The sequence below is a fragment of the Parasphingorhabdus pacifica genome (assembly GCF_054779195.1).
Window position 1 is genome coordinate 171366 of record NZ_BAAGYS010000004.1, and the last position, 57532, is coordinate 228897.

The window sequence follows — 57532 nt, forward strand, 5'->3', positions numbered from 1 at the left end:
GACGCGAGAGTTCGAGTTGTTCGGTGGTGTCCTCGCGCAACGGCTCGTCCGGTGCAGCCTGTGGCCCGTACCGCAAGACCGCCTGCCGACCCCGAACGTCGCGGGGTTGCCCCCCATTCCGGTCGTGAGCACCACGCATGACCCGCTCACACCCGCGAAGAGCAGTGAGCACATGGCTCAGCAACTTCCCTCGGGTGTGCTGATCAACTGGCAGGGCGCCGGGCACGGTGCGATCGGCAAGTCCGACTGCGCGACCGATGCGGTCAGCCGCTACCTGGTGGACGGCGTCGTACCGGCCGATGATCTCGCCTGTCCCGCCTGATGCCCGTGCCCGTGTCGGGGAGCGTTCAACGGCGTCGGCTGGGGGAACCGGTCGCGGTCACCCCAGCCGAGTAGTCGCCCTTGGTCAGCAGCTGCTGCAGCAACCACAGGAAGGCCCGCTGCAGCTGCTGCAGCAGCTGCAGCCGCCCAGATTGGGTTCGGAAACGGGCTTGTCGTGGTTCATCGCGGCCTCCCGCGTCGAGGTCAAAACCGACAGTGTGATGGTGCTTCGCGTACCCACCCGGTGATACCGCTGCACGAGGGACACCGGCTCGGCTGTCCTGTCGGTTCGACGACACACTGTCGGCTCGACCGCGCCCGCCCAGGGACCGGTCAGCTCGCACCCCCGGCGGAACGAACGCGGCAACGATCACGATCCATTCTGCCTAGACCGCTTCGGCTCGCCGGGCATCTTCGGGTAGTCGGGTGGGTACGGCAGCTCGCCCAGGCCCCGGTCGCGTTCGTCCCGCGCGAACCAGTCGAGCAAGGCGTCCAACTCGTAGGCGTCCTCATCGATCCGCCGATGGGGGTCGGTGTTCTCGGCCAGCCAGTCCGGCACCGTTTCGAGATCGAAGTCGTCGGGCTCCACCTCCGCCAGCTGCTCCCACGACACCGGTGTGGAGACGGTGGCACGGGGCGTCCCGCGTACCGACCACGCCGAAGCAACCGTGCGATCGCGGGCGGCTTGGTTGAAGTCGAGGAACACCCGCTCGCCCCGGTCGAGCTTCCACCAATCGACGGTGGCGAGGTCGGGAATGCGGCGTTGCACCTCGCGCGCAAGTGCGATCACCGCGCGCCGGACCTGGATGAAGTCCCAGCGCGGCGCGATCCGGACGAGCACGTGGATGCCCCGGCCACCCGATGTCTTCGGCCAGCCGACCATCCCCACCTCGGCGAGTACTTCCCGCACGACCTCCGCCACGCGGACCGCGTCGGCGTAGTCGGTCCCCGGCTGCGGATCCAGATCGATCCGCAGCTCGTCCGGGTGGTCGACATCGGCGGAGCGCACCGGCCACGGGTGAAAATCCAGGGTGCCCAGTCCCGCTGCCCACACGAGCACGGCGGGCTCGTGTGGGCAGACCTGGCGGGCCGTGCGCCCCGACGGGAACGTGATCTCCGCCGAGTCGATCCAGTCCGGTGCTCCCTTGGGCACCCGTTTGGCGTAGAACGGCTCGCCGGTGACTCCTCCCGGGTACCGTTTCAGCGTCGTCGGGCGGTCCCCGATCGCGCGCAACAGCGGCTCGGCCACCGCCAGGTAGTACTCGACGACTTGCAGCTTGGTGAAACCCCGGTCGGGGAAGTACACCTTCTCCGGGTTCGACACGCGAACCGTCCGGGCACCTTCCGGGCCGTCGATCTCGAGTTCCAGTGGTTCCGCCACAACCGCAGCCTACGAGTCACAGCCGTCCCCGTCCGGTCGACGCGGCACGGAAAGCCGACATCAGAGGTCGAACACGGTTACCGTGTTCCCATGACCTCCGGACGGGACCACTCAAGCGATGAACCCGGACCGGTGGACGGGCGGTTCACCGAGGACCTCATCGGTCTCGACCCGCACGATCCGGAGGTCCGGGAATTCGCCGCCCACCTCAATCGGATGGAGCACCCGAACTCCAAGGCGACCGTCGAAGGCATGCTGCGCGGTGTCGACGACTTCGCCCAGAGCGTCAACCGGTCCGGTGGCCATCGTCGACTCGTCGCGGTCCTGGTCGTCACGCTCATCCTCTTCGGCGTGCTCGTCACCGTCGCGCAGGCGGTGGCTTTCATGGCCGACACGTTCGTCCGCTGAACAGCGGCGAACCCGCGCTGCGGCGAGCATGCTCCCGCAGGACTTCGCGGTGCCCGTGAGGCGCGGAACGACCACGAGCGCTCGACCGAATCAGGCATTAGCGTGGAGGCATGGAACCGGTCGTGGGAGCCACTCCGAAAGTCGTCAAATCGGACGACGAGTGGAAACAGCAACTCAACCCCTACGAGTACGCGGTACTGCGCCAAGGAGCGACAGAACCCGCGTGGACTGGGGAATACACCGAGACCAAGACTGTCGGCGTCTACGAGTGCCGTGCGTGCGGTGCCGAGCTCTTCCGCAGCCAGCACAAGTTCGAATCCCATTGCGGGTGGCCGTCGTTCTACGACGCCCAGGACACCGACGCGGTCATGCTGCGGGAGGACCTCAGCCTCGGTATGAAACGGGTCGAAGTGCTGTGCACCAGTTGCCACAGCCACCTCGGACACCTCTTCGAGGGCGAAGGGTACGAGACCCCTACCGATCAGCGCTACTGCATCAACTCGATCGCGGTTCACCTCGCTCCAGCAGAGTGACCGGCGCGTGTGGGCCCGGCACGGACGGGCCCACACCGGGTCGATCGTTCGAGGAACCTGCTGTGCCCGGTGTTCCTCCCACCGAACCACGCGGAGTCCGGACGGCGCTCACGATCCGGGATGGTGAACCGCTCCACCATCCCGACGGTGGGTCCGGACGAGTTCGTCCCGGGGTGTACCGGGCCGTACGGAGCCCACGCACCGGTTGCGCACGGAGGTCGCCGTGAACGCTCTCGACCAAGCTCACTCCCGGTTGCGGGAGTTCAGCGCCCACGAACTCCGCGAGATCGCCGACCAGCACGCCGCGATCTCCGGGCACGCCGCGTTCCTGGCCGCCGAACGCGCCGCCGAAGCGGACGTGGCCGCGTTGCACACGGTCGCCAGCCAACTCGGCAACGTCGATACCCCCGAAGCCTGCCGCCAAGCCGACGGTCGCTTCCACATCGAGGTGGCCGCCGCGGCGCAGTCGTCCAGGTTGACCCAGCAGGAGATCGCGCTGCAGGCCGAGATCAGCGAGCTGCTGTGGCTGCCGCGGGCACTCGCCACTTCTCCGGAGCTCTCGATGCAGCAGCACCTGGCCATCGTCCGAGCCATCCGGGACGGAGACGGCATCCGCGCCCGGGACCTCGCCGAAGAACACGTCCAGCACGGGATCGGGACCTTGGTCGAACTCCACCGCGAACTGGCAGCCGGGCGAGTGCCCGTGCTCAGGGAACGTGGCGGGAACGACGGGATCCTCTGATGCCGCGCACCGGTGCAAGCGACCGGTGACGTCACCGGTCGCGATCGTCAGGGCAACCGGGCGACCAGCTCCGTGATGTCCACCCGCGGCCCGGTGTAGAAGGGCACCTCTTCGCGGACGTGCAGGCGGGCTTCGGTGGCACGCAGGTGGCGCATCAGGTCCACGATCCGGTGCAACTCGTCGGCCTCGAAGGCCAGGATCCACTCGTAGTCACCGAGAGCGAACGCCGGGACCGTATTCGCCCGGACGTCAGGATAATCGCGAGCTTCCTTCCCGTGATCGACGAGCATCTGCCTACGCTCGTCGTCCGGCAGCAGGTACCACTCGTAGGAGCGGACGAAGGGGTACACACAGACGTAGGCGCGCGGCTCCTCCCCCGCCATGAACGCCGGGACGTGGCTCTTGTTGAACTCGGCCGGTCGGTGCAGCGCGACATTGCTCCACACCGGCTCGGACGCCTGCCCCAGCGCGGTCTCCCGACGGAAACCGGTGTAGGCGGCCTGCACCGACTCGATCTTCTCGGCGTGCCACCAGATCATGAAATCAGCGTCCGCCCGCAGACCGGACACGTCGTAGACGCCGCGCACCGTCACGTCCGATTCGGCCAACGAGTCCAGATATTCCGCAGCCTGCCGGGCGGCCTTCTCCCGTTCCTCGGGCAGCGTTCCCGCTTCGACCCGGAAGACCGACCACATGGTGTAGCGGATGCTGTCGTTGATCTCGGAGTAGTTCACGCGCGCCATAGGTCCATCATTCCACCGATCCGCGCTCAGTCGGCCAGCAGGTGTCGCGTGATTTCGGTCGCGGCCGCGTCGCCGGTCGACACGCAGGCCGGGACTCCGACTCCGTGCAGGGCGGCACCGGCGATCGCGATTCCGTCGATCTCGCCGACGGCCCTTTCGAGCCGGTCGACCGTGTCGAGGTGGCCGGTACCGTACTGCGGGAGACCACCGCCCCAGCGGTACACCCCGGAATCGGCCGGTTCCACGTCCACCCCGGTCAGCTCCGCGAGATCGGCCCGCACGCGGCGGAGGATCTCGGCGTCGTCACGGCGGAGCACCGCCGCCTCCCCGAATCGGCCGACCGAACCGCGCACCAACAACTCGCCTCCGGTGCCGCGCAGATGCGGCCACTTGCGGCTGGAGAAGGTGAACGCCTTGGCGGTGAACGGGGTGCCGTCGGCGTGCACCTCACCCTTGGCGATGAGGGCTCCGGACCAGTCTGGCAACTCGGTGCCTGCGGGCAGCGCGAGACCGACGACGATCATGGATGCCAGCTCGACGGCGTCCAGACTTTCCGATGCGGCGGGGAGGACCCCGCTCAGCAACCTGCGGGCGGCGGGCGCGGGCACGGCCAGCACCACGGCGTCCGCATCGAGCTCTTCTGGTTCGGGAGCACTTCCCAGTTCAAGGCGCCATCCGGCGGCGTTCCGGTGCAGCGCCCGCACGGGCAGCCCATGCCGCACCTCGGCAGCGCTCTCGCGCACGAGCGCGTCGACGAGTTGGCGATAGCCGCCGTCGAACGCGCCGAAGACCGGCGGTTTCGGGGCGTCGGGGGCTGCGGGTGCAGGCAGCGCGGACCGCGCGGCGGCGGTGATGGATCCCGCTCCGCCATCGAGGGCGGCCGCCAACGCGGGCATGGTCGCTCGCAGCCCCAGCGAGTCGGCCGTGCCGGCGTACACGCCGCCGAGCAACGGTTCGACCAAGCGGTCGACGACCTCCCCGCCGACGCGTTCCCGGAGCAGCTCTCCGACCGGCGCGTCCGCGCCGCCGAGATGCAGCGTCGGTAGCTCCTGCTCGGCGGCGACCGCGGCCACGCCTTCCGCGGACAGCACCTCGCGAACCGCTTCGGCGGACGTCGGCACACCCATCACGGTGCCGCTAGGAATCGCACGATTCCGGCCGCCCGCCCGGATCCGCGAGGAAGCGGCGGCAGGATGCACGACCCGGTCCGCCAGGCCGAGCTCGCTCGCCAGCTCCGGTACCTCCGGTCGCCTGGCGAGGAACGCTTCCGCGCCGACGTCGAAGGGCCGTCCGGCCAGTTCCACAGTGCGCAACTTGCCGCCGAGGCGATCGGTCTGCTCGATCACCACGATCTCGGCCGCCGGTCCCAACGAGCGCCGCAGCCGGTACGCGGCGGCCAGACCGGCGACGCCACCGCCTACGACGGCCACCCGGCGTTCCGTCACGCCCGCGCGCTCTCGGCGTGGACGAGTTCGACGACCCGGGTCAGCATGGTCGGATCGGTAGTGGGCAGCACCCCGTGCCCAAGGTTGAAGATGTGACCACCGGCGGCACGCCCCTCGGCGAGGATGCGCCGCACTTCCCGATCCACCGCGGCTTCACCGGCGAACAGCACGGCCGGGTCGAGGTTCCCCTGCACCACGGGGGCCGGACCGTCCGGATCTTCCGCCCGGAGCCGTTGCACGGCCGTGTCGAGCGGCACCCGCCAGTCGACGCCGACCACGTCGGCGCCCACCGACCGCATGGAGCCGAGCAGCTCACCGGTGCCCACGCCGAAGTGGATCCGCGGAACGTCCGCGGCCTTCGCTTCGGCGATTCCCTCGAAGATGCGGCGGGTGTGCGGAAGCACGAATTCGCGGTAGTCGCGCAGGGAAAGCGCGCCGGCCCAGGAGTCGAACAGCTGCACCGCGTCCACTCCGGCCGCCAGCTGCGCGCGCAGGAAGGTCAGCGTGGTCTCGGCAAGCTTGTCCAGCAGCAGGTGCCAGGTTTCGGGATCCGAGTGCATCAGCGCCTTGGTGCGTTCGTGGTTGCGGCTCGGTCCGCCCTCCACGAGGTACGACGCCAGAGTGAACGGCGCTCCGGCGAAACCGATCAGCGGCGTCCGCCCCAGTTCGTCGAGCAGGAGCCCGACGGCGTCGCCGACCTTGTCCACCTGTTCAGGCGCCAGCGACGGCAGGGCTCGCACCTCGGCGGCGCTGCGGACCGGTTCGGCCACCACCGGCCCGGTGCCCGGGACGATTTCCAACCCGACGCCGGCGGCGTACAACGGCAACACGATGTCGCTGAACAGGATCGCGGCGTCGACACCGTGCCTGCGCACCGGTTGAGCGGTGATCTCGCACACCAGCTCGGGGGTGAGGCAGGCCTGGAGCATCGGGGTGTCCTTGCGGACCTCGCGGTATTCCGGCAGTGACCTGCCCGCCTGCCGCATGAACCAGACCGGAGTGCGCTCGGGCACACCCCCTCGGGCGGCCACCAGCAACGGGGAGTCGGCGAGGTCCCGGCGCGGCGAGACCGGTGCGGAGTTCGTCATCGAATGGGGTATCCGTACTGGATCGTGTGTGGTCTCCGGGCCCGTCCGGCACTGAAACGCGCCCCGGGCGTTTGGCGCCATCTTTGCACGCGTCGGCCACGCTCCGATCAGCAGGCGGGGACCGGACATGCGGCCGGTTCGGCGTGGCTCCGACAAGGCCGGTTCCTCTACCCCTAGAGTCTTGTGCGTGACGGAGATGTCGGCGATGCCCGAGGTGTTCCGGCAGGCAGTTGCCGCGTTGAAGTCGCCCCGCCCGCGACCGGAGATCGAACTGACCGAGGTGCGCCCGCCCAAACGGCTGGCTCCTTGGGCGTTCGCCCAAGCTGCGGAGGCGAACGGACCCGCCGGTGAACTCGCCACTGCCCGACTCGTACTGCTGCACGACCCGGAAGGCCAGGAAGCCTGGAACGGCACGTTCCGGATGGTCGTCTACCTGCGCGCCGAGCTCGATCCCGAGCTGGCGGCTGATCCGCTACTGCCCGCGGTCGGCTGGTCGTGGCTCGCCGACGCGCTGGAGGAGTCGGGGGCCACGTGGACGAGCCTCGGCGGGACCGTGACGCTCACCTCGTCCGCCCGGTTCGGCGACATCCCGGGCCCTGAGTTGAACCACGATCTCGAACTGCGCGGCTCGTGGACACCGCTCGACGCCGAGCCGACCGCCCATGCGGTGGCCTTCCACTCCCTGATGGCGAGCGCTGCGGGACTGCCGCCGGAAGGGGTCTCGACACTGGGGCCGCGTCCGGCCGACGGCTGCCGCACCTAGCTCGGCCCGTTCGCGCGCTACCGGACTCGGCACCACGGACCGACGGTCGAACACGACAACACGAAGCGTGTTCGACGCAACACGTACCGTGCCGAACGGGTGTCGCCGAACCGCGGACAGGACGCAGCACGCGCCCCGGAAACCGCCCGCAGGCACACGCTCCCCACGAGAAAACGATTGCATCAGCAATCTACTTGAAGGGGACAACCTGGGTTTGTCGATCAAACACCCTCTGGCGTTAGCCAAAACGTCGATACTCACCCGAACGAGGGACACGTTCATGGTCGAGTTAGAACTCGATCGGGATACATACCCGATTGATCGTCCCGCTGACCCGCTTGGGCGGTTACGCTGCCCCCGACGACACCACTTTCGGTCGATCAGTGGCGCGGCTGATTGGTCGAGAGTCCCGGTGCCGGTCGGGGGGCACGACCGACTCCAGGGAGGTAGTGACGTGGCTGCCGTCGGCTTAGGTCAGGCCGCTCGAACCACGCCTGCCGGCGCTTTGCCGGCTAACATGGTCCCGCACCCGCGGGAAGAGCTGTTCACGGTGCTGGTCGTCGACGACCATCCGTTGCTCCGGGAGGCTATAGCCGCCCGGCTGCTCCAGATGGGCGCCGGCACAGTACACGAGGCCGCTTCAATGGCCGAAGCCAGAGCAAGAGCTCTGGCAACCGGTCCATGCGACCTCGCCATACTCGATCTCGGACTCCCAGACGGGACCGGCATAGATCTGGTGACGGAACTCCGTACCCAGGGCTGGCCACGAATCGTGGTGCTCGCTTAGTCCGATGACCCCTATGCGGTCCGGGCCGCCTTCCAAGCAGGTGCGCAGGCGTATCTGCTGAAGTCGGCTTCACCGATGGTGGTCACCGACGGGGTGCGCCGCGTTCTCGATGGCGGCGTGTATGCCGATCCCAGTGTGGCGCCGGTGCTCGCAGCGGGTACCAGAGTCCCGGGAACGGACAACACACCGAGGGAACTCTCCGGGCGTGAAGTCGAGGTTCTCCAACTCGTTGCCGATGGCCGATCGAACAAGGAGATCGGAGAGGCACTCAACCTCTCCGCCCTCACGGTGAAGAGCCACCTGTCTCGAATCGGCCGCAAATTGGGCACGGGCGACAGGGCACAAATGGTCGCTCTGGCCATGCGTGCCGGAGTGATCAGATGACCGGGTAGAGCAACACCACCCGGCACTTCCGAATCGGTCGGGCCCGGCAACCTGGGACATACCGCCCCACGCGCAGACCTGAGCACGTAAGGTCTGGTAGTCGTGGAAGCTGCTTGTTCCGAGCCCGTCGGGCCCGACCATCCGGAACCGGTGCTGTTGACCGAACCGGCCGAAGGTATGCCGCCGGTCGTCGACGCACCGCAATCCCTGCACGCCGCTACGAAGGGTCTGGTCGCGGGAACCGGTCCCATAGCGGTCGACACCGAGCGGGCCTCGGGCTACCGGTATTCACAACGCGCCTATCTCGTTCAACTCCGGCGTGAAGACGTGGGGACCGTGCTGGTCGACCCGGTCGCGCTCAACGGTGACCTCGACCCGCTCGCGACGGCGTTGTCCGGCACCGAGTGGGTGCTGCACGCGGCCTCGCAGGACCTGCCGTGCCTGGCGGAACTGAACCTCTACCCCACCCGACTGTTCGACACCGAGCTGGCCGGGCGTCTCGCAGGTTTCGACAAGGTCTCCCTGGGTGCGCTGACCGAGCGAATGCTGGGCTACCGGCTGGAGAAGGGCCACAGCGCCGCCGACTGGTCGCGGCGCCCCCTGCCGGAGGACTGGCTGGTCTACGCCGCACTGGACGTCGAACTGCTCGTCGCCCTGCGCGATGCGATGTACGACGAGTTGACCCGGCAGAACAAGCTGGAGTGGGCGTACGAGGAGTTCGAGGCGGTACGCACCGCCGAACCTTCCGCGCCCCGCGCCGAGCCATGGCGCCGCACGTCGGGTATTCACCGCCTGCGCAATCCGCGTCAGCTCGCGGCTGTCCGTGCCCTGTGGGAGGCGCGCGACTCCCTTGCCCGCGAGCGCGACATCGCGCCGGGCCGAGTCCTGCCGGATTCATCGATCGTGCAAGCCGCGCAGACGGCGCCGAAGACCGAGAACGATCTCACCGCGCTTCCCGTGTTCGGCGGCAGGCAGCAACGACGCAGGGCCGGAACCTGGATGCGCGCGTTGCGTGCTGCACAACGGCTCGACGCCGAGGAACTGCCGGTGGCGTCCCAGCCGAACGACGGTCCGCCTCCCGCGAATCGCTGGGCGGATCGGGACCCGGAAGCGGCGGCACGGTTGTCGGCCGCCCGGACGAAGCTCGCCAAGCTGGCTGAGCAGCACCAGGTGCCGACCGAGAACCTGCTGTTGCCCGACCTGGTCCGGCGCCTGTGCTGGGACCCACCGGCGGACGCGAGCATCGAGTTGCTCCGCGGAGTGCTGCGCGAGAAGGGCGCTCGCGAATGGCAGATCGGGCTGACGGTCGAAGCGCTCAGCACCGCGCTGACGACGACGCCCGATTGACCGGACCGCCGGCAATGGCTCGCACTCCGACGCGTGCTCGTTGCCGGGGCGAACCGCGCACAACGATTCGATCCACACCGCGGTATCGGATCTGTGATGCACCTCATGCACCCGCCCAGTTGGTTACCGGCGGGTAATAAGGGCTAGAGTGCTGTTACCGGCCGGTAGCGGCACTTCCGCCCGTGTTCACGCCCGCACCTGTGCGGGGCTTTCGGGCGCGATCGACTCGCCGCTGGCCGAGGCACAACCCACCACACCCAGTGAGGAGCACGCCGTGGCCGCACCTGCGTCGGCGTCAGCCGACACCAGCAGCCCATCGTCCCGACAAAGGGGTGCTGTCCGGGACGTGGTCTTCGTCGACGGTGTCCGCACTCCGTTCGGCAAGGCCAGCAAGAAGGGCATGTACGCGGAAACCCGTGCCGACGACATGGTCGTCAAGGTCATTCGGGAACTGCTGCGGCGCCACCCCGAACTGCCGCCCGAGCGCATCGACGAGGTCGCGGTCGCCGCGACGACCCAGACCGGCGACCAGGGACTGACCATCGGTCGCAGCGCCTCGCTGCTGGCCGGACTGCCCAAGTCGGTTCCCGGCTTCGCCATCGACCGGATGTGCGCGGGAGCGATGACGGCGGTGACCACCGTCGCCAGCGGCATCGGATTCGGTGCCTACGACATCGCCATCGCGGGCGGCGTCGAGCACATGGGCAACCACCCGATGGGCGAAGGCGTCGACCCCAACCCGCGCTTTGTCGCCGACAAGGTGGTCGACCCGTCGGCGTTGGTCATGGGCTCGACCGCGGAGAACCTGCACGACCGCTACCCGAGCCTGACCAAGGAGCGCACCGACGCCTACGCGGCGTTGAGCCAGCAGCGCTACGAGGAGGCGGCCGACGAGGGCAAGATCTCGTCCGACCTGGTTCCGGTCTCGACCCGTTCCGCCGAGAACGGCTGGGGCCTCGCCTCCGCCGACGAACCGCCGCGCCCGGGCACCACCGCCGATGACCTCGCCGATCTCAAAACCCCGTTCCGGCCGAGCGGCCGGGTCACCCCTGGCAACGCGGCCGGGCTCAACGACGGGGCGACCGGCGCCCTGATCGCCGACGGCGACACCGCCCGTGAACTGGGCCTGCCGATCGGTATGCACCTCGTCGGATACGCATTCGCCGGTGTCGATCCCGAGGTCATGGGTGAGGGCCCGGTCCCGGCAACCGAGAAGGCGCTGGAGCGTGCCGGGCTGTCCATCGAGGACATCGGCCTCTTCGAGATCAACGAGGCCTTCGCCGTGCAGGTGCTGGCGTTCCTGGAGCACTTCGGCATCGCCGACGACGACGAGCGGGTCAACCCCTGGGGCGGTGCGATCGCGTGCGGCCACCCGCTGGCCTCGTCCGGTGTCCGGCTCATGACCCAGCTCTCCCGACACTTCGCCGAGCACCCCGAGGTCCGCTACGGCATCACAACGATGTGCATCGGATTCGGCATGGGCGGCACTGTGATCTGGGAGAACCCGAACTACGACGAGAACGCAGGGGGCGCGAAGTGAGCACCGACGCATCAACCGACTTCGCGGCGCTCTTCCCGGACGAAGTAGTCACCAAGGCGATCACCCGCCTGGTCGACGTACCCGGTCTCCAGGGCAAGCTCGCGCTGATCACCGTCGACAACGGGCACGACCACACCCGCCCGTCGACTTTCGGGCCGGGTGGCCTGACCAGTCTCAACGCGGCGCTGGACGAGGCGTTCGCCGCTGATCCGGCGGCTATCGCGGTCACCGGCAAACCGTTCGTGTTCGCCGTGGGCGCCGACCTCACCGGTGTCACCCAGATCGCCGAGCGCAAGCACGCGCACCAGGTCGCTCAGACCGGTCACGATGTGTTCCGGCGCCTGACCGAGTCGAAGATCCCCACCTTCGCGTTCGTCAACGGCGCGACGCTCGGTGGCGGTCTGGAGCTCGCGCTGTCCTGCCACTACCGCACGGTGTCGGAGGGCGCGGGAGCGATCGCGTTCCCCGAGTGCTTCCTGGGGCTGTTCCCGGGTTGGGGCGGCACGCAGCTGCTGCCGAATCTGGTCGGCCCGGACGCGGCGGTCACGGTCATCATCGAGAACGCCCTGAACCAGAACAAGATGCTCGACCCGAAGAAGGCCACCGGGATGGGCATGTTCGACACCCTGCTGGAGTCGGCCGACTTCCTGGAGGAGTCGCTGCGCTGGATGGTGCGGGTCGTCAACGGCGAAGAGACCGTCGAACGCCCGGCCATCGACCGGGGTCAGGCCTGGGACGACGCGGTGAGCCGGGCGAAGACGATCGTCGCTGAGCGCACGCAGGGCGCCTCCCCCGCCGTCACCCGGGCCGTCGAACTGATCGACATGGCGCGCAACAACGATCTCGACGCGGGCTACGCCGCCGAGACGGAGTCGCTGGCCGACGCGCTCATGTCCGATGAGCTGCGTGCCGGGCTGTACTCGTTCGACCTCACCCAGAAGCGGGCGAAGAAGCCGGCGGGTGCGCCGGACAAGTCGCTGGCCCGCGACGTCAACAAGGTCGGCGTGGTCGGTGCGGGCCTGATGGCCGGTCAGCTGGCGCTGCTGTTCGTGCGCAGGCTCAAGGTGCCGGTCGTGATCACCGACATCGACCAGGAGCGCATCGACAAGGGCGTCGGCTACATCCACGGCGAGATCGACAAGCTCGCCGCCAAGGGCCGTCTCTCTTCCGACGAGACCAACCGGCTCAAGGACCTGGTCACCGGGTCGCTGGACAAGACGGCGTTCGCCGATGCCGACTTCGTCATCGAGGCCGTCTTCGAGGAGATGTCGCTCAAGCAGAAGATCTTCGCCGAGCTGGAGCAGTACGTCTCCCCCGAGGCGGTCCTGGCGACGAACACGTCGTCGCTGTCGATCACCGAGATGGCGTCGAAGCTGTCCCATCCGGAGCGGGTCGTCGGCTTCCACTTCTTCAACCCGGTGGCGGTGCTGCCGCTGTTGGAGGTCGTGCGCGGCGCGAAGACCAGTGACGAGTCGTTGGCCACCGCGTTCTCGGTCGGCAAGCAGCTCAAGAAGTCTTCCGTGCTGGTGTCGGACGCTCCGGCCTTCGTGGTGAACCGCCTGCTGACCCGGTTCATGGGCGAGATCATCGCCGCGGTGGACGAGGGCACCCCGTTCGAGACGGCCGACAAGGCGCTGAATCCGCTGGGGCTGCCGATGACCCCGCTGGTGCTGCTGCAGCTGGTCGGACCGGCCGTGGCCCAGCACGTCAACGAGACGATGCACGCGGCCTACCCGGACCGGTTCGGCATCAGCGAGAACCTGCAGAAGTTCGTCGACGCGGGCAAGACCGCCGTGTGGCAGTCGGACGACCAGGGCAACCAGATCGTGGATCCCGAGGTCGCCGAGCTGTGGAAGCAGGGCGACAACCCCTCGACCAGCGAGCAGGTGCGTGAGCGGGCGTTGCGAGCGCTGGCCCAGGAAGCGCAGCTCATGCTCGACGAGGGCGTGGTCGCCGAGGCGCAGGACCTCGACCTGTGCATGCTCCTCGGCGCCGGCTGGCCGTTCTGGCTCGGCGGTATCACGCCGTACCTGGACCGGGCGGGCGTGTCCGAGCAGGTCAACGGCAAGCGGTTCCACTCCCGTGGTGTGGCTTCGGTGCCTGCTGCCTGATCGGTGCGGGACCGACACGGGGCCGGGGCGATTCGTTCGTCCCGGCCCCGTTCGTCGTGCGTCGCCCGGTCGCGGGCCGCGACGGCTCGTGCGTCGCAATGTGCTGCTGGCCGGCGAGACACACGCTCCGCGAGCAGCGGGAAGTCGACGAAGGAGCCGTGCCATCACCGCGAGCCGGGTGCAGGTCGAGGTGGAACCGGCCCGCCTGCGTGCTTGAGCCCGGCCTGCTTCCGGAGCCTGCGGTCACGTTCTCCTGCCCGCGAAGCCGAGCAGGGCGGTGAACGGCGACGCGTCCGGTGGTGTGGGCTGCGCCGGTCCGAACATCCCCTCGGCGCGCAGGTCCGCTTCGTTGCCCTGTGAGTGGAACCGCGCGACCGCGTCCACCACGGCCTCGTCGGGAACGTAGGGGACACCGGCCCCGCGCGCCATGTCCCAGCCGTGGAAGAGTGCTTCCGACAGGCTGACGTTCGCGATGACGAACCCGGGTGCCGGTCCGGGCAGGAACGGGAACACCTCTTCGAGGACGCCGGGGCCCCGGAACGCGGCCAGGCACTTGTCGGCCGCGGCTCGGTAGGCACCCGGGGGGTCGGTCCCGAGCAGGTCCGGTGCCGCGCTTCCGTCGGCGAATTCGGCCGGGTCGACGCCGTGTTCTTCCACGATCCTGGCGAAGATGTCGAGCGCGCCGACGAGGTGGTTGGCGACATCGCGCACCGTCCAGCCGGTACACGGGCTCGCGGATTCGAATCCGCTCGGCGGGATCGCGTCGATGACCCCGGCCGGTGGCCCGAATCCGCGTTCCAACAGTCCGACCAACTCGTCGGCCTGGCGAGCAGCAGCCTGGCTTCGCATGGTTCCTCCCTCACGCCGGGCAGGTGATGTTCGGTACCGGGGCGGCGGGTACGCGCCGGTGTCCCACTAATGCGGACCAGGCAGCGGACGAACACTCATCGCCTGTCGATCGGTGGATTGCGGGGGTACCCGGCCGGGGACGGGTGACGTCCGGCCGGCTGCCCGGTCCGGGTCGGGGCCCGGGTCCGGACAGCCGGTGGATGCTTGATCACCTGCGTGGGTTCGGTGGTCAGGACGGGACCGACCCCCGGTCGGGGAGTCGCGGGGTCGATCCGGGCCTGCTGGAGTCGTCACGCGGCTCGGGCGGCGGGCCGGCTGCGCGACCGGGTGGACCGCTCCGGCCGGAATCGACGATGCCGTCCCAGCGCCCCCAGCAGGCGTCCTGGCCGGAACCGCCGTGCGTCCCGGTCGACCACGGGCCACACCGGTCGGTGCTGGGCGTCCGCGACGGCGTTCTCCGGAGGGCAGGCGGACTCGCCCGTGTCCTCAACCAGCGGCGATGTGGAACAGCCGGGGCAGATGCCACGCCCGTTCGTATCGGGGAAGTCGGCGTGCAACAGATCGTCCCGCGGTCGGTGCCGCACACGGTCGATGCGGGATCGCCCTCGATTCGCACCCGGTGCCACCGCGATTCACGGGAGCCCGCCATCCACGCCATTACCGCCCGCTCTCGCGGTGTTCCGACTTGAGGGCGTCGTTGCAGCCCGGACACGTGGGAAACCGTATCCAGTCCATTTCGGATGGTCGTGCCAGCGCGCCGATATCGCCGCACACCGCGGGAAGTGACGACTGACCTTCCCAGCGAGTTCCCCGGAACGCATGGCGCACACCGCCCGTCCGATCGCGCGTCGCGACCGGGAGCCAGAAGTGCCCAGGGCCCCCGGTTGCGGAGCCGACGGACGCGAGCACATCGCCCGCCGACGCCGTGCCGCCGCGCGCCGGGCGTGCCGATTCCCGTCGCGACCGAGCGGCCGTCTCCTGCTCGTCCATGATCCCCCCCTCTCGATCTTGATACCGGTTTCAAGATTGATTGACCGGTTTCACTTCGGCAATGACACCTTCGTGTAGCGCTACACGGGCTTAGATCAACTAGTGTTTGAGTCGTGGCCAGACTCAACGAGACCCACACTCCGAAAGCTCGACTGCTTGGCGCGGAACTCCGTGACCTGCGATTACAAGTCGGTTTGAACGGACGCCAACTCGCGGCTGAACTCGGCATCACACAAACGACGGTGTCTCGCTACGAACGCGGGGAACGCACCGCGCCAGTGGACTACGTCGCTCGCGTGCTCGGGATGCTCGGAATCACCGGCCAGCGGTACGACGAGTTGATCGCATTCGCCGAAACAGCCTCCGAGCCCGATTTGATTGCGAACAGCAAGTCGGGCTTGCACGGCCACCTCATCGAACTCGCCGAGTTCGAGCGCTCCGCCGAGGTGATCACTGCTGTCGCACCGCTGGTGGTACCGGGATTCCTGCAAACCCGCGCCTATGCTCGACAGATCATGTCCACAGTCCCCGAAGAACAACGGGAAGTCCGTATCGAGCTTCGGATGGCACGTCGTGAGATTCTGCAGTCGCAGCGCCGCATTCAGGTATTCCTCTCCGAGCGCGTACTCCGCGAAGCCATGGGCGATCGGTCCGTTATGTCAGAGCAAGTGGCATACCTGCACGATTTCGCGCAGCGACCCAACATCGCGATTCAGATCCTGCCGTCGACGACCACGGGTTGGACGCTGGCGCACAACGGATCCTTCACACTGTTCGAGTTCGCCAAAGCCGCACCGACCGTGCACCTGGAGCACTTCCGCGGCCCAGCATTCCTTTACGACGAGGCAGACGTCGAGGACTACAGGACGGAGTTGGTTACGCTTGCAGCCACAGCCATGACCCCGCAGGACTCGGTCGCCCTCCTGACCGACCTCGCAAACCAGTGGAAGGGCAATCATGACGCCGAAACCGCGCAACTGGCGGAAGTCCACTAGGTCGAACCCAAACGACTCATGCGTCGAGGTCGGCCGGTGCGGCGACGGTGCGGCCGTGCGGGACACCAAGGACCGCGCCGCCGGATACATCACCACCACCGGCCCGCGATGGACAGACTTCGTCCACGCCGTGAAAACCGGGACCTACGACACCTGACACCGGCCCCGAACCCCGGACGAACAGGGGTTCTGGTCACGGCTCCACGGGCAGCTCGACCGTGACCTCCAGCCCGCCACCGGGCACCGGACACGCCGACACCCGACCACCGTGCGCGGCCACCGCCGCCCGCACGATGGACAACCCCAGTCCGGCCCCGGTGCGGGCCGTGCGCTGCACCCCAGCCCTCCGGAACGGCTCGAACAGCGCCTCGACCCGTTCGTCGTCGATCTCCGGGCCGGACGAGCGGACCACCAACGATGTCCACTGCGGTCCGCTGCTGGTGGTTACCTCCACCCAGCCGCTTTCAACGTTGTGCCGCACCGCGTTCTCCAACAGGTTTCCGGCAACCCGCTCCAACAAGGCCGGATCCCCCACCGCGAACGCCGGATCGTCACCGCTCTCGATCCGCAGGTCGCGCTGCCGCGCCTCCTCCGAAACCGTCCACAACGCACGATTCACGTGCTCGGTGAGATCCACCGGCTCCCGGGCCGCCAACCCGGCACCATCGGTGCGGGCAAGTAGCAGCAACGATTCCACCAGCCGTTCCGCCCGGTCGGTCGCGTCCCGGACGACACCGGCCATGCGCAGCAACTCGTCGGTATCCACATCAGGATCCGACAGCGTCACGTCGAGTTCGGTGCGGATCACCGCCAGCGGGGTGCGCAGTTCGTGACTCGCGTTGGCCACGAACCGGCGCTGCGAATCGAACGCGGCCTGCAACCGGTCGAGCATCTCGTCGAACGTGTCCGCCAGTTCGGCCACCTCGTCGCGGGGGCCGCTGAGCCCGATGCGCTCATCCAGGGATTCGGCCGACAGTCGCCGCGCCGAACCGGTCACCGCCTGCAACGGCTGGAGCACCCGCCCCGCGACGGTCCACGCCAACACCGCGGCCGCGAGCACGACCGCCACGAACGCGATCCCACCGACCAGCAGCACCTGCGACCTCGCCGAGCTGCTCAGCGCTGCCCCGAGCTGGTCCGCGGGAACCTCCAGATCGCCGACCCGGACCAGCGTGCCGTCCGGTAGCTTCGGCACCGCCGCAACCACGTTCCCGGCCAGCACCCACCCCAGCCACAGCAGCAGTGCGCTCACCCCGGCGACCAAGCCGGTCGCCAGCAAGGTCAGCCGGGCCCGCAGCCCGGGGCCCCTCCGCGCGAGGAGCGTGCCGTTCCCGCCGATCACGTCAGCTCTCGGCAGCTTCGGCATGCCCGGCCGACGGTACCCGGTAACCGGACCCCACCACCGTCTCGATCACGCTCGGGTCGCCCAGCTTCTTGCGCAACGTCATCATGGTCACCCGCACGGTGGTGGTGAACGGGTCGGCATTCTCGTCCCACACCCTTTCGAGTAATTCCTCCGAACTGACAACCGCTCCCCCGGCGGAAAGCAACACTTCGAGCACCCCGAACTCCTTGCGGGTCAGCTCGATCTCCGCTCCCCTGCGGTGGACCACACGCTTGGCCGGATCCACCGAGAGCTCGTGCGCGAGCAACGTCGGAGGGATCGCGGGAGTCGACCGCCTGCCGAGAGCGCGCACCCGCGCGGTGAGCTCGGCGAACGCGAAGGGTTTGGCGAGGTAGTCGTCGGCCCCCATGGACAGGCCCGTCACCCGCGCTTCCACCGTGCCGCTGGCGGTCAGCATGATCACCCGGGTGAGCTCTCCCGAGGAGACCACCTCGCGGCACAGGTCATCACCGGAGACGTCCGGCAGGTCGCGGTCCAGCACGATCACGTCGTACCGGGTGATCGCCACCTTCTCCTGGCCGGACTCGCCGTCGTAGGCGACGTCGACCGCCATACCTTCCCTGCGCAGCCCTCGGGCAATGGCATCCGCCAACGGCTGCTCGTCCTCCACCACAAGGATCCGCACGTGTTCACCGTGCCACAGCCACCCGCCCCCGGGCCGCGAGGGGCGAACCCGTCGCGAAGCCGCGCACAGAACCCGGAACGCACCAAGTGCGGCCCGGTACCGGACCGGGCCGCACCCGTGTGTGGCCTGCTGCGGCGAACGGCGGCACTCAGCCCGAGGTGTCCTGCCGATCCCCGTTGGTGCTCGCGTCCCCGTTGGCGCTAGCGTGCGCGTGCACATCGATCTCCGGTTCGCCGTCGAGCCGACCGGCGACCCATTCGGTGACCCGGCGAGCGATATCCTGTTCGGTCAGGCCGAGTTCGGCCAGCACCTCGTCACGGGACATGTGCTCCAGGAACTCGTTCGGCACACCCAGATCGCGCAGCGGCACATCGACCTCGGCATCCCGCAGCGCGGCGGCCAGCGACCAGCCGAAACCACCGTGACGACCGCAGTCCTCCAAGCTGACCACCAGCTTGTGCGTGGCGGCCAGTTCCACGACCGTCTCCGGAACCGGAACCACCCAGCGCGGGTCGACCACCGTGACACCGATGCCCTGATCCGCCAACCGGCGCGCGGCGGCCAGGCCCAGCTGGGCGAACGCGCCCACAGCGGTCAGCAGCACGTCAGGACCCGCGCCCTGCTCGGGCCGGCTCAGCACGTCCACACCGCCGACCCGCTCGACGGCCGGGACCTCCTCGATCACGGATCCCTTCGAGAACCGCACCACCGAGGGTCCGTCATCGATCGCGACGGCCTCGCGCAGCTCCTCCCGCAGCGTGATCGCGTCCCTCGGGGCCGCGACCCGGATGCCCGGAATCATGCCCAGGATCGACAGGTCCCACATGCCGTTGTGGCTGGCGCCGTCGTCACCGGTGATCCCGGACCGGTCGAGCGTGACCGTCACCGGCAGCCCGTGCAGCGCCACGTCCATCAGCAGCTGGTCGAACGCCCGGTTGAGGAAGGTGGAGTACACCGCGAACACCGGGTGCAAGCCGCCCATCGCCAGACCGGCGGCCGATGTCATGCCGTGCTGCTCGGCGATGCCCACGTCGAAGCAGCGGTCGGGGTAAGCCGCGGCGAACTTGTCCAGGCCGGTCGGCCCCAACATCGCGGCCGTCAGCGCCACCACGTCGGAGCGCTCCTCGCCGATGCGAACGAGCTCTTCGGAGTAGACGTTCGTCCAGCTCTTCGGCGTGGGCGCGGTCGGAGCACCCGTCGCCGGATCGATGACCTTGACCTGGTGCATCTGGTCGGCCTCGTGGTTCTCGGCCGGCGCGAACCCGTTGCCCTTCCGGGTCACCGCGTGCACGATCACCGGTCCGCCGAAGCTCTTGGCCATGGTCAGAGCTTGTTCCAGCGCGCGCATGTCGTGACCGTCCACGGGGCCCAGGTACTTGATTCCCAGGTCGGAGAACATCACCTGCGGACTGATCGCGTCCTTGATCCCGCTCTTGGCGGCGTGCAGCCCCGTGTAGATGGGGCGGCCGACCACCGGCAGGTTGCGCAGCGTCCGCTTGCCGCTCTCCAAGGCCTTCTCGTAACCGGGGTTGAGCCGCAACGCCGCGAGGTGTTCGGCCAGCCCGCCGATGGTGGGCGCGTACGAGCGGCCGTTGTCGTTGACCACGATGACCAGCGGACGCTCCTGGTCGGCGGCGATGTTGTTCAACGCCTCCCAGCACATCCCACCGGTCAGCGCGCCGTCCCCGACCACGGCCACGGCGTGCCGCTCGCTGCCCTGGACCTGGAAGGAGCGGGCAAGCCCGTCGGCGTAGGAGAGGGAGGTGGAGGCATGACTGTTCTCCACCAGATCGTGTTCGCTCTCCGCGCGCGAGGGATAGCCCGAGAGCCCGCCCCGCTTGCGCAGCCGATCGAACCCGTCCTGTCTGCCGGTCACCATCTTGTGCACGTACGACTGGTGCCCCGTGTCGAACACGAAGCTGTCCGACGGCGAGTCGAAAACCTTGTGCAGGGCGAGGGTCAGCTCGACCGCGCCCAAGTTCGGCCCCAGATGCCCGCCGGTGCGGGAGACCTTCTCGACCAGGAATGACCTGATCTCATCGGCCAGCTGAACCAGCTCACCGTGCTCCAGGCGTTTGACGTCGGCCGGACCTTGCACGGACTCCAGCAGCGCCACCGCTTCACCTCGCTAGTTGTCCCGAATACTTGGCTCTTGTCCGACGGCCGGTGTTCCCGCCCCGATACGGCCGGGTCCAGTCTACGGAGTCGCCGATCGGTTCCTCGGGTTGGTTCACACCTTCGCGGTCACGCCTGCACACACTGATCACGTAGTGGAAATCTCCATACTGATCATTCTCCACAGGGTTATAGATATCATCTGTGGTGTGAATTTCGACCACATCCACCGCTGGTAGGAGAAGATGAGCCCCTCAGACGGCCGTAACGCGGAGCTCAACGCACGCAACGCGGCAATGCGCGAGCACATGACGTCTCTGCTCGAAGGTCTCGGTCGCCAGACCGAGCAGCTCAAGCAAGTCCAAGCACAGGCGGCGGACGCCACCGGCGAAGCCACGTCGAAGGACGGCCTCGTCACCGTGCGGGTCAATTCCGTCGGCATCGTCACCGGGCTCGACCTGACGCCGTCCGCCTTCCGGTCGACCACACCCGACAAGCTGTCCGAGTCGATCGTGTTGACGATCCAAGCCGCTGCGAGAAACGCGCGCTCCCAGGCAGACGAGGCCCTCGCGCCGATGCGGCAGAACACGCCGGACCTGCCGGACTTCTTCCCCAACGCACCGTCGCTGAAAAACCTCATCCCGGAAGCACCCGCTGTTCCCGACGGCGTGGACGAGGATGCGGACGACGACGAGGACGAAGACGACGACGAGGACGAGGACGAGGACTTCTCGACCGGCGGTCGGCCGAGCGGAGGCCGCTGATGGCCGACGGCATGGAAATCGACACCGAAGCGCTGCGGGCACAGGCACCCAAGTTCGAGCTGGCCGCCGACAGGCTCAAGCGAGCCTTCAGCCAACTCCAGGAAGTCATCGACGCCGAAGGAAACTGCTGGGGCCATGACGAACCCGGCGAGACTTTCGGCGAGAAGTACACCGCTGCCACCACTGATGCCACGGACGGTTCCGAGACCGTCGCCGAAATCCTCAGCCGAACCACCAGCGACCTGACGGGGACCGCTGACACGTCGGAGGCAGTCGACCAGCACGCCGCCGCGAACATCAACGATGCCGGGAGTTGGACATGACCCTCCACATACCGTCCGGTCTGCAGGACTTCGCCTCGGTCGTGGTGGGCGCGGATTGGCCGGAGGGCGACGAAGACGCCCTCCGGCGACTCCGCGACGCCTGGGAAGCCTGCGGCGAGGAAGTCGGCTCCGTCACCGGGGACGCCGAAGCCGCCATCCGTTCCGTACTGGGGACGATGGAGGGTGAGACCGCCAAGGCGTTCGAGGAGTACGGGAAGAAACTCACCGAAGGGGAGGAAGCCCCCCTCGTCGCGCTGGAGAAGCTCTGCGAAGAGCTTTCGAGCGCCTGCCAGGAAGTCGCGGCGGAGGTCGAATACACCAAGATCAGCATCATCGCCGCGCTGGCCATCCTCGCCGCCCAGGTCGCGCTCATGCTGGCGCTCGCCGCGGTCACCTTCGGAACCAGCACCGCCGGGATCGCAGCCGCACAAACCGCCACCCAAGCCGTCGTGCGCGGGCTCATGCAGGCGCTGATGAACACCATTCAGCAGATCGTGCTCAACGTGGCCGTGAACGTGGCCGTCGACGTCGGCATCCAAGCAGGTCAGATGGACGACGGAAACCGCGATGACTGGGACGAGGACAAGACCGCGAGCGCGGCGAAATCGGGAGCGGCCGCTGGACTCGGTGCGGGGATCGCCGGTGGCGTCTTCGGTGGTGTCGCGAAGGGCGTCAGCAGTTCCGTGCGGGCCTCGAAATTCATGAACAAGCTGCCCGACTCGCTCACCGACGGCGGTCCGCTCAGCAAGACCTCCGAGATCGGCGGTAAGAGCCTCTACGGCGCAGCGGAAGGCACTGCCGGAGGCTCGATGTTCGCCGGCATGAACAATTCGATGCAGAACCCCGAGGACCCCGGACACAACGAGCAAAACATGGGGTCGGGAGCCGCCGGTGGCGCACTGGGTGGTGTCGCGGGCGGAGGTGCGAACTACACCGGCGTCTTGGACGAGGTCCCCACCGCGCCCGGCGGCGGCTGGGACGGCTGGCACAACTGGGACACGGCACCACCCCTGCCCGACAACGGACCGGGTCCCTTCAAAGAAGGCGTGGAAACCGTCAAGAACCACGGCGCGGACGAGGCGGCGGACGTGCTCCCGAACCGCAGCCCGGAGAACTGGGTACCGGCCCCGCACATGGTGCAGGGCGCCGACTTCGACACCGCGCCGGAAAAGACCGGCATGGAAGAGTACTCCGCCGGTGACAACCCCTCCCCCGCGGAGAAGGAAGAAGTGGCGGAGAAGCGGGAAGAGTTCAGGCCCGACCTCCCAGGCGGGGGCTGACAGCAGACCGGGTGAGAACCCCGCCACCGGACATGTACGACCGGCGCGCGGGTTCTCACCCGGCAAGAGCCATAGCCCTGTCGAGCCATGCCGGTCGGCAGCGGCTCGCCACCGACGACGGTGTTCCCGTCGACAGCGTTCCCCTCGACCGGACGCGACAGGTCAGTCCCGGCGTTCGACCACGGCCACGCACTCGACGTGATGGGTCATGGGAAACGCGTCGAACGCTTCCAGCTCGACCAAGTGGTAACCGTGATCCCGGAACAGCCCGAGATCACGAGCCAGCGCTGCGGGGTCGCACGCCACGTGCACGATCCGTTCCGGACCGCGCGCGCACATCGCCTCGACGATCTCCCGCCCCGCACCCTTTCTAGGCGGATCCAGCACGATCACGTCCGGCGCGTCCAGCTCCTCGTCGGTCAGCACCTTCTCCACCATGCCCGCCCGGAACGCGACCTGCGGCAGATCGCGCAGGTTCGACACGGCGTCCTCGGTTGCCCGCTCGGAGGACTCCACCACCAGGATCGAACCGCTCGGGCCGACCTGTTCGGCGAGCACGGCCGCGAACAGCCCCACACCGCCGTAGAGATCCCAGGCCGTCCCGCCGTCCGGAACCCGAGCCATGCGGGCGACCGACGCGGCGAACAAGTCCGCGGCCTCCGGGTGCACCTGCCAGAAGCCGTGGGCGTCCAGCTCCCAGCTGCGTCCCACCGCCCGCTCGTGCGCGACACCGGAGCCCTGGACACGCTTGGAAACCATCGGGCCACGCCTCTCCCGACGGCGATCCGGCCTGCGCTGGTGAGTGGTCACGTGCACCTCACCGGCGTCGTCCTTGGCCACCTCGATCTCGGCGCCCTTCGGCCACCGCCGATCGGTCACCTCGTCGAGCGCACCGGGAACCGTGATCGGGCAGTCCTCGATCGGGATCACCCGGTGGCTCCGATTCGCCCGGAACCCAGGCCGGCCCTGCGGGTCCACCGCCAGACGCACCCGGCTGCGCCAACCCAGCAGTCCCCCGGGAAGTTCCTGAACGCGCACGGGATACTCGATCCCCGCGATCCGTTGCAGCTGCTCCGCGATCACGGCTTCCTTCAGCTCGCGCTGGGTCTCGGCCGACGCGTGCTGCCAGTCGCAACCGCCACACCGATCCTTGCCGCGAGCCATGTCCGCGAGCGGGCACGGCGGTGTGACCCGCCCCGCTGCCGCCACCTCGACCTCGACGGCATCGGCACGGCAGAAGCTCCCGCCCGTGTCATCGGTGATCTCGGCGAGCACCACCTCACCCGGCAACGCGTGCCGGACGAAAACCACACGCCCCTCGTGGCGGGCGACGCAATGCCCGCCGTGGGCTACCGATCCGACTTCCAGTCGGAGGCGCTGACCGGTCCAATCCGGTTTCCCGGTCACTTCTGATCATTCTCCTTCATGTCTTCGCCGCGTCCTCTCCGCACCACGCTCGGAACCTCACGGCCCCGCTTCTTCGCCCGCGCCGACGACGCAAGCTGCCACGGCACGCTGGTGACCATCACGCCCGGCTCGAAGAGCAGACGGGCCTTGATCCGCAGCGCACTCTGGTTGTGCAGCAATTGCTCCCACCAATGCCCGAGCACGTACTCGGGAATGAACACCGTGACCACGTCGCGTGGGCTGTTGCGGCGGATCCGCTTCACGTACTCCAGCAGCGGACGGGTCACTTCGCGATAGGGGGATTCGATCACCTTCAGGGGAACCGACAGATCTTCGGCGTCCCACTCCGACGTCAGCACGCGGGTGCCCTCGTCGTCCACGTTGACCGTAACCGCCTCCAGCGTATCCGGACGCGTCGCCCGGGCGTAGGCGAGCGCACGCAACGTCGGCAGGTGCACCTGGGACACGAGAACGATCGCATAGTTCCGCGACGGCAGGACGGCAGGCTCGTCCCGCCGCGTGAGTTCCTCGGCCACCCGGTCGTAGTGCTTGCGGATCGCGGTCATCAAACCGTAGAAGACGATCATCGCCCCCACCGCGATCCACGAACCCTTGGCGAACTTGGTCGTCAAAACGATCAGCAGCACGGAACCGGTCATCAGCAGACCGAACGTGTTGATGGCCTGCGCCCGGCGCATGCGCCGCCGCTCGGCGGGAGCTGACTCCTCCCGCAGCGCTCGCTGCCAGTGCCGCACCATTCCCGCCTGCCCGATGGTGAAGGACACGAAAACACCGACCACGTACAGATGGACCAGGCGAGTCACCTCGGCATCGAAAATCCACACCAGCAGCCCGGCGAACGCCGCGAGAAAGAGGATGCCGTTCGAAAACGCCAGGCGGTCACCCCTGGTATGCAGCTGCCTCGGCAGGAAGCGATCCTGAGCCAGGATCGACCCCAGCACCGGAAAACCGTTGAAAGCCGTGTTCGCGGCCAGGATCAGGATGACCGCCGTCGCCCCCGTGACGAAGTACGCCCCCGCCGGAAATCCGTCGAAGACCGCGTTCGCGATCTGCGCGATCATCGTCTTCTGGTCGTATCCCGGTGGCGCGTCCACGATTTGCGCAGCCGGGTTCTCGGCCATCCGCACGCCTGTCAGCTGGGCGAGGAAGATCAGCCCCATCAGCATCGTGACCGAGATGGTCCCCATCAACAGCAGCGTCTTGGCCGCGTTGCGCGGCTTCGGCTTGCGGAACGCGGGCACACCGTTGCTGATCGCCTCGACACCGGTCAGTGCGGCCGCGCCCTGCGAGAAGGCCCGCAGCACGAGGAACACGAACGCGGCCCCGGCGATCTGCGAATCGTCCGGCAGGATCTCGACCGAGGCGCTCTCGGCCCGCATCCGCTCATCCAGCACCAGCGCCCGGACCAGCCCGTAGGCGATCATCCCGAGCACACCGACGAGGAACGCGTAGACCGGGAAGGCCATGAACCCCCCGGATTCACGCACCCCGCGCAGACTGATGGCGGTGAGAACGGCGATCGCGGCCAACGCGAAAGCGACCTTGTGCGTGGCCACGAACGGCACGAGCGAACCGATGTTCGCGGCAGCCGACGAGATGGAAACCGCGACCGTCAGCGTGTAATCGACCATCAGAGCACTCGCAACGGTCAGCCCCGCACGATGCCCCAGGTTGACCTTGGCGACCTCGTAGTCGCCACCACCAGACGGGTAGGCGCGAACGTTCTGCCGGTAGCTCGCGACCACCGTGAGCATGACGATCGCGACCATCGCCCCCACCCACGGGGTGAGGGTGTAGGCGGAGAGCCCCGCCACCGACAACACCAGGAAGATCTCTTCCGGTGCGTAGGCCACCGACGACATGGCGTCCGTGGCGAACACCGGCAACGCGAGTCGCTTCGGCAGCAGCGTGTGGGACAGCCGGTCGCTGCGGAAGGGCCGACCGACCAGCAGGCGCTTGGTCGTGGTCACGAGCTTGGACACGGCACAGAGCGTAAGCGCTATGCCTCACCGCGCTCGCCAACGGCCTGCCCCCACGCGAAAGTCGTCGCTCGATCGCCCGCCAGGCGCCCACCACACCCCTACCGGTACGGTGCATCCGCCGCCCGCAGCGCCCGGTGAACAGATCGAGCGACCCGAAACGCAGCCTTCAGCCGCAGCCACGGGTACGGTCGCTCTGCGACCGGAAAATCGGCGCAACGGACCGCAACGAGGAGACAGGTCGTGCACGTCGTGATCATGGGGTGCGGCCGGGTCGGGGCTTCCCTGGCCGCAGCACTGCAACGGCTCGATCACACGGTCGCCGTAGTGGACAAGAACAGCCAGGCCTTCCACCGCCTGGGCAAGGACTTCCGAGGCCAACAGGTCACCGGCAACGGGTTCGACCGGGACGTTCTCGCCGAAGCGGGCATCGAGAAGGCGGCTGCCTTCGCCGCCGTGTCGAACGGCGACAACTCCAACATTGTCGCGGCCCGAGTGGCGCGGGAAACCTTCGGCGTCGAACACGTCGTCGCGCGCATCTACGACCCCAAGCGCGCCGCGGTGTACGAGCGCCTGGGTATTCCGACGGTGGCCACGGTCCCGTGGACCACCGACCGGTTCCTGCGCATGCTGCTTCCGGAAGGCATCGCCACCGAGTGGCGCGAACCATCCGGAACGGTGGCAGTCCTGCAGCTGCCACTGCACGACGAGTGGATCGGGCACCGGGTCACCGAACTGGAGAAGACCGTCGGCGCACGGGTCGCATTCATCATGCGATTCGGCATCGGGGTCCTTCCCGATTCCCAGACGGTCGTCCAAGCCGACGACATCATCTACGTCGCCGCGCTGTCCGGCACCGTCACCGATGTGACCGCCGCGGCCCTGCGGGCACCTGAGGAGAGCGAATAATGCGCATCGCTATCGCAGGAGCCGGAGCGGTGGGGCACTCCATCGCGGGTGAGCTCCTCGACGGTGGCCACGAGGTCATGCTCATCGAACGGAGCACCGAGAACTACCGCCCGAGGAGCCTCCCCAAGGCCGAATGGGTGCTCGCCGACGCCTGTGAGCTGGCCTCACTGGAGGAGTCCGGCCTCGAATCATGTGACGTGGTCATCGCCGCCACGGGTGATGACAAGGTCAACCTCGTGGTCTCGCTGTTGTCCAAGACCGAGTTCGCGGTCCGCAGAGTCGTGGCGCGGGTGAACGACCCGAACAGCGAATGGTTGTTCACCGAGGCTTGGGGCGTGGACGTCGCAGTGTCCACCCCGAGGATGCTCGCGGCGATGGTCGAAGAGGCGGTCAACGTCGGCGACCTCGTCCGCTTGATGACGCTGCGGCAGGGCGAGGCCAACCTCGTGGAGGCCACCCTGCCCGAGAACACACCGCTGGCGGGGCGCCGCGTGAGGGAACTCAAGCTGCCCTCGAACGCAGCCCTGGTCACGATCCTGCGCGGGGGACGAGTGATCGTCCCGCAGCGAGACGATCCGATGGAACCCGGTGACGAGATGCTGTTCGTGGCCGGCGCCGACGTCGAGCAGGAGATCCGCGCGATCATCTACTCCGACTGAACCGCCGCCACTCGCGGCTTCCACGGCGGCACCTCGCGCCGTGGAAGCCGGCAGTCGGGCAGTCGGGCAGTCGGGCAGTCGGGCAGTCGGGCAGTCGGGACGATCAGTACGTCGACGGATTGGGCTGCGCAGCCGGACCACCGGGCGCGCCCTTCTCCACCTCGGCCGCCTGCTCGGCGACCTTCGCCGCCCGCCGGATCGCCCACACCGTCACGACGAGCGCCAGCGCGGTCAGCGGATACCCCATCGCGATCCGGGCGAACGCCAGCCAACCTGTCTCGTCCGCCGCGTAGAGCCACTGCTGAACCACGTACTTGGCGGCGAAGACGATGGTCCACGCGAGCGTGGCGAGATCGTAACCGGTCATCGCCCTGCGGTGCTGCCGCCACGAGAAGCCCAGACCGTTCAGCGCGGACCACGCCACCCCGACCAGCGGCCAACGCACCAGGATCGAGATGAGGAAAGCCCCGCCGTAGATGAGGCTCGTCCAGATCCCCAGCAGGAAGAACCCCTTGGCGTCACCGGAGCGGTAAGCGATGAAGGAGCACACCGCCACCCCGAGGACGCCGGAGAACGCGGGCTGCAACGGCTCCTTGCGCACGATCCGGACCACCGCGATGGCCACCGCGACTCCGACCGCCGCCCAGATCGCCGGCGTCAAACTGATCAACGAATTGACCAGGACGAACACCACGATCGGGACAGCGGAATACGCGAGACCGCTGACTCCGCCCATCTGTTCGAGCAGGGTCTGCTCGGGTGCGGCGGCCCGGTTCTCTCCCGAGCTCTCGGGCTGCTGTCCGCCAGGCGATCCGGATGCCGCGGGATCCTCCGGAGAGGACACGGCTTCCGTCGAACCAGCGGATGGCTCCGGGAGTCGGGACTCGGATGTATCGCGTTCGCTCATGCGGTGTTCTGCAACTCGTAGTAGGGGTTGTACAGCACCTTGCGGCCGTCTCGGACGGCGATCCGGCCGCTGGCCTTCAACGTGCGACCGGGTTCGATACCGGTGATCCGGCGCCGACCCAACCACACCAGCGTGACACCTTCGGTGCCATCGAAAAGCTCCGCTTCCAGCGTCGGTGCCGAAGTCTTGGGCGACAAACCCACGCTCCGCACCCGACCGAGCACCACGGCCTCCTGACCCCGTGTGCAGTCGCAGGCACGCTGGGCGCCCCCAGCCTCCGCCCGCTCCGAGAGGTCATCGGCGTCGAGCTCGCCGACATCACTGGTCAGACGGTGTACAAGGCGGCGCCAGTAACCGCCCCCGATGTTGCTCATCTAGCGCTCCTGCGCCTCGAGGCTCGAATTGCAGCCCATCCACCCCCAGCGTAGCCCGCGGACCTTCGTCGAGTCGTCAACCCTGGGCGGAATTCGACCTTGTCTCGCCCGATCGGGCAGCGAACGATCACCGACGGCGCAATGGGCACAACCGAACGGCGGGCCGCCGAAGCGCGGAGCCGATGGGCGCCACGGCTTCGACGGGCTCTCCGGAGCGGCCCCGCGCCTCCGAACACCTCAGCTCGTCGCCTGCTCGCCGGCCTGCGCCTGCTGGATGTGCTTGGCGATCGACTCGGGTAGTTCGATCGGCAGGGGCGTGCGTACCGGAAGCGGCTCGTCCCCTCGGACGACCACCGTTTCCTCCAGCAGCGCATACAGCAGTTTCGTGCACGCCTCCGAATGCTCGGAGGGCCCTGCCGCGACACCCCGCAACATCCAACGCGGACCGTCGACCCCGACGAAGCGGAGCATGGCCTTCGGGGAGTCGGCCACGATCTCGGCACCCCAGTCACCGATCACCGAATAGACCTTCGCGCCGTCCGCGCGGAGCTGGTCGGCGAGTTCGTTGCTGACCTCCGGCCACAGGTCACTGGTCTTGGGCGCGGCGAATCCGCTGACCGTGATCCGGCCGACGTCGGTGACCAGGTGCACCGCGCGGACCGGGCCGGACGGGTCGACCTCCACCTGCAGCTGACTGCCTTCCGGTACGGGAAACCGCACCGACCCCAGATCCAGACGTTCGACCCCGTCCGAGGGCGCCTCCTGCTCGTCGAAAGGTCCCTTGACGGCGAGTTCCCGGTCGTCCGGTTCGTCGACGTCGGCGAACTGATCCCGTTCGTCCGCCTCCGCGCGCCGCCCGCGACGGCCCCATCCGAACATCCTTCAGACCTCCGTCCTGTGGTCGGCATCGGCCTTCGCCGACACCGTCAGCACCTCGTGCCCGCCGGTGGATCCGTATCCACCGGCTCCCCGCTGCGACTCCGGCAACACATCGACCTCGTGAAACTCGGCCTGTTCGACCTTCTGGACGATCAGCTGCGCGATGCGGTCGCCACGCCGCAACGACAAAGACCTCTCCGGGTCATGATTGATCAAACACACCTTGATTTCACCCCGGTAGCCGGCATCGATCGTCCCCGGCGCGTTCACCACGCCAAGACCGGCCTTGGCGGCCAGGCCGGAGCGGGGGTGGACGAAACCGGCATACCCCTCCGGCAACGCCAACGCGATCCCCGTCCCCACCAGTTCTCGCCGGCCCGGCTCGAGCACGAGATCCGTCGTCGTCATCAGATCGGCACCGGCGTCGCCAGGAGCGGCATAGGTGGGCAGTGGGATGTCTGGGTCAAGGCGAGTCAGCAGGACCTTCACATTGGGCACGGGCCGCGAGACTACCCTGAAGACGTGTCGGAGAACGCAGAAGTGGTCGGCGCCGCCGTGGACACCCCCGGTCAGGCGAACGGGTCCCGGTCCGGGACGTTCCGGGAACGGCTCTACGCGTCCTGGTGGACGTGGCCGCTGCCGTTGATCGCGGCGGCCCTGCTGGCCGCCGAAGTGCACATGGGTTACCCCGGGATCCGGGCCTGGTTGCCCTACCTGGTGTTGGTCCCACTCGCCATCGCAGTGCCGCTCTGGCTGGGCCGCACCAAGGTCGAAGTGACCGACGAACAGGTGCGGGTCGGCGACGCTACCCTGCCACTTCGATTCATCGACGAGGCGGAGACGATCGAGGCGGCGGACAAGCGGGCGGCGCTCGGCCCCGAACTCGACCCGGCGGCGTTCCTCGTCCACCGTCCCTGGATCCGCACCGCCGTCCGGATCTGGCTGGACGACGACAACGACCCCACGCCGTACTGGGTCGTGAGCACCCGCCACCCGGAAAAGCTGGTGGAGGCACTGGCTGCCGAGGCACCGCCACAACGCTGACGTGAGCTGCCGCACCGCTGAACGGAACCGCCCGAGCCGTTCGGTGGAATCGGATTCCCACCTCCGGCTCGGGCCAGTCGGTCATTCGCGGGCGGAATCCATTTACCACACCATCGTGTGAAGATTTCCCACGCGACCTCGTCGGTCCTCGGCGACCTGCCGCCCGCTTCCGGGCCTCGGGAAAAACCAGCCGCCGAATGTCCGAGAGTTCTGCCGAAACGTCACATCGACGACCTGCCACGGTGGGCTGACACACCACAAGGACGAGCCGGGCACACGCCCCCAGCGTGTGCCCGGCTCGTCCTTGTTCTCATGTTCTTCGGCGCCCCTCCCGGAGCCGGTTCTCCGGCCTTTCACCGGTAGGTCAGGCGGCGCAGTCGCGGCAGATGAAGCCGCTGCTGCGCTCTTCGGCCAACCGGCTGCGGTGATGAACGAGGAAACAACTCGAGCAGGTGAACTCGTCCGCCTGCTTCGGAAGCACCTTGACCGTCATCTCTTCACCGGACAGATCGGCGCCCGGTAGCTCGAAGTTCTCCGCGATCTCCGATTCGTCCGCCTCGACGGCGCCGGATTGCGCCTCATTACGCCGCGCCTTCAGCTCTTCGAGCGAGTCCTCTGCCATCTCTTCGGACTCGCTGCGGCGCGGAGCGTCGTAGTCGGTCGCCATCGTGATTCACCCCTGCGATAGTGGAGACTGCAATGGTGTGCCGCTGGTAAACGTTCCAGGGCCCAGTTTTGTGCCCGCGGATTTGCGTGACGGTGATCTCGCTCTGCTGCGCCCCAAGTTCCCCCGAAACGAGCGAGTCGCCTCATCCGTCATGCCCGAGGCGCCGAGAGGGTAGCTCATGCCGACCCTCCCCACTCAGCAGGTCACCCGTAGGTGTGGTGTTTGTTTCATCTACTGATCAGAAGGAACTAGCTGGAACATCCCCCAACTGGGGTGTTCGTTTGTTGCGGGCCTTACCTCCGCGTGGTCCGCTGCTGGCAGCGAACCGGTTCTCGGCCAGCGGACGGGCCCGTCGACAACAACTCCGACACAACGACCCGTCCGCAGCCACATGACAGCTCTGGACCACCTAGGCTGATCACAGCCAGCGATGAACGTTTCCGGATTCCGGCGAGGTCGAGGAGGGTGGCAGGACGTGGCTGCCGCGACTACGAGGTGGGGCCAGCGGGGTCCCCGTTATCGGCGACGCCGGCCGTTGCCCGCGTTGTTCGTGCTTTGCGCCCTCGTGTTGGCGTCCGGGTTCATGTGGACCCAGGTATTCGACTCGCTGGAGGACATCGAGACCGCGACCCGGTGCAACCACCCGAGCCCGCCGAGCACGGCTCCCACCGCCGCAGGCGAGGAACCCGCGGGCGAGAAACCGGTGGCGCTGGGCTCGATGCTGCCCAGGGACGCCCTGAACGAGACCTCACCGATCCCGCCACAGGACATCCCGGTCCGGGTGCTCAACGGGAACGGGGAGAGCAACGAGGCGTCGCTGGTCAGTGAGCAGCTGACCGACCTCGGTTTCGTCGAAGGCGCCGAGGCGGCCGACGACCCCGTGTACACGAACTACGACCTGAACTGCCACGGGCAGATCAGGTTCGGCAAGGACGGGGCGGAAGCCGCCCGCACGCTCAGCCTGGTCGTCCCGTGCGCTCAGCTGGTCCGTGACGAACGGAACGACCCCGGAGTCGACCTCGTACTCGGCGCCGAGTTCGACGACATCAGGACGACCTCCGAAGCCAAACAGGTCCTGCAGGAACTCAAGAACTGGGTCCCGCAACGAGACCGGGAGGGCAGCGCCGCGCAAGAGGCGACACCCCCGCGAATCGGCGACGACCTGATGCAGAAGGCCCGCGACGTGCACTGCTGACCGGGACCGGTCGGCCGCGAGCGCACCGCCGGCCGGGAGCAGGCTCCGGACCTCGCTCCTGGGGCGGAGCCGCCCCAGGAGCGCGTTCGACGAACGAACTCAGACGTCGGCCGCCTCCAGCCTGACCAGAGTGTCCGCGAGTTCGCGCGCCACTCCCCGCGCCGCGCACACGATCGCGCCATCACCGAGACCGTCGGTGGTCCCCGTACCCGGCAGGCGCAGCCACGCACCCGCCTCGACTGCGATCAGCGCACCCGCCGCCCAGTCCCAACGGTTCAGCCCGATCTCGTAGTAGCCGTCGAGCCAGCCCGCGGCCACCGCGCACAGGTCCATCGCGGCCGATCCACTGCGACGAATGTCACGAACCTCACCGAGCAGTCGACCGACCACTTCGGCCTGGGCCTTGCGACGGGGCAGGGAATACGCGAAACCCGTCCCGACCAGCGCGAGGTCGAGCCGCTCCGACGTCGACGCCCGCAGCACCCGTCCGTCGAGAGAGGCACCACCGCCCTCCGATGCGCTCCACACCCGTCCGGACACGGGTTCCACTACCGCACCGGCCACCGAACGACCATCCACCTGGGCGGCCAGCGATACGGCGTACCAGGGAAAACCGTAGAGGTAGTTCACCGTCCCGTCGATCGGGTCGACCACCCAACGGAGACCGTCGAGCGCACCGTCACCGCCTTCTTCCTCACCCAGCACGGACTCGCCCGGGCGCAGCTCCGCCAACCGGTCCCGGACCAGCCGCTCGGCAGCGTGGTCGGCAGCGGTCACGACGTCGGTCTCGGTACTCTTCACGTCCACGGATCCATCGACGACCGCCTGGTCACGCATGGTGCGCGCCAGATCGGCCGCCTCACCCGCGACCTGCACGGCAACCGCCCGCAGGGCTTCCGGTTCCGGAGTTGATGTCAATCCCACATTCACATCGCAACACAGCGCGGTTAAGGTCTCCACACCTCGGTCTGAATCGAATAGGAAGGATCAGGGATGGGAACTGTCCGCGGATTCGGCGTGGACATCGGCGGGTCAGGCATCAAGGGATCCCCGGTCGACATCGACGGTGGCGTGCTGGCCGATGAGCGCATGCGCGTTCCGACTCCACACCCATCGACCCCCGACGCCGTCGCCGACGTCGTCGCCGAAATAGTCGAGAAGTTCGGTTGGACCGGCCCCGTCGGGGTCACCCTTCCCTGCGTGGTCAAGCAGGGAATCGCTCACACGGCGGCGAACATCGATCAAAACTGGATCGGTACAGATGCGCAAGCGATGTTCGCCGAACGGCTCGGCCGCAGCCGCGAGGAGATCGTCGTGCTCAACGACGCCGACGCGGCAGGGCTCGCCGAGATGCGATCCGGCTCCGGAGTCGACCGGGACGGGCTCGTCGTGCTGCTCACCTTCGGCACCGGAATCGGCAGTGCGACGTTCATCAACGGCGAGTTGGTCCCCAACACCGAGTTCGGTCACATCGAGGTCGACGGGCACGATGCCGAGACCCAGGCTGCCGCGTCGGTGAAGGACGAGCTCGAACTTTCTTACCCCGAATGGGCGCCCCGGGTCAGCCGCTACATCCAGGCGGTCGAGAAGTTCCTCTGGCCGGACCTCATCATCGCGGGCGGCGGGGTCAGCAAGAAGCAGCACAAATGGCTTCCGCTCCTGGACACGCGTACTCCGGTGGTAGCAGCGACCCTCAAGAACGACGCGGGCATCGTGGGTGCCGCGACGGCTGCCGCAGACCAGCTCAGGCTCTGAGGAACAACCCGGTCGTGTGCCCCTTTGAGCGTGTACTCCACCTTGCAGCGGAACCGCACTCGCTCGACGCAGTTACAATGGAACACGACCCACCGGATTCACGGCTTCGCGGATGCGCCGAACGGTTCATCTCAGGAGTCTGAACAGTGGGTCGTCCCCGACCTCTGGCGGCCGAGGTTTCGCGCCCTCCGGCCAGCCCTGATCGACCGTCGCGAAAGGGCGTACGTGGCAGCCGCAGAAACCGCAACCCGACGCTCCAGCTCCGCTGCAAATTCTGGCGGTGCCCAGTCCGAGTCGGCCCAGTCCCAGCCGGCCACCTCGAACGAGGAGGCGACCGAGCAGGCTGGCGCCGAGGAGCCGAAGACAACGGCGACCGCTTCCAAGCGAACGGCCAAGAGTTCCACCGGTGCGAAGTCGACCGCCCGCAAGACCGCCGGCAAGACGGCGGCCAAGAAGGGCGCCAAGACTTCGGCGAAGTCGGCCACGGACTCAGCCGGTTCCAAGGGCAACGGCGAGAGCCTGGAGATCGACGAACCGATCGAAACGGATCTGACCTCTCCGGACGTCGGCGATCTCGCCGAAGTCGAAGTGGAGATCCCCGAAGAGCCGACCGTTCCCGAAGACGAAGACGGCAAGACCGACTCCGACTTCGTCTGGGACGAGGAAGAGTCCGAGGCGCTGCGCCAGGCTCGCAAGGATGCCGAGCTGACCGCGTCGGCCGACTCCGTCCGTGCGTACCTGAAGCAGATCGGCAAGGTCGCTCTGCTCAACGCCGAGGAAGAGGTGGAACTCGCCAAGCGCATCGAGGCGGGCCTCTACGGTGCCGAGCGCCTGCGTCAGACCGACGAATCCGAGGAGAAGCTCGCCTTCCAGATGAAGCGCGATCTGCGTTGGATCGTGCGGGACGGCGAGCGTGCCAAGAACCACCTGCTCGAAGCCAACCTCCGGCTGGTCGTGAGTCTCGCCAAGCGCTACACCGGACGTGGTATGGCTTTCCTGGACCTCATCCAGGAGGGCAACCTCGGTCTGATCCGCGCCGTCGAGAAGTTCGACTACACCAAGGGCTACAAGTTCTCCACGTACGCCACTTGGTGGATCCGGCAGGCGATCACCCGAGCGATGGCCGACCAGGCCAGGACCATCCGTATACCGGTCCACATGGTCGAGGTCATCAACAAGCTCGGCCGAATCCAGCGCGAGCTGCTTCAGGATCTGGGCAGGGAGCCCACGCCGGAAGAACTCGCCAAGGAAATGGACATCACCCCGGAGAAGGTGCTGGAGATCCAGCAGTACGCCCGGGAGCCCATTTCGCTCGATCAGACGATCGGTGACGAGGGCGACAGCCAGCTCGGTGACTTCATCGAGGACTCCGAGGCGGTCGTGGCAGTGGACGCGGTGTCGTTCACGCTGCTGCAGGACCAGCTGCAGTCGGTACTGGCAACGCTCTCCGAGCGTGAAGCCGGTGTCGTCCGACTGCGGTTCGGCCTCACCGATGGCCAGCCGCGCACGCTCGACGAGATCGGCCAGGTTTACGGGGTGACCCGTGAGCGGATCCGCCAGATCGAGTCGAAGACGATGTCGAAGCTGCGCCACCCGTCGCGCTCGCAGGTGCTGCGCGACTACCTGGACTGAACCTTCGAACACAATGCCGCTGGCCCGCGACTCGCGGACCAGCGGCATTGTGCGTCCGGGCCCAGCACGCCCGGTCCTACGGCGCGGAGTGCAGGTGCGATGCGCGGACACCCCGGACGGCCGCCGAAACGGCTCCTCAGCAACGCCCCCCACCCGCTGCGGAGGGGTTTCGCGCCGCGGCGAGTTGTCGGCGCTCACGCGGCCGTGTCGTGCTCGCCCCCTCTCGCACAGCGGAAAAACACTCTCCGTGACCTGAAAAATCTCTGTTCGCTTCCAGCGGAACCAACAGCCGCGACAAGATCACAATAATGTGATGTGAAACACGTTCGTACTCACTTCGACGTCCGGAACGAGCTGGCACTCTCGCCTCAACCGGTATTGTTTTGCCTGCTCAGCGGCCACGAACTTGGTGTTGATGACGCTGAGCGACGAGCACTGCTGCAACCGGGTACTCAAACGTGACGACTGTCGCTCCCCGGCGCGGGAACACTGACGCGGGCCCATGCGTCTGGAAGAGTGGAGCCAGCGAACACCGGCCCCGTCGCCAACGGGCCACCGGTGGTCGCAGCAGGATCGAGGGCGTCGGGGAACTCCGACGCCGGGACGGAGGGAGATCACGATGCCTGGAACGCTCACCCGCCCCGAGCTGACCGCCGCCGACCGCTGCGACCGCTGCGGGGCCGCTGCGAAGCTTCGCGCCGTATTGCCATCCGGTGGGGAGCTGCTGTTCTGCGGGCACCACGCCCGTGAGTACGAGTCCGGCTTGCGGGACGTGCAGGCTGACTTGCAGCAGGACGAGCAGTAATTCTCGAAGGAGAGTGGCCCTCGGAGACCTGGTCTCCGAGGGCCACTTCCATTTCTGAGCCCTGAGGGCCCGTCTCCTCCCGGTTCTCCCGGGGTCGGGCTTGTTCCGCCACCCACGCATCCGTCGGCAGCGGAAGTCCCATTCGGGCGGGCCAGTGCGCCCATCAGCTCGAACCCATCAGCTCGAACCCATCAGCCGCAGTTCCGCGTCAGGAGCCGCCTGCGGGGTTCAGCTTGGCCCGGCGAGCTCCCCGAGCGCATCCAGCAGCCTGCGCACGTCCGACTCGTCGTTGTAATGGGACAGGCTCGCCCGCACACCACCGGTCTCGGCCAGTCCCAAGGCGTGCACGGCCTCCCACGCGTAGCAGTGTCCCGCCGAGACGTTCACACCACGTTCCGCGAGCTGTTCGGCCACCGCTTTGGGGTCCACCCCGGGGACCGAGAACAGCGCGGTGGGCGTACACGAGCCCCGGGGCACTCCGTGGCGCACGAGACCCGTCATCTCGGCCAACCCGCCGAAGAGCAGCGCGGCCAGCTTCTCCTCGTGCGCCACGACCGCCGCGCGCGAGGAGGCCAGTCGCTCCCGGCGGCTGCCCACCGCTTCGGGATCCAACCCCGACAGGTGATCCACGGCCGCCGTCACACCGGCCAACGATGCGAACGACTGAGTACCGAGTTCGAAGCGATCCGGCACGTCTTCCGGCGAGGGGATCAGCTTGTCGGGGTGCAACAGCTCCAATGACCAGGAGTCGGCGGCCACCACCGCGGCCACGTGCGGTCCCGCCCACTTGTAGGCACTGGTCGCGTAGAAGTCGATGCCCAGTTCGGAGAGCCGCACATGGGAATGGGGGCAGTGCTGCACCCCGTCCACGTAGGTAAGGGCTCCCACCTCGCGGGCGCGTTCGGCGATCGGCCCCAGGTCCGGAACCGTGCCCAGCAGGTTCGAAGCCGCGGTGACGGCGATGAGCTTGGTGTCCGGACCGATGAGTCCGGTGACCTCGTGAGCGGACAGCTCGCCGGTCTCCGGGTCGAGCGGTGCCGTCCGCACGGTCGCACCGGCGTGCCGGGCCGCTTGCACCCACGGGCGAACGTTCGCATCGTGATCCAACTGGGTCACCACGATCTCGTCGCCGGGCCGCCACCCGGCCGCCAGTACTCCCGCGAACCGGTAGGTCAATGCCGTCATGCTCGCGCCGAACACCACGCAGTCCGAGTCGGGTGCGCCCACGAGATCGGCGACCGCCGCCCTGGCGGCCGACACCGTGTCTGCCGCCCGACGACTGGATTCATGCGAGCCACCCACGTTGGAAACACCGGCGCGGTAGGTCTCGCACACCGCGTCGATGACGGCTTGCGGAACCTGGGTACCTCCCGCCCCGTCCAGCCAGACTCGCCCATCCGCCAGGGCCGGGAACTGCGTCCGGATCTTCTCCACGTCATAAGCCATGCGGAAAGCCTAGGGGGCCGAGCCCCCTGCCCAGAAGATCACTTCCGTCCGAACGTGCCCGATGTTCGAAACGGGGGTCGAACGCCGGAGCCCCAGCACGGACCGCCAGGGTCGCTCAGCAGAGCGGGGGCTTCGGTGACCGGGGCTTTGGGTGACCGGACTTTTCGATGACCGGGGCTTTCGGTGACCGGGGCTTTCGGTGAGCCGTGACCGAGCCTACGAGGTCACCACGAGCGTAGCGTCGCGATGCGTTCTTCCAGCTGCTCGATCGTGGCCATGGCAGTCGGCGGTCCCCCGCAGGACTGGCGCAATTGATTGTGGATCGCACCGTGCGGTTTCTTCGTCCGGTGGTGATGCAGCGACACCAGCGTGTTCAGCTCCTTGCGGAGCCCCTTCAGCCGCTCCTGAACACCCTGCGGCTTGGGCTCGGCCGGTTGTTTCGCCTGTTCGGCGGCCTTCGCCGCCTTGTCGGCCGACTCCCGCTTGCCGACCTCTTCGATCTGCTGTTCCTGCCGCTGCCGTAGCAGCGCCCGCACCTGGTCCGGCTCCAGTAGTCCCGGCAATCCGAGGTAGTCCTGCTCGTCCTCAGCCGAACCGAACGCGGCCGTCCCGAACGAGGACCCGTCGTAGATGACCTGATCGAGCTCGGCTTCCGCACCGAGCGAGGTGAACGCCTTTTCTTCCTCACCGGGCTCGTCGCGGGTCCGGTTGGCTTCGGCCAGCAGCTCGTCTTCCCAGCCGTCCTTCTCCCGGTGCGGTTTGCCGAGCACGTGGTCCCGCTCGGCTTCCAACTCGCTGGCCAGTTCGAGCAACACCGGCACGCTCGGCAGGAAGATGCTCGCGGTCTCCCCCGGCTTCCTCGCTCGCACGAACCGACCGATGGCCTGGGCGAAGAACAGCGGCGTCGAAGCACTGGTGGCGTACACGCCGACGGCCAGGCGCGGAACGTCGACGCCCTCGCTGACCATGCGGACCGCGATCATCCAGCGGTCGTCGGACTCGCTGAACTCGGCGATACGGCCGGACGCCTTCGGGTCGTCCGAGAGCACGACGACCGGTTCGGTGCCGGTCATCCGGTGCAGCGTCTTCGCATACGCCTTGGCGGACGCGTGGTCGCTGGCGATCACGAGCCCCCCGGCATCGGGCATCCCGCCCTGACGGAGCTGGGTGAGGCGCGTGTCCGCAGCGCGCAGCACCGACGGAATCCACTCCCCGGCCGGATCGAGGGCCGTGCGCCACGCCCGCGCGGTCTGCTCGGCTGTGAGCGGCTCGCCGAGCCGGGCGGTGAACTCGTCACCGGCGTTGGTGCGCCACCGAGCCTCGCCCGAGTAGGCGAGGAAGACCACCGGCCGGACCACGCCGTCGCGCAGGGCGTCGGTGTACCCGTAGGAGTGGTCGGCCTTGCTCCGCATCGAGCCGTCCGCGTCCGGCTCGTAGTTGATGAACGGGATGGGCGAATCGTCGCTGCGGAAGGGCGTACCGGTCAGAGCCAGCCGCCGTACCGCCGGAGTGAAGGCTTCTCGGATGGCGTCGCCCCAGGACAACGCGTCTCCCGCGTGGTGCACCTCGTCCAGGATCACCAGGGTTTTCCTGCGTTCGGTACGCACGCGGTGCAGCGTGGGATGGGCGGCCACCTGGGCGTAGGTCGCGACCACGCCCTGGTAATCGCTGGAAGTCGCGCCGTCCGCGTTGCGGAAATTCGGGTCGAGCGCGATCCCCGCGCCTTCCGCCGCAAGCGCCCACTGGTGTTTGAGGTGCTCGGTGGGCGCGACGACCGTGACCGCATCGACAGTCCGGTCGGCCAGCAACTCCGCCGCCACGCGGAGCCCGAACGTCGTCTTACCGGCACCAGGGGTAGCGACCGCCATGAAGTCCTTGGGGCGGTCCATCAGGTAGCGGGTCAGAGCTCTCCGCTGCCACTCGCGCAACGGACGGTTCGAAGCATGTGCGGGGTCGCTGAGAACGGATCGGACGGGATCGTCGACTGGCGTCTCGGACACGCGTTATCGCCGCTCCTTCCTGTGACTTCCCTGCAAGGGTGTGGACGAACATCGCCCACCCGGCGCACTCGGCCCACGCGAGCCCTCGCGGCAACCACCCGGCGAGGGCGCCCGCGAAAGCCTACCGCTCCCGCTCGGCGTCTCCCGTCAGACCGGACCGGCGTGCACCCGAAATCACACCGGTGGCGACACTCCGCGTTCACGGGTCCGCGATCGCTCGCGCGAAGCATGCAGCATGCTTGTGGGTGCGATGGGTTCACCGATTCCGAACGATCACGCCAAGCAGGGCGACAGCGTCCCGACGTCCGGGGAAACACCGGCGCGTCGGGGGCCGCTGCGCCTGATCGGCCGCACGCTGTCCAAAGCGTGGTGGGACAACATCTTCTCCGAATCGGCCGCCGCCGCTTTCTGGCAGACCCTGTCGCTGCCGCCGTTGCTGCTCGGGCTCCTGGGCAGCCTCGGCTTCTTCGACGACTGGTTCGGTCCCGTCGTCGTCGACGCCGTTCACGGAAAGATCCTCGCATTCGCGAATACGATCATCAGCGAGGATGTGGTCGACCAGATCATCGGACCGACCGTTGTGGACATCCTCACCGAGAGCCGCACGGACATCGTCTCGGTCGGTTTCCTGCTCTCGCTGTGGGCAGGCTCCTCAGCGCTCGCGTCGCTGGTCGATTCGATCACGCTGGCCCACAGCCAGTACACCGTGCGGCACAGCGTGTGGCAGCGGATCTTCGCACTGCTGCTCTACCTGGTGAGTCTCATCGTCGCCGTGATCGGCCTGCCCGTCGTGGCACTCGGCCCGGAACTGCTGCCGACCCTGTTCCCGCCGCCGTTGCAGGACGAAGTCGCGTGGCTGATCCGGTCCTTCTACTACCCCGCCACCGCGCTGGGGCTGGTGCTGGCTCTCACAACGCTCTACAAGGTGGCGCTGCCGAGGAAGCTCCCCTGGCACCGCTGCGTACCGGGGGCGCTGCTGGCGATGGTGGTGTTCCTGTGCTCCAGCATCGGCCTGCGCATCTACATCACCGGCGTCACCAGCACCGGGTACACCTACGGTGCCCTGGCCACGCCTATCGCGTTCCTGCTGTTCGCGTTCTTCCTCGCGTTCGCGATCATCCTCGGGGCGCATTTCAACAACGCCCTCCAGGAAATGTGGCCGGCAAAGATGACCCGCAAGGAGCGGCGGCGCTGGCGCAGGCTGGAAATGCGACGGCACGCGCAACGGATGCGTACCGAGGAGGGGTACCGGGCGTGGCGCGACAGCCGTTCGACGGCCGACGCGCCCGCCGAGCAGAACGGAACGGTCCAGGAGCGGGAAGAAACGTCCCGGCCCGCCGGACCGGAAGCGCCCGCTCCACGGCAGGATTCGCACCCGGAACAGCGCGGTGGCTAGAAACAGCGGGGTTCGACAACCAGCGTGATCCGGAGACCAGCACGGCCCCGCGAACGGGCGCCGGTAGACGCCGACGGCGTCCCGGCTCTTGCCGAACGCTCGGTCCTACTCGTCACCACCAGGCGGAAGGTTCTCGAAGACCTTCTTGCAGTCCGGGCACACCGGAGATCCCGGCTTGGCCGACTTCGTGACGGGGAAGACCTCACCGCACAACGCCACGACATGGGTGCCCATGACCGCGCTCTCGGTGATCTTGTCCTTCTGCACGTAGTGGAATACTTCCGGCCGGTCGTCACTGGTCTGGTCAGCGGTTTCTGGCCGGACATCGGTTTCCGGCAGCGTCGTCGTGCTCATGACTACATGATGCCCCATCGCAGCGGAGCACGTCCTCCTCGGCCCGGAAGGTTTTCCCCGCAGCCGGGGAAACTCGCCGCGGTCCGCCGAACCGGGCACCGAACCGCGCCCCAGGAGGCCTGGACTACTCGACCACCCGGTGCTCGCGAGCCTCCAGCTCGTGCGGCGAACGCTGATAGCGGTTGACCTTCTCGTTCCTGCGTGGCGGTCGATCGTTCGCGATCAGAACGGCCATCCACGGCAGCGGGATCGAGATGGCGATGATGATCAGCGACAACCACCAGATCTGGTAGCACAGGGCCGCAATGACCAAGCACGGGATACGTAGCGACATCATCAGCGCGTACTTGCGCCTTCGCGCCGCCTGCTGATCGTCGTAGGACGGCTCCGCCTCGGTGATCAGCACCGGGGTGTCGTCGTCGCGCTGGGAACTGCTCACGACACCACCTCCACACCACCATCGTCGCACTTTTCACGCCGCTGCGAGTACCCCGGGGCTCCGAGAACGCAGGTCTCGGTGTTTGCGTATCTCACACGATCCGGTTACCGGCTTCGGATACGCTCACCACCAGACCATTCGGGAGGGCAAGTGTTCTACGCGGCGACCAAGCGTGCGATCGGCTCCCTGGCACGATCGCTGTACCGGCCCGAGATCGTAGGGGCGGACAACGTCCCGAGCCGGGGACCGGTGATCCTGGCTCCCAATCACCTGTCGATCGCGGACAGCTTCATCGTGCCCCTCGTGCTGCCGCGCCGGGTCGCCTTCCTGGCGAAAGCCGAGTACTTCCAAGGCAGCGGCGCACGTGGCGGTCTGGCCCGCTGGCTGTTCGGGTCGCTGGGAGCCATTCCGGTCGAACGCGGTCGCGGCCGTGCGGCCCAGGAGGCACTTCTGGCGGCGGAACGCGTCCTCGCCGACGGCGGCGCATTCGGGATCCACCCGGAGGGAACCCGTTCCCCGGACGGTCGGCTGTACCGCGGTCGCACGGGAGTGGCGCGACTGGCGCTGCGTTCCGGGGCCCCGGTGGTCCCGGTCGCGCTGACCGGGACGGAACGCCTGCAGCCACCGGGCAAGCGGATACCGCGCATCACACCGGTGGAAGTCCGGTTCGGAGAACCCATCGACTTTTCGCGGTACGCGGGCATGGATGGCTCGTTGCCGGTGTTGCGGTCGATCACCGACGAGATCATGTACGCGATCTCCGAGCTCTCCGAGCAGGAGTACGTCGACCGGTACCAACCGCCCACCTCGGCAGCGGCCTGAACCGGGCCGCTACTTCTTCGCCGCCGCCTTCTGCTGCTTCTTCCACGCGCGGACTTCGTCGAGCGTCTGCTGGTCGACGACGTCGGCAATGGACCGGCGGGCGTCCTGGTCGCCGTAGTGACCAGCGGCCTCGCGCCAGCCCTCGGGCCGGACGCCCCACTGCTTGCCGAGCAGGGCGACGAAGATCCTCGCCTTCTGATCACCGAACCCCGGTAGCGCTTTGAGTCGCTTGAACACGGCGTCGCCGCCCGGTTCACCGACGGTCCAGAGTTGTTCGACCTGGCCGTCGTAGTTGTCGACAAGGTGCCTGCACAGCGTCTGGATCCGTTTCGCCATCGACCCCGGGAACCGGTGGATCGCGGGCGGCGTGGCGCACGCCGAGGCGAATTCCTCCGGGTCCATCGCGGCGATCGTCTGCGGGTCCAGCGCGCCGAGCCGGTCGAGAAGCACCTTCGGCCCCGCGAACGCCTTTTCCATCGCGATCTGCTGATCGAGCAGCATACCCAGCAGCAGCGCCAGCGGATCGCGGGAGAGCAGCGCGTCGGCTTCGGCGTTCTGGGTCAGGCACAACGATCGGGTCATGCGCTCCAGCCTTGCATCCGGTGGCGACCGGTGCACCGTCGACCTGCCCATGTGAGGATCGACGACGTGATTCCGGATCTCTCGCCCGACCGCATCGACCGTCTCCGCGCTGCTCTGCTGACCGCGGGTTACGACTCCGATGGAGTCCTCGACCTGCTCGGCCCCGAAGCGCACGCCGCCCTCGGCCGGGGCGAACCACTACCCGCCCTGCTCGCCACCGCCGATGCGGGACGGCTCGGCACCCTCATCCGCCTGTTCCTGCTCGGCGAAACCGCAACCGTCGCCGAAGCCGCTGCCGCACTCGACCCGCTCCCCGTTCCGGAGGCCCGTGCGGCAGGCTTGCTCGTGAGCGACGACCGAGGGGTCCACGCGGGACTCGACCTGCGTCCGCACAGCTACGGCGACGAATCGTGGTGGGTGCTCTCGGATCTCGATTCGGATCTGCGCCCGAACGGTGATCCGGTGGCCCCCGACCACGTGCTTGGGCTGGGCCACGCCTCGTTGAGCCTCGTCCGGGCCACTTCCCGGCGTCAGAGGGGTTCGGTTCTGGACCTGGGGACCGGATGCGGCGTCCAGGCCCTGCACGCAAGCACGCACGCACAGCGGGTCACCGCCACCGATGTTTCTCGCCGGGCGCTCGCATTGGCGTCCGCGACGTTCCGGCTGAACCGAATCGAGGTGGAACTCGCCGAGGGCGAGTGGTTCGAGCCGGTTCGCGGACGTCGATTCGATCACGTGGTGTGCAACCCGCCGTTCGTCGTCGGGCCCGCGAGGAGCGACTTCGTGTACCGGGATTCCGGCCTCGCCGGAGACGACGCGAGCGCGCTGGTCGTCCGGCAGTTGCCGTCGTTCCTCAACGAGGGCGGAACCGGCCAGCTCCTCGCATCGTGGCTGCACCGGAAGGGCGAGGACTGGCAGGACCGGGTGTCCTCGTGGTTGCCCACCGGCGAGTTGGACGCCTGGTTCGTGCAGCGCGACGTCGCCGACCCCGAGCTGTACGTGGGGACCTGGCTGCGCGATGCCGGCTACGACCCGCGCTCCGCGGTGGGCCAGCAGAAGGCCGCGGAGTGGTTGGACTGGTTCGCCGCCAACGATGTGGAGGGCATCGGATTCGGATTCGTCACGTTGCGCCGGACGGGCGCCTCCCACGGGGAGGTGGTGTGCGAGGACCTTCGCCAGGCCTACGACGACCCGCTGGGCCCCGAGACCGAGGGGTGGCTGCGTCGGATCGACTGGCTGCGCGAACACGGCTCGGACCTGATCGGTTCCCGGTTGGTGACGGCCCCGACCACGGTGCTGGAGGAGGTGTCCTCGCCCAGTGACGAGGGCTGGCAGCGCATGGTCCACCGGCTGCACCGCACCGACGGACCGGGCTGGCAGCACGAGATCGACGAACTCGGTGCGCGGCTGCTCGGTGGCTGCAACGGAGCACTGCCGCTCGGCGATCTCGTGGAACTGCTGTCGGTCGCTTGCGACGAGCCGCTCGGCGAACTGACCGATGCATCTTTGACCATGGTCCGAGAACTGATCCGGCACGGAATGGTTCTCCCCGCCGATTGGGAGGAGAACCGGCAGTGAGAGCAGTCGTCTCACGCGTCACTCGAGCTTCCGTCTCCGTGGATGGAGTCGTGGTCGGCAAGATCGAAGAACCGGGCTTGCTCGTCCTATTGGGCGTCACGCATTCGGATGGTTCGGAGGAAGTGGAGAGAATGGCGCGAAAGCTCCACGAGATTCGTGCCCTGCGGGACGAGCAGTCCTGCGCCACCACGGGAGCACCACTTCTGGTTGTGAGCCAGTTCACCCTGTACGGCTCCACCCGCAAAGGGCGTCGACCGTCGTGGACGGAAGCCGCACGACCTGAACAGGCCGAACCCGCACTGGAGGCGGTCGTCGAGCAACTGCGGGGCCGGGGTGCACGGGTGGAGACCGGACGGTTCGCCGCTGCGATGTCGGTGGAGAGCGTGAACGACGGCCCATTCACTCTTTTGGTTGAGGCCTAGAACGTAACGCTCACTCTCAGCGAATCCTCAGGATTGGTGGCGCAACGGATGTGACCGCCATGACGTCATTGGTTGGAGAGATTCGGGAACGAATTCGAGCGCGCGTTCGTTTTCCAGGTAACCGAGCTTCGACAGCTAGGTCTATAACGTGATCGTCCACAACTTGATCCAACCGACGTCAGACGCATCCGAAACCGACGTGACGCCCGGGCCTTCCTTCCGAGCGTACGCGTCTTCCACACCACGCGGGGCCGCGTTGGTGTGGCGTGCGCCCACCAAGCCAGCCCGCCAGGGAGGGAGCTCATGACCGTCCCGCAGCAGACCACCACTCCGGACGTCGCCCCCGATGGTGACCTCGAGAACGCTCAGGGCCCATCGGCCGACCTCGTCCGTGTCTACCTCAACGGCATCGGACGAACCGCACTGCTCAGCGCGCAGGAGGAAGTCGACCTCGCCAAGCGGATCGAGGCCGGTGTCTTCGCGAAGCACATGCTGGAGACGAGCTCGAAGCTCTCCTCCGAGCGGCGCAGCGACCTGAACGCGATCGTGCGGGACGGCCGGATCGCCAAGAACCATTTGATGGAGGCCAACCTCCGGCTGGTGGTCAGTCTGGCCAAGCGCTACACGGGACGCGGTATGCCGCTGCTGGACCTGATCCAGGAGGGCAACCTCGGCCTGATCCGGGCAGTGGAGAAGTTCGACTACACCAAGGGCTTCAAGTTCTCCACCTACGCGACCTGGTGGATCCGGCAGGCCATCACCCGCGGCATGGCCGACCAGAGCCGGACGATCCGACTCCCCGTCCACCTGGTCGAACAGGTGAACAAGCTCGCCCGGCTCAAGCGGGACCTGCACCAGCGGCTGGGCCGGGAGGCCACCGACGAGGAACTGGCCGAAGAAGCGGGCCTCGCGGTGACCAAGGTCGTCGACCTGCTGGACCACTCCCGCGACCCGGTGAGCCTGGATATGCCGGTCGGGGCCGAAGAGGATGCTCCGCTCGGCGACTTCATCGAGGATGCCGAATCGGCCGACGCCGAGAACGCCGTGATCTCCGGGTTCCTGCACGACGACCTCCGCCGGGTGCTCGGCACCCTGGAGGAACGCGAGCAGGCGGTGATCCGGATGCGGTACGGCCTCGACGACGGTCAGCCGCGCACCCTCGACCAGATCGGCAAGGCGTTCGGGCTTTCGCGCGAGCGGGTCCGCCAGATCGAGCGCGAGGTCATGTCCAAGCTCCGGCAGGGTGATCGGGCCGACAAGCTCCGTGCCTACGCCAGCTGACCACGGCCGGACTTGCTCAGCGGTCGGCCAGTGGCCACCGGCCGGACCGCTTCCCAGGGGAGGTCGGAATCGTCGACAGCGACGGCTCCGGCCTCCCGACCACGTCAGAACTCGCCGGTGAACCGCTCGCGCCAGCGAGTCAGTTCCGCTTCGGTTACCCCGTTGGCACATAGCCATCCGGCTGCCCCGCCCTCGTTCTCCGCGAACCGGGACACCACTTCCTCGATAGCGCTCGCCGGTGCCGAGACGAGTTCCTCGACGTCCTTCTCGTCGACCCCGGGGGGCAACTGGGGTTCCAGATTCAACCGCCGCAACACCTGCTCCATGTTGCGGTCGGTGCGCACGTAGTCCGCGACGATCGAATCGAATCGCACCCCCACCACTCCCAGCAGCAATGCCGAAACCACACCGGTCCGGTCCTTGCCCGCAGCGCAGTGGACGAGCATCGGTCCGTCCGCGTCCAGCGCGATGCGGAAGACCTCGACCAGCTTCTTGGTCGCCCGGTCGAGCATGTGCTGGTAAAGCTCCGACAGCGTGTACCAGGACTCGCCTTCGGCCGCCTGCGCGCGCACGTCGTCGAGCAGCGGGACATGGTGCACCTGCGCCACCTCCGAGAGCGGGTGTGCCATCGGACCGTGCTCGACGGCGTCCCGCAGGTCGACCACCACCGCCGGGGGCCACTGATCCACGCCTTCCGGAACCCGGTCACCGGCATACGGGGCGTCGCTGCGGTACACCACGCATGACCTGGTGACGCCACCATCATCAGTCGGCAGACCCCCCAGGTCCCGCAGGTTGACCAATCCGTCCGGAATCGGGTTCGTCATCGACAAAGGTGTCCTCCTCGAACTTTCCGTGCCACGGCGCGGCACCGGGGACAGACTGGCAGCTCGAACAGAGCCCCCACCAGACCCACTCGGGCGGACCACGAGCCTCCTTCCATCCGATGCGCATCTACGGAGGCGGGCGCGAACGGACGGTCACGTGGGGATGCCCACAACCTCATCGATTCCACGCCTCGATCCACTCGACCCCGCAGGCGGGTGAGTTAACGTCAGCGCGTACCCGACACGCGCGCAAAGGAGCCCCGTGACGTGACCACCACGTTCGACTTCACCGAGGTGCTTCCGCTCGGCCCGGACCAGACCGAGTACCGGCTGGTCAGCACCGAGGGAATCCAGGTCGTCGAGGCAGCCGGACGCCGGTTCCTCGAAATCGAGCCGGCCACTCTGACCGAGCTGGCAGCCGAGGCGATCAAGGACATCCAGCATCTACTGCGACCATCGCACCTCGCCCAGCTGCGCTCGATCGTCGATGACCCCGAAGCCAGCGGGAACGACCGTTTCGTCGCGATGGACCTCCTGCGGAACGCCTGCATCTCCGCCGGTGGTGTGCTCCCGATGTGCCAAGACACCGGCACCGCCATCGTCGTCGGCAAACGTACCGAGTCGGTGCTCACCGGCGGCCAGGACGAGCAGGTGCTGTCCAAGGGCATCTTCGACGCCTACCAGGACCTCAACTTGCGGTACTCCCAGATGGCTCCGATGAACTTCTGGGAGGAGCGCAACACCGGCAGCAACCTCCCCGCCCAGATCGAGCTGTTCAACTCACCGGGCACCGACCCGAAGTACGAACTGCTGTTCATGGCCAAGGGCGGTGGCAGCGCCAACAAGACCTTCCTCTACCAGGAAACCAAGGCGCTGCTGAACCCGACGCGATTGGCGCGGTTCCTCGAGGAGAAGCTGCGCTCCCTCGGCACCGCCGCTTGCCCGCCCTACCACCTGGCGATCGTCGTCGGCGGCACGTCCGCGGAGTACAACCTCAAGGTCGCCAAGCTCGCATCGGCCCGGTACCTCGACGAACTCCCCCGAGAAGGCTCCCCTTCCGGGCACGCGCTGCGCGATGTCGAACTCGAAGCGCAGGTGCTGGAGATGACCCGGCAATTCGGGATCGGCGCCCAGTTCGGCGGAAAATACTTCTGCCACGACGTTCGCGTCATCCGGCTCCCCCGGCACGGAGCTTCGCTCCCGGTCAGCGTCGCCGTGTCCTGCTCGGCGGACCGGCAAGCCAAGGCCAAGATCACGCCGGACGGGGTTTTCCTGGAACAGCTCGAACGCGAGCCCGCCCAGTACCTGCCGGAGATCGACGACGAGCAGCTCTCCGACGACGTCGTCAACATCGACCTCAACCGCCCCATGTCGGAGATTCGCCGCACGTTGTCGCAGCTGCCACCCAAGACACGAGTCTCGCTGACCGGTCCGCTGGTCGTGGCACGGGACATCGCGCACGCCAAGATCGCGGAACGGCTCGGCGCCGGTGAGCCGATGCCCGAGTACCTCCGCGACCACCCCGTCTACTACGCGGGCCCGGCCAAGACCCCCGACGGCTACGCCTCGGGCTCGTTCGGGCCGACCACCGCGGGGCGCATGGACGCCTACGTCGAGCAGTTCCAGGCCGCGGGCGGCTCGATGGTGATGCTCGCCAAGGGCAATCGCTCCAGTAAGGTCGCCGACTCGTGCAAGGAGCACGGCGGCTTCTACCTGGGCTCCATCGGGGGTCCCGCGGCGAAGCTCGCCCAGGACTGCATCCGCAAGGTCGAAGTACTGGAATACCCGGAACTCGGCATGGAAGCCGTCTGGAAGATCGAGGTGGAGGACTTTCCGGCCTTCATCGTGGTCGACGACAAGGGCAACGACTTCTTCGCAGACACGTCGCAGCCGACCCTGCAGATCTCCTTCGGCCAGTAATCCACCGGACGCGCGTTTCGTCCGCAGAGGCCCCACCCCCTGCGGACGAAACGCGGTCTCGATTCGCCGATCACGGCGAAAGCATCGGAGTCGGGCGCGGTGCGAGTCTGCTGTTCCCGCCGCGGGATGCGAGCCGTACCGACTCGAGGTGCTACTTGGGTACCTTCACGTCGCGTTCCTCCAGCACGACGGTGCGTCCGTCCAAGGGCTTGTCGAGCTTCGCCGCCACTGGCGGGTAGCGGAGGTCCATCGTGCAGATCCCGGCCGGCTCCGGGGTCTCCTCCACCAGGACGAGTTTCACCCGCTCGTCGTTCTGCTCGGCGACCTCGGCGTGCACCGAGCTGCAACCACCTTCCTCTCCGATGGTGACCAGGGCGGAACCTCCGTCCTGGGTCCACACCTGCGGCGTCTTGCTCCCGGTCTCCCGTGCGTCCTCGACGGCGTTTTCGGGCACCGGCTTCCTCTCGGCCTCCGGCTTCGGCTCCACCGGCCCTGAAGCCTCCGGAGGTGCGTCCGGCTGTCCACCGAATCCGATGTCTGGTTTCTCCTCGGCGCAGGCAGTTACCGCGAATAACAGGACGCCCGCGCCGACTGCGGTGTGTAGGCGTCTCATGCCCCGAAGACGGGGACCGAGCACTGCACGGTTGCGTGCGCGCGGAGAAAATCGACATCAACTTCCCGCATCGTGGACCCGGTGGTCGATGGTCCTGCACACGTGCTTCTGTTGAGGTCGCGAGTAACCACACTGGAGAGGGCATGTCCACAAGCACCGTCCCGAGACGACCACCACCCACGAGGCCCCGGAAGCGTCGGCGTCGAAACCGCAACCGCTGACCCTGGCCATCGGCCTGGCCTGCGGGGTCGGACTCGTCGCGGCAGCAGGTGCCGTAGCGGGCCTGACATCGGCGATCCTCGCCGCACTCGGCCTCGCCCTCGGGCTGACCCTGTTCCACTCCCGGTTCGGCTTCACCTCGGCCTGGCGCCAGCTCGTCTCGGTCGGGCAGTCCTCCGGACTCCGCGCCCACCTGCTGATGCTCGGGTCGGCTTCGGTCCTGTTCGCCCCCATCCTCGCGGGCGGGGTCGGTCTCTTCGGCCAGCAGCCGGAAGGCTACGTGGAACCACTGGGCATCGGGCTCGCCGTCGGTGCGGTCCTGTTCGGAATCGGCATGCAGCTCGGCGGTGCCTGCGCCTCCGGAACCCTGTTCGCGGTGGGGGGCGGCAACTCGTTGATCGTGGTGACGTTGTTCTTCTTCATCGTCGGGTCGGTGCTGGGAGCACTGCACCTGCCCATGTGGACCTCCGACGCGATCACTCTCGGATCGTTCTCCCTCGCCGAAGACGCCGGTCTCGGCTACTTCGGGGCGATGGTCCTGCAACTCGCGGTCTTCGGGGCGATCTGGTTCGCGGTCACCCGCTGGACCCGGCGACGCGGTGCTCCGCCCGCCGGGCGGCCGCCGACCGCCCGCGGCGCGTGGCGGATCATTCGCGGCTCCTGGCCGTTGTGGGTGGGCGCGGTGCTCCTCGCGGTGCTCAACGCCCTCGTCCTCGTCACCAGGGGCAGCCCGTGGGGAATCACCTCGGCGTTCGTCCTGTGGGGATCCAAGGCGCTCCAAGCCGTCGGCGTGGACGTAGCTGCCTGGGAGTACTGGCAGGGCGAGAAGGCGGCCGCGCTGACCGAACCACTGCTGGCCGACAGCACGTCGGTACTGAACTTCGGGATCATCATCGGCGCCCTAGTCGCCTCGGCGGCCTCCGGAGCATTCGTGCTCGCCAAGCGCCTGCCCGCCAAAGCACTGCTGGCGGCGAGTATCGGCGGGCTGTGCATGGGCTACGGTGCTCGACTGGCCTTCGGCTGCAACATCGGTGCCTACTTCGGCGGTATCGCCTCGTTCTCGCTGCACGGCTGGGCGTGGGGCCTGCTCGCGCTGGGTGGCACCTGGATCGGCCTGAAGCTACGGCCGTTGTTCGGCCTGGGTGTGCCGAAGGCGTCCGACTCGGTCTGCTGACCACTCGTCCCATCCGGGTACTGGTCCCGTTCGGTCTGTCCCGTTCGGGTCTACCCGCCCGTGCTGTCCCGTTCGGTCTGTCCCGTTCGGGTCTACCCGCCCGTGCTGTCCCGTTCGGTACCTATCCGTCCCGTGCTGTCCCGTCCGGTGCTGTCCCGTCCGGTGCTGACGCGTCCCGTGCGAGCCATTCGACGATCCAGCGGGCGAGCTCACCGCTGCTGTGCACCCAGCTGAAGTGGCTGAGCTTCTCGGTCCCCGCGACCTCCGGCGTGTAGTGCCCGCTGGATCGAGTGCAGTTCTGCGCCTTGCCGCCGAGGTGATCCACCGACGAAGCGGGCGCGAGGTCGTCGCCCGCCACGCTCACCGTCAGCAACGGCAACGCGAGGCCCCGCAAAGCCGCCTCGTAGTCGGTGTTCGAACGAGTGAGCCGGTACCGTCCGGTCCGCGCCTGTCTGGCCCAGTCCCTCATGAGCTCGCCGGACTGGCGACCACCGAAGCCGAACCGGTTCCCCGGCCAGTAGCCGAGCACGGTGGAAAGCAACGCGACCGCCTGCGTGCCGAAGAGGGTGCGCCAGGTCTGGGCACCATCAAAGCTGCGGAACCAGACCGAGCCGGAGGCGATCAGTGCGATGCCGTCGAGCCGATCCGGGTGCTCTGCCGCGTACAGCATGGCGATGTGCCCGCCGAGGCTGTGGCCGAGCAGGAACCGCGGCGCTTCGGGGAACGCCGTGCCTACGAGGTCCACAACGGCACCGAGATCCTCGATGAGGTCCTTGTACCCGAAGCGCACTCCACGCGTGGCAGGAGGCCCGGCCTCACCCTGCCCCCGCAGGTCGAAGATCACGACAGTCAAACCACGCTCGTGCAGCTCCCGGACGAACGGCCGGTAGTACTCGGCGGGCACGCCCATCGCAGGCAGCACGATGGCGACCGGACTGGTCGGATCATCCTGGGCCAGCATCCACACGGGCGTTCGATGCCTACCGGCAGAGATCTCACCCAGGATCGTCGGAGTCGTGTACTCCGCGTCGAAGTTCTCCGTCCGCATCGCGCCACATTAACGGAACGAATCAGTACTTGAAAGTCGCGGCCCGCTCGCCGACCGACCAAACCGGAGGATGGGCGTCAGCGCAGGCGCCGGGGGCCGGAATCCGGCCACGCGTGGGAGGGCTCGATGGCGACCCGGGCGCCCGTCACATAGGTACCCCGTTCCGAAGCAAGAACGGGTTCCAACGTGAGCTTTCGAATCTCCGGGAGATCCTCCGCGAGCGCGGCCACCCTGAGCACCAGGTCTTCCAGCGCCTCCAGATCAGCAGGTTCCGCACCTTTGTAGCCGGTCAACATCGGTGCGGCGCGCGGCGCGCGAACCAGCGAGGCGACGTCCACGTCCGACAACGGAACCGCTCGATACGCCTTGTCCCCGAGCAATTCGCTGGCCACTCCGGAAAGTCCGAATGAGACCAGCGTGCCGAACGAGGGGTCATCCAGAAGATCGACGACGCAGGAATTCGCCCGAGGCGCCATGCACTGCACGTACGCCTCGTCACGACCCGCCGCACGCCGGACGTCCTCGTAAGCGGCACGAACGAGCTCCGAACTGCCGAGATCCAACCTGACCCCGGCGAGATCGCCCCGGTGCCACAGCTGTCCGCTTACCGACTTCAGCGCCACCGGAAAACCCAGCTCCTCGGCTGCCGCAACGGCCGCTTCCACATCGTCGACCAACCGGAACGGAACCAGTTCGATGCCGTAGCACCCCAGCAACTGCACAGCTTGCTCATCGCTGAGTTCATCCTGCCCGTCCGCCAACCACGCTTCCACGAGAGAACGGGCCCGCACCTCATCGACCCCGTGTGGGCGGACGAAATGGCCCTGCGGGGCCGCTCGCCACTGCGAGTATCGGGTGACCCGCGCCAAGGCCAGCACGGCGCGCTCCGGACTCGGATAGGAGGGGATCGAGCCCCAGCCTGCAGCACCATCGGGCCCCGGTGACGCCAACTCGTCGGGCACACCTTCGGCAGCGAGGAAGGTCGTCACCACCGGCTTGCAACCCTCCGTTCCGGATTCGGAAAGCGCCTCCCGCAGCGCGCGTGCGTACGCCGTGCCCGGCACCGCCACCGGAGGTGCGAACACGGTGACAAGGGCGTCGACGTCCTCCCGCAGCGCGGTCGCCCGCACCGCCTTCGCGAACTCCTCCGGACCGGCGCTGGCACCGACGTCCACCGGCTCGTCCACCAGTTCCAGCCCCTGGGCACGCGCCACGTCGGCCGCGAGCAACCCCAGCGCCGAGGAGTTGCCGACCACGGCGACACGCTCACCGCCAGGCAACGGCTGGTGTGCCAGTAGCAGCGCGGTGTCGAACATCTGCGCCACGGATTCGACCCGGATCACGCCGGCCTGCTCGAACAGGGCTTGGACACTCGCCTCGTCGACCTGCACCGATGTGGCGGCGAGTCCCGGCCGCACCGCGTTACGACCCGACTTCACCGCAACCACCGGCTTGGTCCGCGCAAGCCGGCGAGCCAGCCTGGCGAATTTGCGGGGGTTGCCGAACGATTCCAGGTACAGCAGCACCACGTCTGTCGCCGGATCGGTCTGCCAGTACTGCAACAGGTCGTTGCCCGACACGTCGGCGCGGTTTCCCGCCGAAACAAACGTCGAGAGCCCCAGCCCGCGCTCGGTCGCGGTCGCGAGAATCGCGACTCCGAGGGCACCGGACTGGCAGAAGAATCCGGTGCGCCCCCGCCCCGGCAGTCTGGGCGCGAGCGTGGCGTTGAGTCGATACCCGGGTTCGGTGTTCACCACGCCCAGAGCGTTCGGCCCGACCACCCGCATGCCGTGCACCCGTGCCGCCCGCACCATGCGGTGCTCGATCTCCCTACCGTCGGCTCCGGCCTCGCTGAACCCCGAACTGACGATGACCAGGGCTTTCACCCCCTTGACCAGACAGGCGTCGAGCACCTCGTCCACACCGGCCGCGGGGATCGCGACCACCGCAAGATCCACATCATCCGGTATGTCCAGGACTGAGGGATAGGAGCGAACACCACGAACCGATCGGTGCTCCGGATTGACCGGATACACGGGCCCGGCGAAATCCGCCGTGAGCAGGTTCGTCAGGACGGCATGTCCGATCTTGGCGTGATCGGTGGACGCGCCGATCACCGCCACCGAGCGTGGATGCAGCAGGTTGTGCACGCTACGTGCTTCAGCGGCCTGCTCCCGGGCGCGAGCCACGGCAAGCGACTCGTCGGTGGGGTCGATGTCGAACTCCAGATGCACAACACCCTCCTCGAGAGCGCGACTCACCTGGTAACCGGCATCACGGAACACTCGGACCATCTTGGAGTTCTCGGCGAGAATTTCAGCGACGAACCTGCGCAGACCGCACTCCCTCGCGGCGGCGGCCAAGTGTTCCAGCAGGATTGATCCGAGGCCACGCCCCTGGTGGTCATCGGCGACCACGAACGCCACTTCCGCTGATTCCTGCTCACCGAGCCTGTCGAACCGACCGACGGCCACGATCTCGTCCCCGAGAACCGCCACCAGCGCGACTCGGTTGACATGGTCGACATGGCTGAAGCGCTCCACGTCCCGCTTCGGCATTCGCGGGTAGGGGCCGAAATAGCGGAAGTACCGCGTCCGGTCACTCAGCTTTCCGTGGAAGGCGATGAGCTTGTCCGCATCTTTCGGAACGATCGGCCGCATATGCACGGTGCCGCCGTCGGAGAGCACGACGTCGGCCTCCCACTGCCGCGGGTAGCCTTCCGCTCGTTCCACGGCATGCCCATTCACCACATCGTTCACGCGGACTCCTCAGTCCCGATCAGTCCCGACTGTCCATCGGATCGAGTCCGTGCAGTGGGAACACCGCGTGGCGCGCATCCCGGATCGCGGTATCGACCGATGAATCGGTCACCCCGTCCCACTCCACGAACCGATGGTCCGCTTCGTCGGTCATCGTCGTCGGTATAGGCGTGTTCCCGGCGAGCTGAACCGCGTCCGAGATCCAGTCCTGCGGGATGTTCGTGGACGGGGCGAGATCCCGATCCAGCAGGGTCGCCAGCAGGTGTGTCCACGCTCGTGGCACGACGCGGAACAACGAATACCCTCCGCCTCCCAGCGCCAACCAGTTCCCGCCCGCATACTCGTCGGCCAAGTCGCGCAAGCTCTGGTAGACGGCGCGCTGGCCGTCCACCGACATCGCTAGGTCGGCGAGCGGGTCTTCCCGGTGGGCGTCCGCACCACACTGGGTGACCAACACCTGGGGCCCGAAGGAGCGCAGCATCGAGGGAACGACCGCGTGGAAGGCACGTCGCCACCCCGCGTCGCCGGTTCCCGGTGGGAGAGGAATGTTGACCGAAGTGCCGTCCGCCCCCGTCGCCCCGACCTCGGTAACGAACCCGGTTCCCGGCCAAAGGGTGACCGGGTGCTGGTGCAGGGAGATCGTCATGACCCTCGGGTCGTCGTAGAAGGCCGCCTGCACGCCGTCGCCGTGATGGACGTCGACATCGACGTAGGCCACCCGTTCGACGCCGTTGGCCAGTAACCACTCGATCGCCACCGCGCAGTCGTTGTACACGCAGAAGCCCGCCGCGTTGTCGGCCATCGCGTGGTGCAGGCCTCCCGAGAGGTTGACGGCGCGCTGTGTCTTGCCCGAGACGATCTGCTCAGCCGCGACGATCGAGCCGCCCGAGACAAGCGCCGCGGCCTCGTGCATCCGGTCGAACACCGGGTTGTCGTCGGTGCCCAGCCCGTGACCGGGGTCCCAGGCCGCGGTGGGGGCGGACCGCACCGCAGCCAGGTACTCGGCGCTGTGCACCTTCCGCAGTTCTTCTTCGGTCGCCGCACGAGGTTTGACCGGCTCGACATCGTGCAGAACATCGAGCGAGCGAGCCAACCGCATCGTCAGGTCCAGCCTGACCGGGTGCAGGGGGTGTTGCCCACCCAGGTCATAGCCGAGTACGGACTCGTCCCACACCACCGCGCATTCGATGCCCATACCTGGACGCTACCTTTGCTGTGTCGACCAACACAGTGGCCCACCGCACAAGAGCGACCACCCGTTCGAGACGCGGAAACGCCCGCGAACAGGCCCCTGACCGATTCTCAGCCTGGGGCGGAACCCTCGGCTACCGGTCGCTTCGGATCATTGGACCAGTTCGACCACGAACCCGCGTAGAGCGCGGCCGGCTTCTCGGGCGTGCTGATGCCGGCGTATTCGAGCGCGAGCAACACCGAGCACGCCGTCACCCCGGAGCCACAGTAGGCACCGACTCGTTTCCGA

The 57532-nt window shown here is 67.8% G+C and carries 56 protein-coding genes (2 of these 56 only partly in view); 29 read left to right on the forward strand and 27 right to left on the reverse strand.

Going from position 1 to position 57532, the window contains the following annotated elements; translation table 11 throughout:
• Positions 1-322 carry the end of an alpha/beta hydrolase gene (locus ACYVAN_RS04795; RefSeq protein ID WP_460956051.1) on the forward strand. It extends 1319 nt beyond the left edge of the window, so the window shows 322 of its 1641 coding nt (coding positions 1320-1641); its start codon lies beyond the left edge, outside the window; its stop codon occupies positions 320-322.
• 369 nt (positions 323-691) lie between these two features.
• On the opposite strand, the gene ligD is transcribed toward ACYVAN_RS04795, so the two are convergent.
• Complete coding sequence (gene ligD / locus ACYVAN_RS04800; protein WP_460956053.1) at positions 692-1702, reverse strand: non-homologous end-joining DNA ligase; 1011 nt, start codon at positions 1700-1702, stop codon at positions 692-694.
• Positions 1703-1792: 90 nt separating this feature from the next.
• Between ligD and ACYVAN_RS04805 the strand changes: the two genes are divergently transcribed.
• The 3 genes from ACYVAN_RS04805 (at position 1793) to ACYVAN_RS04815 (ending at position 3385) form a co-directional block, all read left to right on the forward strand.
• A complete protein-coding gene (locus ACYVAN_RS04805) occupies positions 1793-2110 on the forward strand; it encodes a hypothetical protein (RefSeq protein ID WP_460956055.1) in 318 nt (105 codons plus the stop codon).
• Between the two features lie 110 nt (positions 2111-2220).
• Positions 2221-2643 (forward strand): peptide-methionine (R)-S-oxide reductase MsrB, encoded by a 423-nt coding sequence (msrB, locus tag ACYVAN_RS04810; protein WP_460956057.1) that lies wholly within the window; start codon positions 2221-2223, stop codon positions 2641-2643.
• Between the two features lie 223 nt (positions 2644-2866).
• Positions 2867-3385 (forward strand): FCD domain-containing protein, encoded by a 519-nt coding sequence (locus ACYVAN_RS04815; RefSeq protein ID WP_460956059.1) that lies wholly within the window; start codon positions 2867-2869, stop codon positions 3383-3385.
• A gap of 47 nt (positions 3386-3432) precedes the next feature.
• On the opposite strand, the gene hemQ is transcribed toward ACYVAN_RS04815, so the two are convergent.
• The 3 genes from hemQ to hemE are packed head-to-tail and all read right to left on the reverse strand — an operon-like array spanning position 3433 to position 6661.
• Entirely contained in the window at positions 3433-4128 is a 696-nt protein-coding gene (gene hemQ / locus ACYVAN_RS04820) for a hydrogen peroxide-dependent heme synthase (RefSeq protein ID WP_460956062.1), read from the reverse strand.
• Positions 4129-4154: 26 nt separating this feature from the next.
• Positions 4155-5558, reverse strand: a complete 1404-nt coding sequence (gene hemG / locus ACYVAN_RS04825; RefSeq protein WP_460956064.1) for a protoporphyrinogen oxidase — start codon at positions 5556-5558, stop codon at positions 4155-4157.
• Positions 5559-5569: 11 nt separating this feature from the next.
• Positions 5570-6661, reverse strand: coding sequence for a uroporphyrinogen decarboxylase (gene hemE / locus ACYVAN_RS04830; RefSeq protein ID WP_460956065.1), 1092 nt, complete (start codon positions 6659-6661; stop codon positions 5570-5572).
• A gap of 196 nt (positions 6662-6857) precedes the next feature.
• On the opposite strand from hemE, the gene ACYVAN_RS04835 reads away from it, so the two are divergent.
• From ACYVAN_RS04835 to ACYVAN_RS04860, 6 genes are all read left to right on the forward strand, one after another.
• A complete protein-coding gene (locus tag ACYVAN_RS04835) occupies positions 6858-7424 on the forward strand; it encodes a DUF3000 domain-containing protein (protein ID WP_460956370.1) in 567 nt (188 codons plus the stop codon).
• Positions 7425-7878: 454 nt separating this feature from the next.
• Positions 7879-8211 carry a response regulator gene (locus tag ACYVAN_RS04840; protein WP_460956067.1) on the forward strand — a complete coding sequence of 111 codons (333 nt, stop codon included), beginning with the start codon at positions 7879-7881 and terminating at the stop codon, positions 8209-8211.
• Positions 8212-8286: 75 nt separating this feature from the next.
• Complete coding sequence (locus tag ACYVAN_RS04845; protein ID WP_460956069.1) at positions 8287-8595, forward strand: response regulator transcription factor; 309 nt, start codon at positions 8287-8289, stop codon at positions 8593-8595.
• A 102-nt stretch (positions 8596-8697) separates the two neighbouring features.
• Positions 8698-9942 (forward strand): ribonuclease D, encoded by a 1245-nt coding sequence (locus tag ACYVAN_RS04850; RefSeq protein ID WP_460956071.1) that lies wholly within the window; start codon positions 8698-8700, stop codon positions 9940-9942.
• Positions 9943-10216: 274 nt separating this feature from the next.
• On the forward strand, positions 10217-11482 hold the full coding sequence (locus tag ACYVAN_RS04855; RefSeq protein ID WP_460956073.1) for a thiolase family protein: 1266 nt from the start codon (positions 10217-10219) through the stop codon (positions 11480-11482).
• Entirely contained in the window at positions 11479-13593 is a 2115-nt protein-coding gene (locus ACYVAN_RS04860) for a 3-hydroxyacyl-CoA dehydrogenase NAD-binding domain-containing protein (protein ID WP_460956075.1), read from the forward strand. The genes ACYVAN_RS04855 and ACYVAN_RS04860 overlap by 4 nt, the downstream gene beginning before the upstream one ends.
• A gap of 243 nt (positions 13594-13836) precedes the next feature.
• Here the strand turns inward: ACYVAN_RS04860 and ACYVAN_RS04865 are convergent, their stop codons facing one another.
• Complete coding sequence (locus ACYVAN_RS04865) at positions 13837-14442, reverse strand: TIGR03086 family metal-binding protein (RefSeq protein ID WP_460956077.1); 606 nt, start codon at positions 14440-14442, stop codon at positions 13837-13839.
• 1103 nt (positions 14443-15545) lie between these two features.
• Between ACYVAN_RS04865 and ACYVAN_RS04870 the strand changes: the two genes are divergently transcribed.
• Positions 15546-16427, forward strand: a complete 882-nt coding sequence (locus tag ACYVAN_RS04870) for a helix-turn-helix domain-containing protein (protein ID WP_460956079.1) — start codon at positions 15546-15548, stop codon at positions 16425-16427.
• Entirely contained in the window at positions 16390-16584 is a 195-nt protein-coding gene (locus ACYVAN_RS04875) for a DUF397 domain-containing protein (RefSeq protein WP_460956081.1), read from the forward strand. The genes ACYVAN_RS04870 and ACYVAN_RS04875 overlap by 38 nt, the downstream gene beginning before the upstream one ends.
• Before the next feature lie 36 nt (positions 16585-16620).
• Here the strand turns inward: ACYVAN_RS04875 and ACYVAN_RS04880 are convergent, their stop codons facing one another.
• The 3 genes from ACYVAN_RS04880 to dxs all read right to left on the reverse strand — a co-directional run bounded on the left by ACYVAN_RS04880 (position 16621) and on the right by dxs (position 20573).
• On the reverse strand, positions 16621-17793 hold the full coding sequence (locus ACYVAN_RS04880; RefSeq protein WP_460956083.1) for a sensor histidine kinase: 1173 nt from the start codon (positions 17791-17793) through the stop codon (positions 16621-16623).
• Positions 17771-18457 carry a response regulator transcription factor gene (locus ACYVAN_RS04885; RefSeq protein ID WP_460956085.1) on the reverse strand — a complete coding sequence of 229 codons (687 nt, stop codon included), beginning with the start codon at positions 18455-18457 and terminating at the stop codon, positions 17771-17773. Before ACYVAN_RS04885 ends, ACYVAN_RS04880 begins: the two co-directional genes overlap by 23 nt.
• A gap of 148 nt (positions 18458-18605) precedes the next feature.
• Positions 18606-20573, reverse strand: coding sequence for a 1-deoxy-D-xylulose-5-phosphate synthase (gene dxs / locus ACYVAN_RS04890; RefSeq protein ID WP_460956087.1), 1968 nt, complete (start codon positions 20571-20573; stop codon positions 18606-18608).
• Between the two features lie 244 nt (positions 20574-20817).
• On the opposite strand from dxs, the gene ACYVAN_RS04895 reads away from it, so the two are divergent.
• The 3 genes from ACYVAN_RS04895 to ACYVAN_RS04905 are packed head-to-tail and all read left to right on the forward strand — an operon-like array spanning position 20818 to position 22939.
• Entirely contained in the window at positions 20818-21336 is a 519-nt protein-coding gene (locus ACYVAN_RS04895) for a YbaB/EbfC family nucleoid-associated protein (protein ID WP_460956089.1), read from the forward strand.
• Entirely contained in the window at positions 21336-21659 is a 324-nt protein-coding gene (locus ACYVAN_RS04900) for a hypothetical protein (protein WP_460956091.1), read from the forward strand. Before ACYVAN_RS04895 ends, ACYVAN_RS04900 begins: the two co-directional genes overlap by 1 nt.
• Positions 21656-22939 (forward strand): WXG100-like domain-containing protein, encoded by a 1284-nt coding sequence (locus tag ACYVAN_RS04905; protein WP_460956093.1) that lies wholly within the window; start codon positions 21656-21658, stop codon positions 22937-22939. Before ACYVAN_RS04900 ends, ACYVAN_RS04905 begins: the two co-directional genes overlap by 4 nt.
• Before the next feature lie 162 nt (positions 22940-23101).
• Here ACYVAN_RS04905 and ACYVAN_RS04910 read toward each other — a convergent pair whose 3' ends face one another.
• Both ACYVAN_RS04910 and ACYVAN_RS04915 read right to left on the reverse strand, forming a co-directional pair.
• Positions 23102-24346, reverse strand: coding sequence for a class I SAM-dependent RNA methyltransferase (locus tag ACYVAN_RS04910; protein ID WP_460956094.1), 1245 nt, complete (start codon positions 24344-24346; stop codon positions 23102-23104).
• Complete coding sequence (locus tag ACYVAN_RS04915) at positions 24343-26349, reverse strand: APC family permease (protein WP_460956095.1); 2007 nt, start codon at positions 26347-26349, stop codon at positions 24343-24345. The genes ACYVAN_RS04910 and ACYVAN_RS04915 overlap by 4 nt, the downstream gene beginning before the upstream one ends.
• A gap of 240 nt (positions 26350-26589) precedes the next feature.
• Between ACYVAN_RS04915 and ACYVAN_RS04920 the strand changes: the two genes are divergently transcribed.
• Entirely contained in the window at positions 26590-27255 is a 666-nt protein-coding gene (locus tag ACYVAN_RS04920) for a potassium channel family protein (protein ID WP_460956096.1), read from the forward strand.
• The gene (locus ACYVAN_RS04925; RefSeq protein ID WP_460956097.1) at positions 27255-27914 is read left to right on the forward strand and encodes a potassium channel family protein; all 660 of its coding nucleotides are present in this window, start codon (positions 27255-27257) and stop codon (positions 27912-27914) included. Before ACYVAN_RS04920 ends, ACYVAN_RS04925 begins: the two co-directional genes overlap by 1 nt.
• Before the next feature lie 103 nt (positions 27915-28017).
• On the opposite strand, the gene ACYVAN_RS04930 is transcribed toward ACYVAN_RS04925, so the two are convergent.
• The 4 genes from ACYVAN_RS04930 to dut form a co-directional block, all read right to left on the reverse strand.
• On the reverse strand, positions 28018-28758 hold the full coding sequence (locus tag ACYVAN_RS04930; RefSeq protein WP_460956098.1) for a DUF3159 domain-containing protein: 741 nt from the start codon (positions 28756-28758) through the stop codon (positions 28018-28020).
• Positions 28759-28817: 59 nt separating this feature from the next.
• Complete coding sequence (locus ACYVAN_RS04935) at positions 28818-29195, reverse strand: OB-fold nucleic acid binding domain-containing protein (RefSeq protein WP_460956099.1); 378 nt, start codon at positions 29193-29195, stop codon at positions 28818-28820.
• Between the two features lie 237 nt (positions 29196-29432).
• On the reverse strand, positions 29433-30074 hold the full coding sequence (locus tag ACYVAN_RS04940; RefSeq protein WP_460956100.1) for a DUF3710 domain-containing protein: 642 nt from the start codon (positions 30072-30074) through the stop codon (positions 29433-29435).
• Positions 30075-30077: 3 nt separating this feature from the next.
• On the reverse strand, positions 30078-30572 hold the full coding sequence (gene dut, locus ACYVAN_RS04945; protein WP_460956101.1) for a dUTP diphosphatase: 495 nt from the start codon (positions 30570-30572) through the stop codon (positions 30078-30080).
• 24 nt (positions 30573-30596) lie between these two features.
• Here dut and ACYVAN_RS04950 point away from each other — a divergent pair, with 24 nt between their 5' ends.
• Entirely contained in the window at positions 30597-31118 is a 522-nt protein-coding gene (locus tag ACYVAN_RS04950) for a DUF3093 domain-containing protein (RefSeq protein ID WP_460956102.1), read from the forward strand.
• 364 nt (positions 31119-31482) lie between these two features.
• Here the strand turns inward: ACYVAN_RS04950 and ACYVAN_RS04955 are convergent, their stop codons facing one another.
• Positions 31483-31785: a DUF4193 domain-containing protein gene (locus tag ACYVAN_RS04955; protein ID WP_460956104.1), complete on the reverse strand. Its 303-nt coding sequence runs from the start codon at positions 31783-31785 to the stop codon at positions 31483-31485.
• A gap of 475 nt (positions 31786-32260) precedes the next feature.
• Here ACYVAN_RS04955 and cei point away from each other — a divergent pair, with 475 nt between their 5' ends.
• Complete coding sequence (gene cei, locus ACYVAN_RS04960; protein ID WP_460956106.1) at positions 32261-32980, forward strand: envelope integrity protein Cei; 720 nt, start codon at positions 32261-32263, stop codon at positions 32978-32980.
• A gap of 99 nt (positions 32981-33079) precedes the next feature.
• On the opposite strand, the gene ACYVAN_RS04965 is transcribed toward cei, so the two are convergent.
• Positions 33080-33898, reverse strand: coding sequence for an inositol monophosphatase family protein (locus ACYVAN_RS04965; RefSeq protein ID WP_460956108.1), 819 nt, complete (start codon positions 33896-33898; stop codon positions 33080-33082).
• Positions 33899-33973: 75 nt separating this feature from the next.
• Between ACYVAN_RS04965 and ppgK the strand changes: the two genes are divergently transcribed.
• From ppgK to ACYVAN_RS04980, 3 genes are all read left to right on the forward strand, one after another.
• Positions 33974-34735, forward strand: a complete 762-nt coding sequence (gene ppgK / locus ACYVAN_RS04970) for a polyphosphate--glucose phosphotransferase (RefSeq protein ID WP_460956110.1) — start codon at positions 33974-33976, stop codon at positions 34733-34735.
• Between the two features lie 225 nt (positions 34736-34960).
• Positions 34961-36367 carry an RNA polymerase sigma factor gene (locus ACYVAN_RS04975; protein ID WP_460956112.1) on the forward strand — a complete coding sequence of 469 codons (1407 nt, stop codon included), beginning with the start codon at positions 34961-34963 and terminating at the stop codon, positions 36365-36367.
• Positions 36368-36986: 619 nt separating this feature from the next.
• On the forward strand, positions 36987-37172 hold the full coding sequence (locus ACYVAN_RS04980) for a DUF7455 domain-containing protein (RefSeq protein ID WP_460956114.1): 186 nt from the start codon (positions 36987-36989) through the stop codon (positions 37170-37172).
• Positions 37173-37400: 228 nt separating this feature from the next.
• On the opposite strand, the gene ACYVAN_RS04985 is transcribed toward ACYVAN_RS04980, so the two are convergent.
• Positions 37401-38618, reverse strand: coding sequence for a cysteine desulfurase-like protein (locus ACYVAN_RS04985; protein ID WP_460956116.1), 1218 nt, complete (start codon positions 38616-38618; stop codon positions 37401-37403).
• 224 nt (positions 38619-38842) lie between these two features.
• Positions 38843-40618 (reverse strand): DEAD/DEAH box helicase, encoded by a 1776-nt coding sequence (locus ACYVAN_RS04990; protein ID WP_460956118.1) that lies wholly within the window; start codon positions 40616-40618, stop codon positions 38843-38845.
• A gap of 250 nt (positions 40619-40868) precedes the next feature.
• On the opposite strand from ACYVAN_RS04990, the gene ACYVAN_RS04995 reads away from it, so the two are divergent.
• Positions 40869-42014 carry a YihY/virulence factor BrkB family protein gene (locus ACYVAN_RS04995; protein WP_460956120.1) on the forward strand — a complete coding sequence of 382 codons (1146 nt, stop codon included), beginning with the start codon at positions 40869-40871 and terminating at the stop codon, positions 42012-42014.
• 105 nt (positions 42015-42119) lie between these two features.
• Here the strand turns inward: ACYVAN_RS04995 and ACYVAN_RS05000 are convergent, their stop codons facing one another.
• Positions 42120-42368 (reverse strand): DUF3039 domain-containing protein, encoded by a 249-nt coding sequence (locus ACYVAN_RS05000; RefSeq protein ID WP_460956122.1) that lies wholly within the window; start codon positions 42366-42368, stop codon positions 42120-42122.
• A 124-nt stretch (positions 42369-42492) separates the two neighbouring features.
• Positions 42493-42807: a DUF3099 domain-containing protein gene (locus tag ACYVAN_RS05005; RefSeq protein WP_460956123.1), complete on the reverse strand. Its 315-nt coding sequence runs from the start codon at positions 42805-42807 to the stop codon at positions 42493-42495.
• Between the two features lie 150 nt (positions 42808-42957).
• On the opposite strand from ACYVAN_RS05005, the gene ACYVAN_RS05010 reads away from it, so the two are divergent.
• Complete coding sequence (locus ACYVAN_RS05010; protein WP_460956125.1) at positions 42958-43629, forward strand: lysophospholipid acyltransferase family protein; 672 nt, start codon at positions 42958-42960, stop codon at positions 43627-43629.
• A gap of 9 nt (positions 43630-43638) precedes the next feature.
• Here the strand turns inward: ACYVAN_RS05010 and ACYVAN_RS05015 are convergent, their stop codons facing one another.
• Positions 43639-44211: an HhH-GPD-type base excision DNA repair protein gene (locus ACYVAN_RS05015; RefSeq protein ID WP_460956127.1), complete on the reverse strand. Its 573-nt coding sequence runs from the start codon at positions 44209-44211 to the stop codon at positions 43639-43641.
• Positions 44212-44277: 66 nt separating this feature from the next.
• Here ACYVAN_RS05015 and ACYVAN_RS05020 point away from each other — a divergent pair, with 66 nt between their 5' ends.
• The 3 genes from ACYVAN_RS05020 (at position 44278) to ACYVAN_RS05030 (ending at position 47492) form a co-directional block, all read left to right on the forward strand.
• Entirely contained in the window at positions 44278-45789 is a 1512-nt protein-coding gene (locus ACYVAN_RS05020) for a DUF7782 domain-containing protein (protein ID WP_460956129.1), read from the forward strand.
• Positions 45786-46211 carry a D-aminoacyl-tRNA deacylase gene (gene dtd / locus ACYVAN_RS05025; protein ID WP_460956131.1) on the forward strand — a complete coding sequence of 142 codons (426 nt, stop codon included), beginning with the start codon at positions 45786-45788 and terminating at the stop codon, positions 46209-46211. The genes ACYVAN_RS05020 and dtd overlap by 4 nt, the downstream gene beginning before the upstream one ends.
• 303 nt (positions 46212-46514) lie before the next feature.
• A complete protein-coding gene (locus tag ACYVAN_RS05030) occupies positions 46515-47492 on the forward strand; it encodes a sigma-70 family RNA polymerase sigma factor (RefSeq protein WP_460956133.1) in 978 nt (325 codons plus the stop codon).
• Between the two features lie 104 nt (positions 47493-47596).
• On the opposite strand, the gene ACYVAN_RS05035 is transcribed toward ACYVAN_RS05030, so the two are convergent.
• Complete coding sequence (locus ACYVAN_RS05035) at positions 47597-48319, reverse strand: tyrosine-protein phosphatase (RefSeq protein ID WP_460956135.1); 723 nt, start codon at positions 48317-48319, stop codon at positions 47597-47599.
• 267 nt (positions 48320-48586) lie between these two features.
• Between ACYVAN_RS05035 and ACYVAN_RS05040 the strand changes: the two genes are divergently transcribed.
• Positions 48587-50239 carry a fumarate hydratase gene (locus ACYVAN_RS05040; RefSeq protein WP_460956137.1) on the forward strand — a complete coding sequence of 551 codons (1653 nt, stop codon included), beginning with the start codon at positions 48587-48589 and terminating at the stop codon, positions 50237-50239.
• A 151-nt stretch (positions 50240-50390) separates the two neighbouring features.
• On the opposite strand, the gene ACYVAN_RS05045 is transcribed toward ACYVAN_RS05040, so the two are convergent.
• Positions 50391-50693, reverse strand: a complete 303-nt coding sequence (locus ACYVAN_RS05045) for a hypothetical protein (protein ID WP_460956139.1) — start codon at positions 50691-50693, stop codon at positions 50391-50393.
• Between the two features lie 490 nt (positions 50694-51183).
• Here ACYVAN_RS05045 and ACYVAN_RS05050 point away from each other — a divergent pair, with 490 nt between their 5' ends.
• The gene (locus ACYVAN_RS05050) at positions 51184-52245 is read left to right on the forward strand and encodes a YeeE/YedE family protein (RefSeq protein ID WP_460956372.1); all 1062 of its coding nucleotides are present in this window, start codon (positions 51184-51186) and stop codon (positions 52243-52245) included.
• 121 nt (positions 52246-52366) lie between these two features.
• Here ACYVAN_RS05050 and ACYVAN_RS05055 read toward each other — a convergent pair whose 3' ends face one another.
• The 4 genes from ACYVAN_RS05055 to ACYVAN_RS05070 form a co-directional block, all read right to left on the reverse strand.
• The gene (locus tag ACYVAN_RS05055; protein ID WP_460956141.1) at positions 52367-53293 is read right to left on the reverse strand and encodes an alpha/beta hydrolase family protein; all 927 of its coding nucleotides are present in this window, start codon (positions 53291-53293) and stop codon (positions 52367-52369) included.
• Positions 53294-53370: 77 nt separating this feature from the next.
• Positions 53371-56052, reverse strand: a complete 2682-nt coding sequence (locus ACYVAN_RS05060; RefSeq protein ID WP_460956143.1) for a bifunctional acetate--CoA ligase family protein/GNAT family N-acetyltransferase — start codon at positions 56050-56052, stop codon at positions 53371-53373.
• A 19-nt stretch (positions 56053-56071) separates the two neighbouring features.
• Positions 56072-57247: an acetoin utilization protein AcuC gene (locus tag ACYVAN_RS05065; protein WP_460956145.1), complete on the reverse strand. Its 1176-nt coding sequence runs from the start codon at positions 57245-57247 to the stop codon at positions 56072-56074.
• A 107-nt stretch (positions 57248-57354) separates the two neighbouring features.
• A protein-coding gene (locus tag ACYVAN_RS05070; protein ID WP_460956147.1) for a sulfurtransferase crosses the window boundary here: on the reverse strand, positions 57355-57532 show its end. 644 nt of this gene lie beyond the right edge of the window; the window shows 178 of its 822 coding nt (coding positions 645-822); its start codon lies off the right edge, out of view — the gene reads right to left on this strand; it ends in the stop codon at positions 57355-57357.

Coding starts and splice junctions, on each gene's coding strand:
- ACYVAN_RS05055 (WP_460956141.1), bottom strand. CDS start 53,293: ATGCGGACGGAGAACTTCGACGCGGAGTACACGACTCCGACGATCCTG.
- ACYVAN_RS04835 (WP_460956370.1), top strand. CDS start 6,858: ATGTCGGCGATGCCCGAGGTGTTCCGGCAGGCAGTTGCCGCGTTGAAG.
- ACYVAN_RS05000 (WP_460956122.1), bottom strand. CDS start 42,368: ATGAGCACGACGACGCTGCCGGAAACCGATGTCCGGCCAGAAACCGCT.
- ACYVAN_RS04895 (WP_460956089.1), top strand. CDS start 20,818: ATGAGCCCCTCAGACGGCCGTAACGCGGAGCTCAACGCACGCAACGCG.
- hemE (WP_460956065.1), bottom strand. CDS start 6,661: ATGACGAACTCCGCACCGGTCTCGCCGCGCCGGGACCTCGCCGACTCC.
- ACYVAN_RS05030 (WP_460956133.1), top strand. CDS start 46,515: ATGACCGTCCCGCAGCAGACCACCACTCCGGACGTCGCCCCCGATGGT.
- ACYVAN_RS05015 (WP_460956127.1), bottom strand. CDS start 44,211: ATGACCCGATCGTTGTGCCTGACCCAGAACGCCGAAGCCGACGCGCTG.
- ACYVAN_RS04880 (WP_460956083.1), bottom strand. CDS start 17,793: ATGCCGAAGCTGCCGAGAGCTGACGTGATCGGCGGGAACGGCACGCTC.
- ACYVAN_RS04940 (WP_460956100.1), bottom strand. CDS start 30,074: ATGTTCGGATGGGGCCGTCGCGGGCGGCGCGCGGAGGCGGACGAACGG.
- hemQ (WP_460956062.1), bottom strand. CDS start 4,128: ATGGCGCGCGTGAACTACTCCGAGATCAACGACAGCATCCGCTACACC.
- ACYVAN_RS04845 (WP_460956069.1), top strand. CDS start 8,287: ATGGTGGTCACCGACGGGGTGCGCCGCGTTCTCGATGGCGGCGTGTAT.
- ACYVAN_RS04900 (WP_460956091.1), top strand. CDS start 21,336: ATGGCCGACGGCATGGAAATCGACACCGAAGCGCTGCGGGCACAGGCA.
- ppgK (WP_460956110.1), top strand. CDS start 33,974: ATGGGAACTGTCCGCGGATTCGGCGTGGACATCGGCGGGTCAGGCATC.
- ACYVAN_RS04995 (WP_460956120.1), top strand. CDS start 40,869: ATGGGTTCACCGATTCCGAACGATCACGCCAAGCAGGGCGACAGCGTC.
- ACYVAN_RS04985 (WP_460956116.1), bottom strand. CDS start 38,618: ATGGCTTATGACGTGGAGAAGATCCGGACGCAGTTCCCGGCCCTGGCG.
- ACYVAN_RS04875 (WP_460956081.1), top strand. CDS start 16,390: ATGACGCCGAAACCGCGCAACTGGCGGAAGTCCACTAGGTCGAACCCA.
- ACYVAN_RS04935 (WP_460956099.1), bottom strand. CDS start 29,195: ATGAGCAACATCGGGGGCGGTTACTGGCGCCGCCTTGTACACCGTCTG.
- ACYVAN_RS05065 (WP_460956145.1), bottom strand. CDS start 57,247: ATGGGCATCGAATGCGCGGTGGTGTGGGACGAGTCCGTACTCGGCTAT.
- msrB (WP_460956057.1), top strand. CDS start 2,221: ATGGAACCGGTCGTGGGAGCCACTCCGAAAGTCGTCAAATCGGACGAC.
- ACYVAN_RS05035 (WP_460956135.1), bottom strand. CDS start 48,319: ATGACGAACCCGATTCCGGACGGATTGGTCAACCTGCGGGACCTGGGG.
- ACYVAN_RS04980 (WP_460956114.1), top strand. CDS start 36,987: ATGCCTGGAACGCTCACCCGCCCCGAGCTGACCGCCGCCGACCGCTGC.
- ACYVAN_RS04925 (WP_460956097.1), top strand. CDS start 27,255: ATGCGCATCGCTATCGCAGGAGCCGGAGCGGTGGGGCACTCCATCGCG.
- ACYVAN_RS04805 (WP_460956055.1), top strand. CDS start 1,793: ATGACCTCCGGACGGGACCACTCAAGCGATGAACCCGGACCGGTGGAC.
- ACYVAN_RS04905 (WP_460956093.1), top strand. CDS start 21,656: ATGACCCTCCACATACCGTCCGGTCTGCAGGACTTCGCCTCGGTCGTG.
- ACYVAN_RS04865 (WP_460956077.1), bottom strand. CDS start 14,442: ATGCGAAGCCAGGCTGCTGCTCGCCAGGCCGACGAGTTGGTCGGACTG.
- ACYVAN_RS04955 (WP_460956104.1), bottom strand. CDS start 31,785: ATGGCGACCGACTACGACGCTCCGCGCCGCAGCGAGTCCGAAGAGATG.